General features: G+C 57.5%; 52 protein-coding genes (2 of these 52 cut by a window edge). 23 read left to right on the plus strand and 29 right to left on the minus strand.

Annotated features, from left to right (window positions below):
- Window positions 1-117, plus strand: partial view of an acyl-CoA carboxylase subunit beta gene (locus FPY71_RS16695; protein ID WP_149301469.1) — the end only. The gene continues 1,416 nt to the left of window position 1, outside the view; 117 of the gene's 1,533 nt are visible here — the last part of the coding sequence; its start codon lies off the left edge, out of view; the stop codon is at window positions 115-117.
- 8 nt (window positions 118-125) lie between these two features.
- Window positions 126-2,129, plus strand: coding sequence for an acetyl-CoA carboxylase biotin carboxylase subunit (locus tag FPY71_RS16700; RefSeq protein ID WP_149301470.1), 2,004 nt, complete (start codon window positions 126-128; stop codon window positions 2,127-2,129).
- A gap of 84 nt (window positions 2,130-2,213) precedes the next feature.
- Here FPY71_RS16700 and FPY71_RS16705 read toward each other — a convergent pair whose 3' ends face one another.
- The gene (locus tag FPY71_RS16705) at window positions 2,214-3,602 is read right to left on the minus strand and encodes a sensor domain-containing diguanylate cyclase (protein WP_149301471.1); all 1,389 of its coding nucleotides are present in this window, start codon (window positions 3,600-3,602) and stop codon (window positions 2,214-2,216) included.
- A gap of 138 nt (window positions 3,603-3,740) precedes the next feature.
- Between FPY71_RS16705 and FPY71_RS16710 the strand changes: the two genes are divergently transcribed.
- Entirely contained in the window at window positions 3,741-4,955 is a 1,215-nt protein-coding gene (locus FPY71_RS16710) for an FAD-dependent oxidoreductase (protein WP_149301599.1), read from the plus strand.
- On the opposite strand, the gene glpK is transcribed toward FPY71_RS16710, so the two are convergent.
- The 15 genes from glpK to FPY71_RS16785 form a co-directional block, all read right to left on the minus strand.
- Entirely contained in the window at window positions 4,952-6,445 is a 1,494-nt protein-coding gene (gene glpK, locus FPY71_RS16715) for a glycerol kinase GlpK (protein ID WP_149301472.1), read from the minus strand. The genes FPY71_RS16710 and glpK overlap by 4 nt on opposite strands.
- Window positions 6,446-6,467: 22 nt before the next feature.
- Window positions 6,468-7,631, minus strand: coding sequence for an acetate/propionate family kinase (locus FPY71_RS16720; RefSeq protein ID WP_149301473.1), 1,164 nt, complete (start codon window positions 7,629-7,631; stop codon window positions 6,468-6,470).
- Window positions 7,628-8,641, minus strand: a complete 1,014-nt coding sequence (locus tag FPY71_RS16725; protein ID WP_149301474.1) for a bifunctional enoyl-CoA hydratase/phosphate acetyltransferase — start codon at window positions 8,639-8,641, stop codon at window positions 7,628-7,630. The genes FPY71_RS16720 and FPY71_RS16725 overlap by 4 nt, the downstream gene beginning before the upstream one ends.
- A 12-nt stretch (window positions 8,642-8,653) precedes the next feature.
- Window positions 8,654-8,977, minus strand: coding sequence for a thioredoxin (gene trxA / locus FPY71_RS16730; protein WP_149301475.1), 324 nt, complete (start codon window positions 8,975-8,977; stop codon window positions 8,654-8,656).
- 112 nt (window positions 8,978-9,089) lie between these two features.
- Window positions 9,090-12,650 (minus strand): double-strand break repair helicase AddA, encoded by a 3,561-nt coding sequence (addA, locus tag FPY71_RS16735; protein ID WP_149301476.1) that lies wholly within the window; start codon window positions 12,648-12,650, stop codon window positions 9,090-9,092.
- A complete protein-coding gene (addB, locus tag FPY71_RS16740; protein ID WP_149301477.1) occupies window positions 12,647-15,754 on the minus strand; it encodes a double-strand break repair protein AddB in 3,108 nt (1,035 codons plus the stop codon). Before addB ends, addA begins: the two co-directional genes overlap by 4 nt.
- A 9-nt stretch (window positions 15,755-15,763) precedes the next feature.
- A complete protein-coding gene (locus FPY71_RS16745; protein ID WP_210246318.1) occupies window positions 15,764-16,519 on the minus strand; it encodes a nucleotidyltransferase family protein in 756 nt (251 codons plus the stop codon).
- 12 nt (window positions 16,520-16,531) lie between these two features.
- Complete coding sequence (tsaE, locus tag FPY71_RS16750; protein ID WP_246160668.1) at window positions 16,532-18,067, minus strand: tRNA (adenosine(37)-N6)-threonylcarbamoyltransferase complex ATPase subunit type 1 TsaE; 1,536 nt, start codon at window positions 18,065-18,067, stop codon at window positions 16,532-16,534.
- Window positions 18,061-20,451, minus strand: coding sequence for a sensor histidine kinase (locus FPY71_RS16755; protein ID WP_149301478.1), 2,391 nt, complete (start codon window positions 20,449-20,451; stop codon window positions 18,061-18,063). The genes tsaE and FPY71_RS16755 overlap by 7 nt, the downstream gene beginning before the upstream one ends.
- Window positions 20,452-20,587: 136 nt before the next feature.
- Window positions 20,588-21,985 carry an adenosylhomocysteinase gene (gene ahcY, locus FPY71_RS16760; RefSeq protein ID WP_149301479.1) on the minus strand — a complete coding sequence of 466 codons (1,398 nt, stop codon included), beginning with the start codon at window positions 21,983-21,985 and terminating at the stop codon, window positions 20,588-20,590.
- Window positions 21,986-22,212: 227 nt separating this feature from the next.
- Window positions 22,213-22,524 (minus strand): HPr family phosphocarrier protein, encoded by a 312-nt coding sequence (locus tag FPY71_RS16765; protein WP_149301480.1) that lies wholly within the window; start codon window positions 22,522-22,524, stop codon window positions 22,213-22,215.
- Window positions 22,524-22,925 (minus strand): PTS sugar transporter subunit IIA, encoded by a 402-nt coding sequence (locus FPY71_RS16770; RefSeq protein ID WP_149301481.1) that lies wholly within the window; start codon window positions 22,923-22,925, stop codon window positions 22,524-22,526. Before FPY71_RS16770 ends, FPY71_RS16765 begins: the two co-directional genes overlap by 1 nt.
- Window positions 22,926-23,115: 190 nt before the next feature.
- Entirely contained in the window at window positions 23,116-23,547 is a 432-nt protein-coding gene (locus FPY71_RS16775; protein ID WP_149301482.1) for an HPr kinase/phosphorylase, read from the minus strand.
- A complete protein-coding gene (locus FPY71_RS16780; protein WP_149301483.1) occupies window positions 23,544-25,346 on the minus strand; it encodes a sensor histidine kinase in 1,803 nt (600 codons plus the stop codon). The genes FPY71_RS16775 and FPY71_RS16780 overlap by 4 nt, the downstream gene beginning before the upstream one ends.
- Window positions 25,347-25,442: 96 nt before the next feature.
- Entirely contained in the window at window positions 25,443-26,144 is a 702-nt protein-coding gene (locus tag FPY71_RS16785) for a response regulator transcription factor (protein WP_149301484.1), read from the minus strand.
- A 356-nt stretch (window positions 26,145-26,500) separates the two neighbouring features.
- On the opposite strand from FPY71_RS16785, the gene FPY71_RS16790 reads away from it, so the two are divergent.
- The 5 genes from FPY71_RS16790 to FPY71_RS16810 all read left to right on the plus strand — a co-directional run bounded on the left by FPY71_RS16790 (window position 26,501) and on the right by FPY71_RS16810 (window position 30,363).
- Entirely contained in the window at window positions 26,501-28,111 is a 1,611-nt protein-coding gene (locus FPY71_RS16790) for a phosphoenolpyruvate carboxykinase (protein WP_149301485.1), read from the plus strand.
- Window positions 28,112-28,214: 103 nt separating this feature from the next.
- Window positions 28,215-28,655 carry an alternative ribosome rescue aminoacyl-tRNA hydrolase ArfB gene (gene arfB, locus FPY71_RS16795; protein ID WP_149301486.1) on the plus strand — a complete coding sequence of 147 codons (441 nt, stop codon included), beginning with the start codon at window positions 28,215-28,217 and terminating at the stop codon, window positions 28,653-28,655.
- A gap of 203 nt (window positions 28,656-28,858) precedes the next feature.
- On the plus strand, window positions 28,859-29,341 hold the full coding sequence (gene msrB, locus FPY71_RS16800; RefSeq protein WP_149301487.1) for a peptide-methionine (R)-S-oxide reductase MsrB: 483 nt from the start codon (window positions 28,859-28,861) through the stop codon (window positions 29,339-29,341).
- A 303-nt stretch (window positions 29,342-29,644) separates the two neighbouring features.
- Entirely contained in the window at window positions 29,645-30,076 is a 432-nt protein-coding gene (locus tag FPY71_RS16805; RefSeq protein ID WP_149301488.1) for an Hsp20 family protein, read from the plus strand.
- Between the two features lie 32 nt (window positions 30,077-30,108).
- Window positions 30,109-30,363 (plus strand): BQ00720 family protein, encoded by a 255-nt coding sequence (locus FPY71_RS16810; protein ID WP_149301489.1) that lies wholly within the window; start codon window positions 30,109-30,111, stop codon window positions 30,361-30,363.
- A gap of 68 nt (window positions 30,364-30,431) precedes the next feature.
- Here FPY71_RS16810 and ptsN read toward each other — a convergent pair whose 3' ends face one another.
- From ptsN to lptC, 6 genes are all read right to left on the minus strand, one after another.
- Complete coding sequence (ptsN, locus tag FPY71_RS16815; RefSeq protein ID WP_149301490.1) at window positions 30,432-30,875, minus strand: PTS IIA-like nitrogen regulatory protein PtsN; 444 nt, start codon at window positions 30,873-30,875, stop codon at window positions 30,432-30,434.
- A gap of 173 nt (window positions 30,876-31,048) precedes the next feature.
- The gene (hpf, locus tag FPY71_RS16820; protein ID WP_149301491.1) at window positions 31,049-31,627 is read right to left on the minus strand and encodes a ribosome hibernation-promoting factor, HPF/YfiA family; all 579 of its coding nucleotides are present in this window, start codon (window positions 31,625-31,627) and stop codon (window positions 31,049-31,051) included.
- Between the two features lie 210 nt (window positions 31,628-31,837).
- Window positions 31,838-33,175, minus strand: a complete 1,338-nt coding sequence (rpoN, locus tag FPY71_RS16825) for an RNA polymerase factor sigma-54 (RefSeq protein WP_149301492.1) — start codon at window positions 33,173-33,175, stop codon at window positions 31,838-31,840.
- Between the two features lie 269 nt (window positions 33,176-33,444).
- Window positions 33,445-34,227 (minus strand): LPS export ABC transporter ATP-binding protein, encoded by a 783-nt coding sequence (gene lptB / locus FPY71_RS16830; protein WP_425457909.1) that lies wholly within the window; start codon window positions 34,225-34,227, stop codon window positions 33,445-33,447.
- 41 nt (window positions 34,228-34,268) lie between these two features.
- On the minus strand, window positions 34,269-34,859 hold the full coding sequence (locus FPY71_RS16835) for an LptA/OstA family protein (RefSeq protein ID WP_149301493.1): 591 nt from the start codon (window positions 34,857-34,859) through the stop codon (window positions 34,269-34,271).
- A gap of 5 nt (window positions 34,860-34,864) precedes the next feature.
- On the minus strand, window positions 34,865-35,563 hold the full coding sequence (lptC, locus tag FPY71_RS16840; RefSeq protein ID WP_188052394.1) for an LPS export ABC transporter periplasmic protein LptC: 699 nt from the start codon (window positions 35,561-35,563) through the stop codon (window positions 34,865-34,867).
- Window positions 35,564-35,768: 205 nt separating this feature from the next.
- Here lptC and sppA point away from each other — a divergent pair, with 205 nt between their 5' ends.
- From sppA to FPY71_RS16855, 3 genes are all read left to right on the plus strand, one after another.
- Window positions 35,769-36,731 carry a signal peptide peptidase SppA gene (gene sppA / locus FPY71_RS16845; protein WP_149301495.1) on the plus strand — a complete coding sequence of 321 codons (963 nt, stop codon included), beginning with the start codon at window positions 35,769-35,771 and terminating at the stop codon, window positions 36,729-36,731.
- 136 nt (window positions 36,732-36,867) lie between these two features.
- Entirely contained in the window at window positions 36,868-37,149 is a 282-nt protein-coding gene (locus FPY71_RS16850) for an integration host factor subunit beta (protein WP_149301496.1), read from the plus strand.
- 104 nt (window positions 37,150-37,253) lie between these two features.
- The gene (locus FPY71_RS16855) at window positions 37,254-37,625 is read left to right on the plus strand and encodes a lipopolysaccharide assembly protein LapA domain-containing protein (protein ID WP_149301497.1); all 372 of its coding nucleotides are present in this window, start codon (window positions 37,254-37,256) and stop codon (window positions 37,623-37,625) included.
- A gap of 14 nt (window positions 37,626-37,639) precedes the next feature.
- On the opposite strand, the gene FPY71_RS16860 is transcribed toward FPY71_RS16855, so the two are convergent.
- On the minus strand, window positions 37,640-38,098 hold the full coding sequence (locus FPY71_RS16860) for an SRPBCC family protein (protein ID WP_149301498.1): 459 nt from the start codon (window positions 38,096-38,098) through the stop codon (window positions 37,640-37,642).
- A 111-nt stretch (window positions 38,099-38,209) separates the two neighbouring features.
- On the opposite strand from FPY71_RS16860, the gene FPY71_RS16865 reads away from it, so the two are divergent.
- From FPY71_RS16865 to olsB, 4 genes are all read left to right on the plus strand, one after another.
- Window positions 38,210-39,313, plus strand: coding sequence for a class I SAM-dependent methyltransferase (locus FPY71_RS16865; RefSeq protein WP_149301499.1), 1,104 nt, complete (start codon window positions 38,210-38,212; stop codon window positions 39,311-39,313).
- 26 nt (window positions 39,314-39,339) lie between these two features.
- Window positions 39,340-40,191, plus strand: coding sequence for a TrmH family RNA methyltransferase (locus FPY71_RS16870; RefSeq protein ID WP_246160669.1), 852 nt, complete (start codon window positions 39,340-39,342; stop codon window positions 40,189-40,191).
- Complete coding sequence (gene lspA, locus FPY71_RS16875; RefSeq protein ID WP_149301501.1) at window positions 40,188-40,697, plus strand: signal peptidase II; 510 nt, start codon at window positions 40,188-40,190, stop codon at window positions 40,695-40,697. The genes FPY71_RS16870 and lspA overlap by 4 nt, the downstream gene beginning before the upstream one ends.
- A 115-nt stretch (window positions 40,698-40,812) precedes the next feature.
- Window positions 40,813-41,685, plus strand: coding sequence for a l-ornithine N(alpha)-acyltransferase (gene olsB, locus FPY71_RS16880; protein ID WP_149301502.1), 873 nt, complete (start codon window positions 40,813-40,815; stop codon window positions 41,683-41,685).
- A 6-nt stretch (window positions 41,686-41,691) separates the two neighbouring features.
- Here olsB and FPY71_RS16885 read toward each other — a convergent pair whose 3' ends face one another.
- The 5 genes from FPY71_RS16885 to FPY71_RS16905 are packed head-to-tail and all read right to left on the minus strand — an operon-like array spanning window position 41,692 to window position 46,197.
- The gene (locus FPY71_RS16885; RefSeq protein WP_149301503.1) at window positions 41,692-42,438 is read right to left on the minus strand and encodes a maleate cis-trans isomerase family protein; all 747 of its coding nucleotides are present in this window, start codon (window positions 42,436-42,438) and stop codon (window positions 41,692-41,694) included.
- Entirely contained in the window at window positions 42,435-43,205 is a 771-nt protein-coding gene (locus FPY71_RS16890) for an ABC transporter ATP-binding protein (protein WP_149301504.1), read from the minus strand. The genes FPY71_RS16885 and FPY71_RS16890 overlap by 4 nt, the downstream gene beginning before the upstream one ends.
- A 3-nt stretch (window positions 43,206-43,208) precedes the next feature.
- On the minus strand, window positions 43,209-44,192 hold the full coding sequence (locus tag FPY71_RS16895) for an ABC transporter substrate-binding protein (RefSeq protein WP_188052396.1): 984 nt from the start codon (window positions 44,190-44,192) through the stop codon (window positions 43,209-43,211).
- 44 nt (window positions 44,193-44,236) lie between these two features.
- Window positions 44,237-45,004, minus strand: a complete 768-nt coding sequence (locus FPY71_RS16900) for an ABC transporter permease (RefSeq protein ID WP_149301506.1) — start codon at window positions 45,002-45,004, stop codon at window positions 44,237-44,239.
- A 50-nt stretch (window positions 45,005-45,054) separates the two neighbouring features.
- Window positions 45,055-46,197 carry a M24 family metallopeptidase gene (locus tag FPY71_RS16905; protein ID WP_246160696.1) on the minus strand — a complete coding sequence of 381 codons (1,143 nt, stop codon included), beginning with the start codon at window positions 46,195-46,197 and terminating at the stop codon, window positions 45,055-45,057.
- Between the two features lie 130 nt (window positions 46,198-46,327).
- Between FPY71_RS16905 and FPY71_RS16910 the strand changes: the two genes are divergently transcribed.
- On the plus strand, window positions 46,328-47,218 hold the full coding sequence (locus FPY71_RS16910; RefSeq protein ID WP_188052398.1) for a LysR substrate-binding domain-containing protein: 891 nt from the start codon (window positions 46,328-46,330) through the stop codon (window positions 47,216-47,218).
- Between the two features lie 4 nt (window positions 47,219-47,222).
- On the opposite strand, the gene FPY71_RS16915 is transcribed toward FPY71_RS16910, so the two are convergent.
- The gene (locus FPY71_RS16915; protein ID WP_149301509.1) at window positions 47,223-47,489 is read right to left on the minus strand and encodes a hypothetical protein; all 267 of its coding nucleotides are present in this window, start codon (window positions 47,487-47,489) and stop codon (window positions 47,223-47,225) included.
- A 247-nt stretch (window positions 47,490-47,736) separates the two neighbouring features.
- Between FPY71_RS16915 and mutS the strand changes: the two genes are divergently transcribed.
- The 7 genes from mutS to tsaB form a co-directional block, all read left to right on the plus strand.
- The gene (gene mutS / locus FPY71_RS16920) at window positions 47,737-50,409 is read left to right on the plus strand and encodes a DNA mismatch repair protein MutS (RefSeq protein ID WP_246160672.1); all 2,673 of its coding nucleotides are present in this window, start codon (window positions 47,737-47,739) and stop codon (window positions 50,407-50,409) included.
- 101 nt (window positions 50,410-50,510) lie between these two features.
- Window positions 50,511-53,348: a [protein-PII] uridylyltransferase gene (locus FPY71_RS16925; RefSeq protein WP_149301510.1), complete on the plus strand. Its 2,838-nt coding sequence runs from the start codon at window positions 50,511-50,513 to the stop codon at window positions 53,346-53,348.
- The gene (gene murJ / locus FPY71_RS16930) at window positions 53,345-54,964 is read left to right on the plus strand and encodes a murein biosynthesis integral membrane protein MurJ (protein WP_149301511.1); all 1,620 of its coding nucleotides are present in this window, start codon (window positions 53,345-53,347) and stop codon (window positions 54,962-54,964) included. The genes FPY71_RS16925 and murJ overlap by 4 nt, the downstream gene beginning before the upstream one ends.
- A gap of 52 nt (window positions 54,965-55,016) precedes the next feature.
- On the plus strand, window positions 55,017-56,084 hold the full coding sequence (trpS, locus tag FPY71_RS16935; RefSeq protein WP_149301512.1) for a tryptophan--tRNA ligase: 1,068 nt from the start codon (window positions 55,017-55,019) through the stop codon (window positions 56,082-56,084).
- A 55-nt stretch (window positions 56,085-56,139) separates the two neighbouring features.
- Complete coding sequence (locus FPY71_RS16940) at window positions 56,140-56,631, plus strand: universal stress protein (protein WP_149301513.1); 492 nt, start codon at window positions 56,140-56,142, stop codon at window positions 56,629-56,631.
- An 85-nt stretch (window positions 56,632-56,716) separates the two neighbouring features.
- Entirely contained in the window at window positions 56,717-57,289 is a 573-nt protein-coding gene (locus FPY71_RS16945; RefSeq protein WP_149301514.1) for a NifU family protein, read from the plus strand.
- An 18-nt stretch (window positions 57,290-57,307) separates the two neighbouring features.
- On the plus strand, window positions 57,308-57,671 hold the start of the coding sequence (gene tsaB, locus FPY71_RS16950; RefSeq protein ID WP_149301515.1) for a tRNA (adenosine(37)-N6)-threonylcarbamoyltransferase complex dimerization subunit type 1 TsaB. It continues 371 nt past the right edge of the window; only the first 364 of its 735 coding nucleotides appear in the window; the start codon lies at window positions 57,308-57,310; its stop codon lies off the right edge, out of view.

Genomic DNA, 57,671 nt, shown 5'->3' on the forward strand with positions numbered 1-57,671 from the left:
GTTGATGAGGTTATCATGCCGCATTCGTCCCGCCGCAGAATTGCGCGCGCCTTTGCAATGTTGCGCGCCAAAACGGTGGAAACACCGTGGCGCAAGCACGACAATATTCCGCTGTGAGAGCGCCGATGTTCAAAAAAATTCTGATTGCCAATCGCGGCGAAATTGCCTGTCGCGTCATTCGCACCGCTCGCCGCCTCGGCATTGCTACAGTTGCAGTTTATTCCGACGCAGACAGAGACGCTGTGCATGTGCGCGAGGCGGATGAGGCGGTTGGCATTGGCCCGGCGGCATCGGCGCAGTCCTATTTGTCGATTGAAAGAATTCTGGATGCCATTCGGCAGACCGGTGCGGATGCGGTGCATCCCGGATACGGCTTCCTGTCGGAAAATGCTGCCTTTGCCAGAGCGCTGGAGGCCGAGGGCGTGGCATTCATTGGCCCGCCGCCAACGGCAATCGACGCAATGGGAGACAAGATCACCTCTAAAAAACTGGCAGCGGAAGCGGGTGTCTCGACAGTGCCGGGACACATGGGGCTGATTGAAACGGCTGAAGAAGCGGTGACAATCGCCGATTCAATCGGCTATCCGGTGATGATCAAGGCCTCTGCCGGCGGTGGCGGCAAAGGCATGCGCGTTGCGTGGAATGCGGATGAGGCTCGTCAGGGGTTCAACTCTTCACGCAGCGAGGCGCGCAACGCCTTCGGTGACGAGCGGATTTTTATCGAAAAATTCGTCGACCAGCCCCGGCATATCGAAATTCAGGTGCTGGGCGACAGGCATGGCACTGTTGTGCATCTGGGCGAGCGGGAATGCTCGATTCAGCGCCGCAACCAGAAGGTCATCGAAGAGGCGCCATCGCCATTTCTGGATGCCGAGACGCGAGAGGCCATGGGCGCACAGGCTGTGGCTCTGGCCAAAGCGGTTGGCTATCATTCCGCTGGCACCGTCGAGTTCATCGTGGATGGTTCCCGCAATTTTTATTTTCTGGAAATGAACACGCGCTTGCAGGTTGAGCACCCTGTGACAGAGCTGATCACCGGGCTTGATCTGGTGGAAGAGATGATCCGCGTCGCAGCCGGGGAGACATTGCGCACCTCGCAGGAAACGGTCCGCCGCACAGGTTGGGCCATCGAGGCTCGCGTTTATGCGGAAGATCCGTTTCGCAATTTTCTGCCGTCCATCGGCCGGTTGACCCGCTACCGCCCACCGGCGGAAGGTGAGCGTCAAGGCGGGGCGAACATCCGCAACGATACCGGAGTTGCCGAAGGCAGCGAAATTTCGATGTACTACGACCCGATGATTGCCAAGCTGTGCGCCCACGCGCCAGACCGAGATGCGGCGATTGCCGCACTGGGCGATGCTCTGGATGAGTTCGAGCTGGAAGGCATTGGCCACAATCTGCCGTTTCTATCGGCCGTGATGGGCAAGAGGCGCTTCGGGGAGGGGCGGTTGACAACGGGCTTCATCGCCGAAGAATTTGCCGATGGTTTCACCGGAGTTGCACCCGATGACGCACAGGCGCGGCAGTTGGCAGCCGTTGCAACGTTCATGGTGCTGCGAGAGGCCGCGCGGTCTGCAGGAATTTCCGGCGCGATGGCTCACCACAAGCGCAGGATTGGCCGGACATTTGACGTTGCCATGGCCAACCATTCCTTTGCCATTACGGTAGACGAGGCGGCGAACGGCGTAGCGGTCGTTTTCCAGGATGGGCAAATTCAGAATGTTGCCAGCCAATGGCTGCCCGGACAGACGCTCGGCCACTTTGATATCGATGGCGGGATGCTGGCTGTCAAAACGGATATTGCCGGCACTCAATGCCGCTTGCGTTGGCGCGGCATGGACGTGAAGGTCAATGTGCGTTCGCCCCGAGTTGCCGAGCTTGCCCGGCTGATGCCGGTCAAGGTGGCGGCGGATACGTCCAGATTGCTGCTGTGTCCAATGCCCGGCGTTATCACCGCAATAGAGGTGGTAGTTGGCGATGTTGTGGAAGCGGGGCAGGCACTGGCAACCGTGGAGGCGATGAAAATGGAAAATGTTCTTCGGGCAGAGCGGCGCGGCACGGTTAAGCATGTGGCGGTAGCCGCTGGTGCAAGCCTTGCGGTTGATGAGCTGATCATGGAGTTCGAGTAGGCTGGCTGGAGTATTTGCTTCAGAGCGTCACGAGCAGACTGAAAGACATGAAACGCATAAGTCCGGGCAGGCAACTGCCCGGACTTATGCAATCAGCTTCTCATCTTCATGCAGGTAAAAGCGCACCGTGCCTTTTTGCGTGCGTTTGCCGAAATACAGCGCCTGATCCGCTTTGCGCAGCAGGTCGACGCCCATGACCCCTTCTGTGGGTGACAGGGCAACGCCAATGGTTATGCCAACGCGGGTGACGATTCCATCAAACTCGATCGGGCTGCTGACCCGGCGTATCATGCGCTCGCCCAGCGCACGCACGGCAGCAACATCTGTCTGGCCAAGCAAAAGTGCTGCAAATTCGTCACCACCCAGCCGGTAGACATTGGACCCGGTGGGCAGAAGTGCGCGCATGCGGCGCGCGGTTTCGCGCAAGACCTCATCGCCCACATCATGGCCATAGGTGTCATTGACGATCTTGAACCCGTCAAGGTCCAGATACATGATGGAAAATTCCGGCATGCTGCGCTGTGAGGCAGTGAGAGCCTGCAGCCGCTCAGTCAATGCCAACCGATTGGGCAGGCCAGTCAGCATATCGCGTGAGGCGCGCGCTTCACTGGCCTGCAACCGTGTTGAAGACTCCATGGCCTGATGCAGCACAAAGCCTGTCGCTCCGGCTATGCCGGTCAGAAGCAGAAGCAGCGGTGGCAACAGGCTCAACAGGATGGCCCGGCCCGGCTTTTTGCCTTCCCAGGCCAGTTGCCGCACAACACGGCCATCGGCCGTTACCAGCGGGATTGCGCTTTCGGTGGCTAGGCCGCTGTCCACAACTTGCAGTTCATCCAGACCGAGCACCGCTGCGGTTGCGTCAAGCTGATCCTGCGTCATAAACTCCACCAGCACCAGAGTGTGCTGGGCAAAGATGCTGGAATGATCGGGCCGGTCAAATGGCCGCAGCGGCGCCACTGCCGCCAATGCCAGTTGATTGTTGACCAGAATGGTGCCGACAACAGAGGTGCCTGTGCCGCTTTTCAGCCGCTCACGCAGCAGCGCCAGAAGGCCGTTCTTCAGAATATCCTTGATTCTGCCGGTGTAGGGTGAACCGCCGACCATGCCGTAGGTCATGCGGCCGCTGCCATCCAGCACGAACACCATGTCAAACCCATAGCGCCCCAGCACCGCTGGGCCAAACCGCCTGTTGGCCCAGCGGTGGTTGGATTGCTCCACCAGATTAACGAAAGCCTCGTCCCACTGGGCATAATCTTCGGCGATACGGCGCAGCTCTCGCAACTGGGAGTCTACGAACCCTTGTGCCAACTGCACCTCATGGCGATGCACATCCGCAGTTTGGCGAAAGCTGAAGAACACGGTCACGGCCAGTATCATGACGATGAGCAGGCCAACAATAATGCCGATCAGCCATACGAAACGCGGGTGAAACGACCGCACTATCGCACGCTGCCGCTTTCGAAGCTGATACATTCAAAGGGCCGCCACAGACACAAGCGAGTCAAATTATAATATAAATATATGTCATACAGAAGAAACTTGGGGTAGATTTCTTTGCCTGTTGCGGGTGTTTCCCTTACAACCCGCACGGGTGTCATTCATTTGCAGGGCATGGTATTGCGAGAACTGGATGCAGATTGCGCCATCGTTGGCGGAGGCCCAGCGGGCATGATGCTGGCAGTCCTGCTGGCAAAGTCCGGAATCGACGTGGTGTTGATGGAAAAGCACGCGGATTTTCTGCGCGATTTCCGCGGCGATACCATCCACCCGTCCACGCTGGAGGTGATGCGTGAGATTGGGCTGCTGGAACAGTTGCTTGCGCTGCCACATACTCGTGCCAACTCGTTGCAGGCGGAAATCGGTGGCGCGCAAGTTACCATTGCGGACTTTTCGAGATTGCCGGTGGGGTGCCGCTACATTGCCTTCATGCCGCAATGGGATTTTCTCAACCTGCTGGCGCAGGAAGCCAAAGCCGCCGGTCTGCGGCTGGAAATGCCGGCAAAGGTGACAGGCCTGATCGAGGCAGACGGCCGCGTCTGTGGTGTGAATGCAGAGACAGCAGATGGCGAACTTGCCGTGCGGGCAGGGCTGGTCGTGGTGGCAGAAGGTCGCAAGTCAGGCCTGCGTGAAGCGGCAGGGCTGGAGGTCGATAATTTTGGCTTACCGGGCGAAGTCCTGTGGTTTCGACTGTCGCATCAGCCAGACGATCCGCCCTATACGATGAGCCATGCCGGGCCGCAGCAGGGTCTGGTGATGATTGACCGCGGAGCCTTCTGGCAGTGCGGCTATATTCTGCGCAGCGAAAGCCATGCCGCTATTCAGCAGAAGGGCATTGACGCGTTTCGCGCTATGGTGGCACCGGCGCTGCCATTGCCGGCCAGCCGGCTGGATGAAGTCACCTCGTTTGACGATGTGCAATTATTGACCATTCGCATAGACCGGTTGCGGCGCTGGTGGAAGCCGGGCCTTCTGTGCATCGGTGATGCGGCGCACGCCATGTCGCCAATTGGCGGCGTAGGGGTTAATCTGGCCATTCAGGATGCGGTGGCAGCCGCGAATATTCTGACAGGCCCCCTGCGCAAAGGGGGAGTGTCGGACGCACATCTGGCGGCGGTGCAAAAGCGGCGTGAATGGCCGGCCAGGCTGACGCAGAAACTTCAGGTCATGATGCAGAAGGGCGCGAAAAAACGCCGTGAAGCCGGCTCCACCGCCGGCCCGCCCGGCATCATGCGAAAAATCGCCCGCTGGCCAGTGCTCGCCCATCTCACCGGGCGGTTGATCGGACTTGGCATCCGACCGGAACATGTCAAGCGCCAGAAATACTAGCTATGATTGCTCAACGTCCGGTTCACTGCATCGCGCCAGCCCTTCAGCTTGCGGTCACGCTCTTTTGCGCTCATTTGCGGCTGAAACCGGCTCTCCAGCCGCCACCGCGCCGAAAACCCGTCCATTCCCGGCCACACGCCCGAATGGTGTCCGGCAAGCCAGGCCGCACCCAGGGCTGTAGTTTCCAAAATAACCGGTCGGTCCACTGGTGCATCCAGAATGTCGGCCAGGCGCTGCATGGTCCAGTCAGATGCCACCATGCCGCCATCAACCCGCAGAACGGTGTCTGACGCCTGCGGAAAGTCCCGCCGCATGGCGTCCAGCAGATCGGCTGTCTGGTAACAAACTGCTTCCAGTGCCGCCCGGGCAAATTCGTTTGGGCCGGTGTTTCGCGTCAGGCCAAAAAATGCGCCCCGTGCATCAGCATCCCAATGCGGCGCGCCCAGCCCGGTAAAGGCTGGAACAAGGTATACGTCTTCACCGTCATCCGCCATCGCTGCCATGCGGCCGGTTTCATCTGCCCGTTCAATCAGGTGCAAACCATCGCGCAGCCATTGCACGCTGGCTCCGGCAACAAAGATGGATCCTTCCAAGGCATAGGTGTTACGGCCTTGCAGCCGATAGGCAATCGTCGTCAACAGCCGGTTTCGGGAAACGGCGCGTTGTTCGCCTGTGTTCAACACCGCAAAGCAGCCAGTGCCGTAGGTGCTTTTCAGCATGCCCGGCGCGAAACAGGCTTGCCCCACTGTGGCCGCCTGCTGGTCTCCCGCAATACCGCAAATCGCAATAGCCACGCCAAACAGATCAGGATCGGTGGTGCCAAAATCTGCCGCGCAGTCTTTGACGTCGGGCAGCAATGCTTCCGGAATGGAAAACAGACGCAGAAGATCCTCATCCCATTCATTGCGATTGATATTGAACAGCAGGGTGCGGGAGGCATTGGTTGCGTCGGTGGCGTGGACACGTCCGCCTGTCAAACGCCACAGAATGAAGCTGTCGACTGTGCCGAAGGCCAACTCGCCAGCTTCCGCCCTCTGCCGCGCGCCCGGCACATGGTCCAATATCCAACCCAGTTTGGTTGCTGAAAAATAAGGATCGAGCAGCAGGCCTGTGCGCTCATTCACCATCGACTCATTGCCGCCAGCCGCCAGATTCCGGCACAAGGCGCTGGTGCGTCGGTCCTGCCAGACTATGGCATTGTGCACGGGTTTGCCCGTTGCTCGCTCCCACAGAACCACGGTTTCCCGCTGGTTTGTAATGCCAATGGCTGCAATGTCCGCCGCCGATAGTGCCGCGTCTGCCAGTGCCGTGCGGATGGTGGCAACTGTGCTTTCCCACAAATCTTCCGGGTTGTGCTCTACCCAGCCGGGGTGAGGGAAATGCTGGGGAAACTCCTGCTGTCCCACGCCCCGCACGCGCAGCTTCTCGTCAAAAACAATGGCGCGGGTGGATGTTGTTCCCTGATCAATCGCAAGCACATAGCCTGGCATGGTATCCTCCCCCGCCTTTGCTTCATTGTTCCAGCAGCGTTGCCATACCCTCGGCCATGGCCAGTTCTTCATTGGTTTTCAAAACAAGGCAGCCAATTCTGCTGTTCTTGTCTGCAATGTCCACTGCGCCGCTGTCATTGGCAGCTTCATTCAGTTCCAGGCCCAGCCAGCCTGCAGCATTGGCAAGTCGGGCGCGAACCGGGGCGGAATTTTCGCCAATGCCGGCCGTGAAGACCAGATGGTCGACCCCGCCCATGCTGGCGGCCAGCGCGCCAATCTGCCGTGAAACACTGAGCACAAAATAATCCAGCGTTTCCTGCGCATCGTCCGAGGTGTCGGCAAGCAGAGATTGCATGTCGCCGCTGGTACCCGAAAGTCCGGCAAGTCCGGATTTCCTGTAAAGCAAGTCTTCCACCGCCTGCGGCTGCATGCCTTTGCGCAGCATCAGATGCAGCAATATGCCGGGATCAATAGTCCCGCATCTTGTGGCCATAACTGGCCCGTCCAGCGGCGAAAAACCCATGGTGGTGGCAAGGCTGTGGCCGTTTTGCATTGCGCACAGGCTGGAGCCGCTGCCAAGATGCAGCACAATGACCTTGCCGCCAGCCTCACAGCCGAAACGCTTGCGCAGTTGCCCTGAAATGAATTGGAATGACAGGCCATGAAAGCCGTAAGAAATCATACCCTCATCAATCAAGGCGCGGGGCAGGCCATATAATTTCTGAAGCTTTGGCCGGTTGGCATGAAACGCCGTGTCAAAGCAGCCAATCTGCACTGCATCCGGAAAATGCTTCTGCGCCTCTGCCACGATGGCCAGGTTATAAGGCTGGTGCAATGGAGCCAGTGGTTCCAGCTCTCGCAGTTTGGCAAGGGTTTGGCTGGTCAGCACGGCCGGTTTTGTGAATTCAACTCCACCATGCACAATCCGGTGGCCTATGGCAGCAATGCGCAGGTTTGGGAACCTGTCTGCCAGCCGCTTCAGCACATAGGCCAAAGCATCATCCATGCTCAGGGAAGCGCCAGAAAAAGCGTGCTTTTCGCTTTGGTCATCAGCCGTTTCAAGTTGAAAACGGGGTGCGCTGCCCATTGCGGAAATTGCCCCTCGGCAAATTTCGGCCAGGGCGCGGTCAAACACCGCAAACTTAAGGCTGGAAGAACCGGCATTCAGCACAAGCAGGTGGCTCATTGCTGTGCGGTCTCCTTTTCATAGCGGACTGCTTCCTGATACCGCGCGACCATCAAAGCCGCAGCGGCAGAGGCCAACCGTGAAAGGCGTCCGTCTGCCCGGCTGGTCAGAATGATCGGCACACGCGCACCCATGACAATACCGGCGGATTCCGCATTGGCCAGATAGAAAAGCTGCTTGGCCATCATGTTGCCCGCCTCGATATCAGGCACAATCAGTATATCCGCACATCCCGCCACGGAAGACACAATACCCTTCCGCTCCGCGGCTTCCAGGGACACGGCATTGTCAAACGCCAGCGGGCCGTCCAGCTCACCGCCGGTAATCTGCCCACGGTCCGCCATTTTGCACAGAGCCGCCGCATCCAGCGTGGCCTGCATCGAAGAGTGCACCGTTTCCACCGCTGCAAGCAGAGCCACTTTGGGGCGGGAAACGCCCAAGGCCTGCGCGCAATCAATGGCGTTCTGAACAATATCGGCCTTGGTGGCCAGATCCGGCAAAATGTTAATGGCCGCGTCGGATATGAACAGCGGGCGTGGGTAAGTCGGCACATCCATGATGAAAACATGGCTCATGCGCCGGTCTGTTCGCAAGCCGGTGGCTCGGTTCACCGCCGCAGCCAGCAGCTCATCGGTGTGCAGGCTGCCTTTCATCAGAGCGCCAACTTCACCGTTTCGGGCCATGGTGCAGGCAGCTTCCGCGGCGGCGTGGCTGTGCTCTACATTCACAATGGTGGTGGCGCTGATATCGTGACCGGCCGCGGCCGCGGCTTTGCGAATTTTGTGCTCCGGCCCGATCAGGATTGGGTCTATCAGCCCGAGCAGACCTGCTTCCAGCGCACCTTCCAGCGATATGGCATCAACCGGGTGCACAATTGCGGTTCGTACCGGTGCGCTGGAGAGTTTTTGAAACGACTCTCCGCTTTGTTGCACACCAGAAGTCCCGGCCATGTTCAACAGCCGGTCCAGTTGGGAAACCCGTTCGCCAGCTTTTGGCTGGAGCGCTGTCATCCCGCGCAGCCGTCAGGCGGAAATGTTTGAGTTGATCCAGGCCACGAGTTTGGACTTGGGTGCAGCGCCAACCTGCACAGATGCCTGCTGGCCATCCTTGAACAACATCAGCGTCGGAATCGAGCGTACGCCGTATTGAGCCGCAAGGTCCGGGTTTTCGTCGATGTTAACCTTGACGATCTGCACTGCACTGTTTTCCTCGGAGATCTCTTCAAGGCTTGGCGCAATCATTTTGCAGGGTCCACACCATTCGGCCCAGAAGTCTACCACAACTGGTTTTGCAGACTGCAGAACATCTGAATCAAAGGAAGCAATGTCGGTTTTCTTCGTGGCCATGGAAGGCTCCGCTTGCGCGCCACAGGGCATGGCGCTGTGAAAGAAATTTGAACGCCGCCGAATGCGACAGCGCCTCTCCTGAATACTTAGTTAGAAATTTTTTTCCCGGCCTTCAAGTCTCCAACCGCAACTGATCACTGTTCAATGTCAGAAGCGCTGGCCCATGAGTGTACAAAAGCGCGGCACGAATGCGATGCTGTGGATAAAGCGGGGCCAGCAGGGCGGCATATAGCGCAAGTTGCAGTCTGTGCGGTTTCGGTACATCTTCTGCGCGCGCCGGGAAGGGGCGATTGGTTTTGTAATCCACCAGCAGAACCTCATTGCCGTCAATCGCCAGCCGGTCGATCAAGCCATTCACCGGCAAGCTGCGGCCATTGAGGGAAACGGTACCGGCAATGGCAACCTCGGCCCTGCTTCCTGGTTGAAACAGCGCGGCAAATTGCGGGTCTTCCAGAATGACTGTCACGGAGGCCAGGAGGGCTGCGCGCTCGTTCTGCGCCCAGTCTGCTGCAGATTTTTCCAGAAAACGCTCGCCTGCAGGCTGGCGCTCTTGCAATGGCAGCTCAGGCAGAACCTGTAACAGCCGGTGCGTGAGCTGACCCCGCAAAATCGCCTTTTCCGGTGCCATTGCCGTGGCAAACACCGGTGAGCCAATGGCTTCTGCGTCAGCTTCTTCAATATACTGGCCGCCTGCGGCTGAAGGAGCCAGCGGGCGAGGGCCGGTTTTTTCCGGGGGAAGGGGGGAAAGGTCAATAGGGCGAAGCGCGGGCTCTCTGAACGGAGAAGAATCAAGGGCAGCCGGCGTGATTTGCGGCAGCTCACCAAAGCGCCAGCCAGTGATTTCGTTTCGGGCATCTCGCAAAACCGTGCTCACAGGTCCCAGCGCTTCGGTAGCCTGTTTCAGCCAGGTTGTGTCTTTTGTCTCGATCTTGCCGGTCAAGCCGCAGACCACCAGCCTGTCTGCAGCTCTCGTCAGGCCGACATAAAACAAGCGGCGATATTCATCTTCCGCCCGCTGCTTTTCCCGCTCTGCCAAAGTTTCAACGGCACGGTTTTTGAAAGTCTTGTTGGGCACCCAAAGAAAACCCGGTTGTCGCTTTGGCGGCAGACCGGGCATGTCTTCCCACTCAATCAGCTTTGCAGCGTGCTGGCTTACAAAGGCCGCAGAACCGGGATCGACCAGAAACACCACCGGCGCTTCCAGGCCCTTGGAAGCGTGGACCGTCATAATCCGCACTTCACCATGCGCCTCGGCCATTTCACGGCGCACCGTGGGCGGACTGGCTGCCAGATTGGCGAGAAAACTATCGAGACTGCTTTGCCCCTCGCTTTCGGCCTTGAGCGCCAGATCCAGAAAAGCATCCAGCACTTCGCCGGTGTCACGCCCAAGCCGGGATGCCAGCCGCGTGCGGCCGCCCTCCGGCCCGAGAATGCGTGCATAGAAGCTGAAAACGCCGCCATATCCCGCGCGCCCGCGCAGCTCTTCCAGCCGGTTGAAGGCATAATGCGCCTTCCGCCACACACGGTCCTTTTCCACCACAAAATCCGGCAGCAGGTCAGCACCATTTTCCGCCGCCAGCAGGCGCAGCGCCAGATACAATGCCTGTGGCCGATCTGCCCGGCGCGAAAGCGCCAATGCCATCAGGTCATCATCGGTGAAATCAAACAGCGGGCTCTTCAGCACCTCGGCCAGCGAAAGCTCATCTTCGGCGTTGGAGACGGTGCGGCCCAGCGCCATCATATCCTGAACGGCCAGATGGTCGGTTATTGTCAGCCGGTCGGCGCCTGCCACGCGAATTGCCGGGTTGCCCAACTCCCGCAATGCCGCGCCCATCGCTCCTACAAAGGCAGATCGTTTGCGCACCAGCACAATGACATCCCCGGCGTTTAACGGCCGGGTTTCACCCTTTATCGTCACGGGTGTGCCTACCCATTTGTCAATCTGCCCGGCAATGCGGCGTGCCAGCCGATGCACAGGCGCATTCTGCGGCTGATGATCGATCGGTGTCTGCCAATCCTCGCTCTCGGCAATCTGCATTGGCTGAACAACAGGCCAGACTTCCACCAGCCCCGGCTGCCCGGTGCGCGCCGTGGCATGCACCGGCTTCTCGCTATCGGATGAAAGGCCACGCCGATGCTCGTCAGCATCAAAAATATGGTCCACTGCCAGCAGAATTTCACTGGCCGACCGGAAAGACTGGTGCATGCTGACCTTGTCAAAAGGCAGACCCGCGCCGTGCGCCAAAGCTTCCAGCCGCCGCCGTTCATCAGCAAACATTGCCGGGGAGGCACCCTGAAAAGAATAGATGGACTGCTTTTCATCGCCAACGGCAAACACTGTGCGCGGGCGGCGCTGATCGTCACCACCGTGGAAAAATTCATCCACCAGCGCGCGTATCACCTGCCATTGCCGCTGGCTGGTGTCCTGCGCCTCATCCACCAGCACATGGTCAATGCCGCGATCCAGCTTGTAGTGAACCCAGGCAGAAGCTTCCCGGCGCAAAAGCAGATTGGCCGTGCGAACAATCAGGTCTTCAAAATCCAGCCTGCCGCGCCGGGCTTTCAAAGTCCGATAGTCGATTTCCAGCTGACAGGATATGGTCAAAGCCGCGGCACTGGCCTGCAAAAGCCGGGCACTCTTCAGCGCATCGACCAGTTCTTCCAGAAAGCTCCAGAGCAATTCCAGCCGATCCGGCAGGTCGGCAAGTTTGTTGACAACGGCTGCGGTGGCAATGCTGCGCAGCGCATAGCGATTGCCGTCGGCCTTGAAGGCCAGATCGCAAAGCGCGGCAAATTTCTGTTCATTGCTTTCGGCTTCAGCAAAGATCTGCAACCGGTCCGCCAGCTTCTGGTCGGTTGCCTTGTCGCTGCTGCTGGCGGCTGCTGCCAGCAACGCCCGAAATTCCGGGTCAAATCCTGGCGGCGATGAAACGGGTGCCAGAACGGCCTCGGGTTCGGCATTGCTGTCCACATCCAGCGCTGCTGCAATCAGGCGTATCGCCTCATCCAGCCCACCACTGCCCTGCAAATATTCATTCAATCCGTCGCGCCGGGCCACGCATTCGGCAATCAGCCTGTTCAGGCCATCTTCGCCACTCAACTCCAGCACATCTGCAAAGGCTCTGGTCAGCGCCGGGTTTGCACCGGAACCTCCTTGCAGATTCGCACCGGTGATCAGAAGTCGGCGGGCTTCTGCCAGAAGCAACGCACTGCCTGCATCATCCAGCACCTCAAAATGGCCGGGAACATTGGCCTCCAGCGGAAACTGATGGAGAATTGCTTCGCAAAAGGCGTGAATTGTCTGAATTTTCAGGCCACCGGGCGTCTCAAGTGCTCTGGCAAAAAGCCGCCGCGCTTCCGCCAGATGCCGCGAGGAGATGTCGGTTGCGCCAAGTCCGGCCAGAGCCTGTGCCAGACTGGCATCATCCAACTGGGTCCAGCGGGACAGCATGTCAAACACGCGGCCCTGCATTTCGGCAGCGGCGGCCTTGGTATAAGTCAGGCACAGAATGCGATTGGGCTGTACGTTGGCAAGCAGCAGACGCACCACGCGCCGTGTCAGAACGTGGGTTTTGCCCGAACCGGCATTGGCGGCCACGAACACCGAACGCGCCGGGTCAGAAGCCAGTGCCTGTGCGGCGCCCGTTTGTGCGGAGACGGAAAGGCCGCTCATTCCTCATCCTCCGCGCTGTCATCCTCGGTTTGCACCGCCCATTCCCGCGCCCGGGCAAGGTGATCGTAAATGTTGTTAAACTCACTCGCGCGCAGCGGATGTGCCCGGGAAAGATAGCCCCGTTCGCTGTTGCGATACAGTGCAACAAGGCTGCGAAACTGCGCCAGCGCACCATCGCAAAGCTCTTGTGTGGTCACGGCCTCCTGCCCGCGCCCTGCCTGTCGGGAAAGGGCCTGCGGTATAAGCTCCTGCTCTTTCAGGCGAATATAGCGCAGTTCGGCGACCCCGGTTCCGGCAGCAAAAGCCTCAAACGCGCCTTGTTGAACCATGGCACCTTCCAGAGGCAATTGCGGTGCCATCAGGCTGCGGGCCTGGGGAATGGACGGGGTGCTGCCGGTTTTGTAATCAATGATTTCAACCCTCCCGTCCCGCATTCTATCAATACGGTCGGCACGGCCGGTCAACAGCATGCCCAGATCGGCAAGGGTCAGTTCGCCCGCCAGTTCCGCGTGCCGCTCGGCCACATCATCGTCCCGGCGGCGTTCCCATTCCAGATAATGGGCTGCCAGCCTTTCCATACGCGGCCACCAGACGGCATGCACTTCCGCAGGCAGCCCGGCCTGAGCAAACTGGCTGCGTGCCAGATCCAGCAACCTTTCAAGCGCATCGGGCTGGCGCGGATCCAGCTTTTCCAAAACGGCTGCCGCCAGCACATCGTGATAAAGGCTGCCACGTTCTGCCGCCCCCGGCGCGCGGATCAGCGGCTCCAGCGGTTCCAGCATCAAAATCCGCCGGGCATAAACGGCATATGGGTCGCGGATCAGCCTCTCCACTTCCGTCACGGAAAAGCGGCGCGGGCGCATGGCCAAAGGCGGGCGTGGCTCCGGTCTGTCAATGCGCGGCGTTTCCGTCACCTCATCCATCCTGCGCGCATAGCCGAGATAAACATCACCCTCTGCGCGCAGACCATCTGCCCCATCTTTGCCGGCCACGGTCAACAGGCGTTGCAACCAGCGGGAAGCAATGGCGGGCGCGCCGTCGCGTCGCCGCGATCGGGTTAAAATCAGCCTCCGATTGCCCAGCGACATCCAGAAATCATGTGCGGCCAGGCCTATGCGCCGTTCTGGCGGATCAAGCAGAATTTCGGCCCGCATCAGCCGCGAAAGAAATGTGTCGCCGCGTGCGCTTTGCGGCCATGTGCCTTCGTTCAGCCCGCCCAGAATCATCACATCGATGTTCTGCAGCCGCGCCTCCAGTGCACCCCAGATAAACACCCGTGCAGAAAGGCCACCACGCGCTGCTACCGACTGATCGGCCATCAAGGCTGCGGCCACATCCGGCCACTCCATCGGTGCAAAGGCAAAACCGGTTTCCGGCAGGGCAATCAGTTCGCGCAGCCATGCGGCAAGGCAATCTCCGGCTTCGCTGGAATACAGAAGGCTCAGACTGTCATTCTCATCCCTGGCCAATCGCTCCAGACACTCAGCCAGTGCCCTTGCATAGGCAGGCACTTCGTTCTGCGCCCCGCCACGCAAAAGCAGCAAGGGCTCCAGGGCATGGGCAAGCCGTTCGCAGACCTGTGTGCCCAGATCCTGCTCTTCAGCCGACATCAACTGCAGAACACGGGATTTTCGTTCACCGGTCGCCAGGCGTTCCGTGCGCTGCCGGTACACGTTGGCAAGTTCGGCTGCATCTGCGCTGCCAACACCGCCACGCAAGGCAATCAGCTCAATTGCGCGTGCACCACGCCGCGTTTCGGCAGCCTGCAGGCCCAGGCGGACCAGCGGATGCTTCAGCAGCGCAATCAATGCCACCGGATCGCCCGGTGCAAGGCAGACGGACAGCACCAGTTGAATCAATGTTCCGGGCGGGGAAGCGGTGAAAGGTTGTCCGGCGGAATCGTTGGCAGCAATGCCAAAGCGTTCCAGCTCTGAAACCACCCGCCGCGCCAGTTGCCTGTCGGGGGTGGCCAGCCCCACCTTATGGTCGGGGTTGGAAAGTGCATCGCGTATGGCAATGGCAATGGCCAGTGCTTCCTGGCGCTCGTCGGCCGCCTCAACCAGTGCCATGCCGGAAAGAGCCTGCGCTGCATCAATGCTCTGGCCTGCCCAATGCTCCGTTGTTTCCGCCGGGCGCAAGGCGTTGGAAAAAAACCTCTCCCTGTGCATCAGGCCGGCAGGTGGCTTGGTTTGCGGTGCCAGCACGTCATGCCTGTCCACGCCAAGGCTGGCCAGCATGCGGCGTGTGGCGTATTGCGGATGGCCCGGCGCGGCAATGGACACTGCACGGTCAATGGCGGCAAAACTTTCATTATCCAGATGCGTGTCCACACCCGCCAGCACCACTGCTCCATTGGGCATTTCGGCCACTGCGCGCATCAGTTCCAGCGTTGGCCCGACGGTGGTCACCGCACCAGCCACGATCACCGGATCGGGGCTGCCATTCGTCCTGTAGCGGTCTGCCTGCGCACTGGCCCATTGCAGACGCAGGCGCGCTGCATCCGCCAGCCCCAGCGCATCCAGCTCCGCGGGCCAGTGCTGGGTCACGATGCTCAAAAATGTCAGCGTCATCTGCCACCAGCCTGCCAGCCGGTCTTCCAGACCCAGCATGGTCAGCGCTGCCAGATCCGCACCCTCATCCGTTGCCTCATCCAGCAGAGTGGCCAGATCCGCAGCCAGCCACAACGCATCAGCGGCAGAGGCAGGAAGCTGCGGCTCTTCACCATCCAACATTGCGGCGGTGGCTTGGGCAAGCTGCTCTTTCCAGAAACGAACCAGCCGCGCCAGCAGCATTCTGCGGTGCAGGGGTTGCATGGCGGGCAGCAGGCTGGCGCTGTCTGTCGGCAGAAAGGCCGCACGCTCGTCTTCCTCGCCCAAGGTGCGAATGCGCGGCAGAATCGCGGATTGGCCGCCCAGTTCCGCTGCAAACGCACTTGTCAGCCCACGCACCGCACGCCGCGTCGGCACGTAGATTGTCAATGCGGCGAGTGCCAGCGGGTCCCCCGCCGGGGCAAAACCGGGGATGAGATGGCCAGACAGCACTTCGCGCGCCAGCGTTGGCAGAAATGGCAGGCTGGGCGGAATGGAAATGACGCGGCGCGACATGGGCGGCAATCAGACCGCGCTGGCGAGAACCGCCCGCTCAGCTTCACCAATGGCCTGCGGCGTGCCAACCGTCAGCCACATTCCGTCCAGCCGCACGCCAAACAACCGACCCTGTTCAATTGCGCTGTCGAAAACGCGGTTCAGCGAAAATTTCTCTTCCGGCAACCCGGCAAAAATCGCCGGGTTGATAATGGCAGCGCCAGCATAAATGAACGGCGACATATCGCGCTCTTCCACGCGGGTCAGACGGCCTTCCACATCCATCTCAAAATCGCCGCGGCCTTCATAGCCAGTGGCGCGTTTCATGTCGGCAATCAACAACAGAATGTCCATCTTCGAACCATCCCACATTTCCGCCATCAGATCGAGATTGTCCCGATAGCCGTTGATCCAGAATGTATCTGAGTTGATGAGGTAAAAGGGCTCTGATCCCAGGTGCGGCAAAGCCCGGACAACGCCGCCGCCGCTTTCCAGCAACATATCCGTCTCGTCCGAGATCAGCACTTCGACATCGCGGCGCTTGCGAAGATGCGCGCACAGAAGGTCGGGCAGATAATGCACATTCACAACTATCCGCGACACGCCGTTCTGCACCAGCATGTCCACGCCATAATCAATCAATGCCTTGCCGTTCACTTCCACCAGGGGTTTGGGAATGGTTGCTGTAATCGGTCGCATTCTTTTGCCCAGACCCGCAGCCAGAACCATGGCGGTGGCAGGTTTGAACGGAGCGGGCCTGAAGGGCTTGGCGGAGTGAGATGTCATGTCTGTCGTGCTTTAATTTCGTGCGGCAACCAGGCCCCACTCTGCGTAAAGATCTTTAAGTGCGATGTTGACCGGGTGGGCAACCGATCGTGCAAGGTAGGATTGAATACGGGGAATGTGACGCAGATATTGCGGCTTGCCGTCACGCTCGTGCAGCCTGACAAACAGCCCCAGCAATTTGCTGGCGCGTTGCGCCGCCACAATGGCGTAGTCGGCGGCAAAGCTCATTTCGTCAAAGTCCGGATCCAGCCCGATTGCTTCCTGCACATAGGCCTGAAAGATCTGATCTTCCAGTTCCGGTGAAATATCCACCCGGGCATCCTGCGCCAGTGAAGCCAGGTCATAAGCCACTGGGCCGTACATGGCGTCCTGAAAATCCAGCAATCCCACTTTGCGATGGCCGGAAGAGTCCGCCTGCCAGAGAATATTGGGAGAATGAAAGTCGCGCAGGATGATGCCCCGGCGCGCTTCCTCAAGCCGCTGCAAAAGCGGAGTCCAGGCCGTGTGATAACGCGCCCGCTGGCGCTCATCCATTTCGGTGCCATTCTGGCGTGGCCAGTACCATTCGGGCAGCAATTCCACCTCAATGGCCAGGGCAGGGCGGTCAAACTCGGGAATCTCCCAGGCGAAACCATATTTGCTGGTTATGGCGGGTGCGGTGAACGCCTGATGCAGCGCAGCCAATGCGCGGGCGCTGGCGCAGAACCTTTCAGCAATCGGTGTGCCATCGTTGCTGACAATCACATCCTGGCCAAGATCCCGCAACAGAACCAGCCCGGCGTCCACATTGGCCGTTTCCACTGTGGGGGCTGTGAAACCGAGACGTTCCAATTCTTCTGCCATGGCAATGAACGGGCGCACGTCCTGCGCAATATGGGCAATTTGCGCATAAGTACGCCCCGCCGAAACGACCGGTCCCCGTGGCAGTGCCGGTGAATCCATCAGGATCAAAGATGCCTCGCCACACTCCACCCGTTCATAACGACGGGACGATGCATCAGCAGGAAACGGCATCCGTTTTGCCCCTTCCAATCCTGCCTCGTTGAGAAGATTGCGAATGCGAAGGCTGTGGGCCAGACGCAGTGCGATTTCCGGCGCCGGTCTCAGCACTGCGTCACGGCCACCGGACTTCGCTATACTCAACTCTATGGTCAGGTTGGCATCCGTTCGCGCCTGTTCTGCCCGCTCCGGCCATTCCACCAGCACAATGCCGGTCTCAGCCGCCTCGTCAAAACCCAGCTCTTCCAGTTCCGAGTCCTCGCCCAGCCGGTAAAGATCAAAATGGCTGACCTTGGGCAGCGTCTCATAGGTTTGCACCAGGGTATAGGTTGGTGATGGCACCTCCAGATGCGGATCCTGCGCAAGATGGCGAATGATGAACCGGGCCAGTGTTGATTTTCCAGCGCCCAGATCTCCGGACAGAGCCACCACGTCGCCAGTGCGCAGCACGGCAATCAGATCGGTGGCAAGACGCTCGGTCGCCGCCTCATCCGGCAGATGAATGGTAAAGGCATCAAATGTATCAGGAACAGTCGTCATACTTACCATTTGTGGGCCTCATCAATGGCAGGAAAGCGGCATGTCACCAATGTGCCGCCCTGCTCACTGCTGCCAATTTCCACTGAACCCAGATGCAATTCCACGAAGCTTTTCACAATCGACAGGCCAAGCCCTGCGCCGGACTTGCGACCGCCGGAAGCGTTCTGCTCAAATCTTTCGAATGCTTTGGTCAATTCGTCCGGGGCCATTCCCGGGCCGCAGTCGGCAACTTCAAACACCACCTCGTCGTTTTCGCTGCGAATGTTCAAAAGCACGGTAGAGCCCGCAGGAGAGAAGTTGACGGCATTGGACAGCAGATTGAAGAGGATCTGCGCCATGCGCGTGCCATCGGCACGGAAGGTTTCCTGTGCGCCGGACAGATCCACCTGAATATTCACATCATTCTGTTGCAGCTTGTCCTGCACGGCCTCCACCGCCTGTTCGGCAATTTTGGCAATGTTGACATCGGCAAGGTCCAGTTGAATGGTTCCGGCGTCGATGGACGCAAGGTCCAGAATGTCATTCACGATCGTCATCAAAGCGCTGGTGGAGGTGGTGATATAGTCCAGATATTCGCTCTGCCGGTCATTCAGCGGCCCACTGTCAAAATCGCGAAGCAGTGCGGCAAAGCCGATAATATTGGTCAGCGGTGAGCGCAATTCGTAGCTGACATGCTGAATGAAATCGTTTTTCAGCCTGTCGCCCTGTTCCAGCGCCTCATTGCGTTCACGCAGCATGCGCTCTGCCTGGCGTGCAACCGAAACATCCGAGAATGTCAGCATGGTCTGGCCGTTGGGCAGCGGCACAATGCCATAATTCTGCATGCGGCCATCAGCCAGTTCAAACTCGCCGCTTTCGGTTATTCGGGCGCCTTCTTCAAACGCTGTCACCGCATTGGCAAACAATACCCAGGAAACAGAGTTTTCCTGTCGAATGCCAATTCTGGCGGCGGACTCAAATGCCCTGATATGCGGTTTTGCCGATAGAAACTCGTGTGAAAAGCCCCACATTTCGGCAAAGGTCGGGTTGGAAAGCCGCAGCCTTCCATCCTGGCCGAACACGGCCACTGCTTCCTTCAGATAGTCCAGAGTTTCACCCTGCAGACGCACAAGTGCGTTCAGGCGGCTTTCAAGTTGCAGCTTTTCTGTCAGGTCTTCAAACACCCACGTCGCGCCGCCTTGCGGATCCGGGCTGGTGAACACCCGCAATGTGCGGCCATCGGCCAGATGCCAGATTGCATCGGTTGGCCGGGTCGCCCGGTACGCCGCCATGATTTCATTTTTCAGGTCACGCAGCGGTTTGTCCTCGGGCATGATCCCGCGGGAGCGCAATTGGTCCATGATGGCAATATGGTCCGGCTTGCCATCCAGATAGGATTCCGAAAGATCAAACAGCCGCTGGAATTCGGCATTGTAATAAGTGAGCAGCGTTTTTTCATCAAAACGCGCGACGGCAGTGGTCAGATGGTTGAGTGTGTCGGAGTGGCTGCGCAAAGTTTCGTGCAGTTCACGGCGCACCGCCTCAATGCCGGAAATATCGATTGCCAACCCGGCAGCGCCCAGCGGACCAGCGGCTTCCACAACTTCAAAATTGCGTCGATCGCCTTCCACCACCGCGGTCAGTTTGTTGCGAAAAAGTCCCTCAGTCTCGATGCGGGAGGCAATCGAGGCCCGATCCTGCGCGTTGAAGAACTCAACCTGGCGCTCAATCGCCTCGTCCACGCTTGGCGCTTCGACACTTCGGGCAAAAGCGGTGTTCACCCACACCAGCACGCCGTTGCGGGCGCGCAGCCAGACAGGCATGGTCGCCGCATCGAACAGGCTCTGCATTGTTTCAATTGTCGCGGTGGTCCGCTGGTTTTCAATACGCAGGGAGACCAGTTCCTCCCGCACGCCGGAAAGTGGCGTCAGTCGCACAATCGCCAGAGGGCCAACGGTTTTACCGGCAATTTCAAGGGGGCGCCCATTGGCCAGTTCCACCTCACGGCGAAATGGTTCCGCGCGTGAGCGCAGCTTTTCGATGTCGCGCTCCAGTGCGACCGCATCATAGGCTGGCAGCCACTCACGAAATGCCAGAAACGCCTGTGGTTCACGCGGGGCTTCCAGAATTCGGGGCAGGTGGCCGGAAACCTCCGGCTCGGCATTGGCCGAATAGGCAATAATGCATTGGTCTGCGGCGGCCAGAATGCCCGCGCGAATTTCTGCCACTGAACGAGCATCGGCCAATGCGCCGCGCAAACGGTCGATTTCGCTGGTCAGCGCGGCCCGCTGCCGGACATGCCAGATAACCAGCAGCATGGTTGCTGCAAGGATGAGAGCCGCCACCGCCAGAGCAAGCACCAATTCCGGGCCGGTCAGAATGGCCAGATCACCTGCTTGCGCGTAGCTCGGCATTGACTATCCCCCGTGCCAGTCTGATTCGCCGAAAACCAGATTATTTTCGCTCTTTTATGGACCGCAAGCTCGATTGGCAAAAGTTATGGATTGCGGCCAGGAGAATATTTGTCTCTGGCCGCAATCATCCGGCCGGTCAGTAGCGATAGTGATCGCTTTTGTATGGGCCTTGTGGGGAAACGCCGATGTAGGAAGCCTGCTCTTCGGAAAGCTCGGTCAGCTTTACGCCCAGCTTGTTCAGGTGCAGCCGGGCTACCTTCTCGTCCAGATGTTTGGGCAGAACATAGACTTCGTTGGCATAGTCGCCCGTCTTGGTGAACAACTCGATCTGCGCCAATGTCTGGTTGGTGAACGAAGCTGACATCACGAAGGAAGGGTGACCTGTCGCGTTGCCCAGATTCAGCAACCGGCCTTCCGAAAGCAGGATAATGCGCTTGCCATCCGCAAATTCGATCATGTCGACCTGTGGCTTCACATTGGTCCATTTCAGGTTTTTCAACGCGCCAACCTGAATTTCATTATCGAAATGGCCAATATTGCCAACAATGCACATATCCTTGAATGCGCGCATATGCTCCAGCCGTACAACATCCTTGTTGCCGGTCGTGGTGATGACGATATCAGCCGTCGGCGCCGCATCTTCCAGCGTTACAACTTCAAAACCGTCCATTGCTGCCTGCAGTGCGCAGATCGGGTCAACTTCCGTTACCTTCACGCGGGCACCGGCACCGGCCAGCGAGGCAGCAGAACCTTTGCCCACATCGCCATAACCGCAAACCACAGCAACCTTGCCTGCCATCATCACGTCCGTTCCGCGGCGTATGCCGTCCACCAGCGATTCCTTGCAGCCATATTTGTTGTCGAATTTCGACTTGGTCACGCTGTCATTGACGTTGATGGCAGGGAACGGCAAAAGGCCCTTTTTCTGCAGCTGGTACAACCGGTTGACGCCCGTTGTCGTTTCTTCCGTCACCCCTTTGATGGCGTCACGCTGGCGGCTGAAAAAGCCCGGTGTCGCGGCCATCCGCTTGCGGATCTGTCGGAACAGGATTTCCTCTTCCTCATTTCCGGGGTTGGAGAGGACATCTTCTCCGGCTTCAGCGCGTGCGCCAATCAGAATGTACATGGTGGCGTCGCCACCATCATCCAGAATCATGTTGCTTGTGCCGCCATCCGGCCACTGGAAAATCCGGTCGGTGTACTCCCAGTAATCCTCAAGGGTTTCGCCCTTGATAGCAAAGACCGGGGTTCCGGTTGCGGCAATGGCGGCGGCGGCGTGGTCCTGCGTGGAAAAGATATTGCAGGAAGCCCAGCGCACCTCAGCGCCCAGCGCCTGCAGCGTCTCAATCAACACGCCGGTCTGAATTGTCATGTGCAGTGAGCCGGTAATGCGTGCGCCGGCCAGTGGCTTGCTTTGCCCGAACTCTTCCCGGCAGGCCATCAGGCCCGGCATTTCGGTTTCAGCAATGGTCAGCTCTTTGCGGCCCCAGTCAGCCAGAGCAATATCGTGGACGACATAATCGACAGCGGTCATGATGAATGATCCCGAACTTAAGCCCAGAGGGCACAAGAAGCATTTCCCGCCTGAACTGATGCGTTATAAAGGCAAGAAAATGCGACAAGACTATAAGTCAGGCAATTCCAGGCAGCGGTTTGACAGCGTGAAATGGCCCGTTATGCCCCGCAGTAGCAGATGCCCGGAGCGCACCGCAAGACGGACATAAACATTTCTTTATATCGCTATGAGTTTATAGGCTGCGTTCAGCAGTCTTCGCCAAAGCGGTCGGCAACCAGCGTGGCAATAGCTTCCAATGCTGCCTCAGCCTGGGGTCCGGTAGCGGTAACGTCGATTGTTGTTCCCTGACTGGCTGCCAGCATCATCAGCCCCATGATGGACTTTCCACCGACGGAAAACCCGTCACGGCTGATTGTCAGGTCGGCGTCGAAACATTCCGCAGTCTGGACAAATTTGGCAGATGCGCGTGCGTGAAGCCCACGCCGATTGACGATGCAAAGGCTGCGGCGAACGGGTTGCTCACGAGCGGTGGTGGAAAGATCGCTGGTTTGCGCCATTATTTGCCCGCCAGAATCCGGCTGGCAACGGCAATATATTTACGCCCGGCCTCCTGCGCTTCCACAAGCGCGGTTTCCATCGGCTGATTCTCCCGCACGCGCGCAAGTTTTATCAGCATGGGCAGGTTCACCCCGGCAAGCACGTCCACTTCTCCCATATCCATAACGGAAATTGCCAGATTGGAGGGGGTGCCACCGAACATATCGGTCAGGATGATGACACCCTTGCCGCGATCTGCGGCCTTCACCGCGTCGACGATATCGTCCCGCCGCTGTTCCATGTCATCATCCGGGCCAATGGACACCGTTTCGAATGCCTGTTGTGGCCCTACGACATGTTCCACGGCAGCTTTGAATTCTTTTGCCAGTTGGCCGTGGGTTACGAGCACCAGTCCGATCATGCTTGTCAATTCGCTCCAGCTACCTGCCAAAATGGGAGGCAGTTTGCGATTGTGCGCTTGCTTCCTTCCCGCCGCAAGATGCAACACGGAAACAGCCTGAATTATTCTTAAATCCAACGCAAATGTGAGTTTTTGCGGGATTTATTCCGCATCAACAACCAGTGATGTTTATGCTGCGCTGCAACTTTCATCACTGGTCTGATGAGAAAAGCATCAGAATTACCTCTGCACAAAAGACAGCCTGACGCGCCGGCAGAAAAATCTGGCGCACTGGGATGTTGTCAATCAGCACCGTCTCGTATTCGGGCAGGCGAGGGGAAGAATCTTGCAGGGTCACGGCCAGGCAGAGAGGGGTTGGCGGGGCCGGGGCAACCGGAACAATGCCCACGCCGGAAATCTCCATAAGGCCTTTCAGGACGTCAGGCGCCTGCCCGATCAACTGGTTATCTTGAACGGAAAGCAGCACCTGATCATCGCTGACCAGACCGGCCTGCCGGCCTTCCCGGCTTGCGGCGCGCATCAGACAAAGCGCAAGGGAGGATTTGCCGCTGCGCGCAGCGCCGGAAATAAACACGCCCTTGCCGTCAACCGAAACCAGCGTGGCGTGATGGTTGGTGCTCATGCCGATTCGGCCGGCAGTGATATTGTGAAGCGTGCACCGCCTATGCCGGACTCGGCATCAGGGTCACGAATATTGTCTGCCACCAGCGTGCCCGCATGCGCTTCAACAATCTGGCGACTGATGGAAAGACCCAGCCCGGAATTCTGTCCGAAAGCTTCGCTCGATGGCCGGTCAGTGTAAAACCGCTCGAAAATCCGGTCGATTTTTTCTGCCTGAATCCCCGGCCCATTGTCTTCAACCGTCACAATCACCCGTTTGGCGGTGCGGCGAAGCTTTATGGTAACGTGACCATCGTCTTCCGGGATGAACGATCGGGCATTGTCGATCAGATTGGTCAGAACCTGACTGAGCCGCAGGTCGTGCCCAGCCACGACAAAGCCTTTAAGACCATTTGGCGGGGGCTCCACGCTGAAGTCGATCTTCAGTTCGCGGCCGTTGCGACTGCGCGCCCTCGCTCCATCCACCACCGATGCCACAAGCTTGTCCAGTTGCACTTTGTCGGAAAGTTCGCGCGCCAGTTCAGCGTCCAGCCGTGACGCATCCGAAATGTCGGTGATCAAACGGTCGAGCCGCTTGACGTCATGCTGAATTATGGCGAGCAAACGCTGACGGGAATCTTCGTTGCGGGCCAATGGCAGCGTTTCGACGGCGCTGCGCAGTGAAGTCAGCGGGTTTTTCAACTCATGGCTCACATCTGCCGCAAATCGCTCTATGGCATCCAGTCGAGCGTACAGTGTGTTCGTCATGTCTCGCAGCGCACTGGCAAGATTGCCCACTTCGTCTGCACGGTCACCGAAGTCAGGAATTTCCTCTCTGGCATTGACTGAACGCCGCACCCGAATTGCCGCGGCAGACAGGCGACGCAATGGAGACGCAATGGTTGATGCCAGAAAAATCGACAGAAAAACGGTGACCAGAACAACGACAGCAAATGTGCGCACAATGGCCATGCGTTCAGCCTGCACAATTTTGTCGATATCGCCACCTTGAGTGGAGAGCATCAGAACGCCAAGAACCGCACGGAACCGCTGAATCGGTACGGCCACAGACACGATCAACTCGCCGTTTTCGGTCGAGCGCACGACAGTGGAAGGGCCACCGGTCAAGGCGTTGATCACTTCCGGATAAGTGCTGCCGGAACCGCCCGGGGTTTCATGATAAACGGGCAGGTCTGCGTTGCGAAACAGCCTTGCAGTCTTGTCGCCCAACCACTCCAGAAAGGGCCGCTCTTCCGGCTCAACGGCCGGGAGATTGTAACGCAATATCTGACCACGCGAATACAGGTGGCGTGAATCCAGAATCAGGTTTGCATCACGATCATAAATGCGAGCGCGCGTTCTTGTGGGTGAAATCAGCCGTCGCAGCAGGGGTGCCACGCGTTCCGGGTTGATCGGAAAATCCAGACTGTCGGAAAGGTCCATGCCGGGTTGCAAAGTTGCACCCGCCTGCAGTTCCATCAGCCGCTCCGGGTCCAGTGAAATGGAGTTGGTTTCCACCGTGGCAGATGAAGCAATGGCGCTGGCAATGATTTCGCCCTGCGTCAGAAGGCTTTCAACCCTGGCATCAATCAACCCGGCGCGAAACTGGTTGAGGTAGAGGATACCGGATACCAAAACGATGAGCGCGACCAGATTGAGAAATATGATCCGCCGCGTCAGGGATGAAAACACAGTGTGGCCCAGAAGCCAGTGGAGGCGCAGCAAAGCACGACGGACAAACGGAATTCGCCGCCACCGCGCGCGGCGCCCCTGACGCGGTGCGCCAGTTGAATTATCCGAAGTGTCGGTTGTCGAGGCCAAGCAGAATTTCCTGTTTATCGCCCGTAATGGGGCGATTTCCGTCCGGTGTTGTCAAACAGTCTGACAGGACAGTATAGCTGATTTCGTGGAGATAACCTAGATTTCACGAAATCTATAGCCAACACCATACAATGTTTCGATCATGTCGAAATCATCATCGATAACCTTGAACTTCTTGCGAAGACGCTTGATGTGGCTGTCAATTGTCCTGTCATCCACATAGACCTGCTCGTCATAAGCGGCGTCCATCAACGCGTCGCGGCTTTTAACTACGCCGGGGCGCTGCGCCAGGGAATGAAGAATCAGAAATTCGGTAACCGTCAAGGTTACGGGCTTGCCCATCCAGGTGCAGGTGTGTCGTTCCTGATCCATGACAAGCTGGCCACGCTCAAGCGATGCTTCAGCAACCTGGGTGCCTTTGGCCACGGCTTCCCGCGCGGCACCACGCCGCAAAATCGCGCGAACCCGCTCTACCAGCAGGCGCTGTGAAAACGGTTTGCGAATATAGTCGTCCGCGCCCATCTTCAGCCCGAAAAGCTCGTCAATTTCCTCATCTTTTGAGGTCAGAAAAATCACCGGAATGTCAGACTTCTGCCGCAAACGGCGCAAAAGCTCCATGCCGTCCATGCGCGGCATCTTGATGTCGAAGATTGCCAGATGCGGCGGCCGTGCCTGCAAACCTTCCAGCGCGGATGCACCGTCGGTATAGGTTTCCACCCGATATCCTTCGCTTTCCAATGCAATGGAAACCGAGGTCAGGATGTTGCGGTCATCATCAACCAGCGCAATTGTCGGCATGAACTTACAATCTCCAAATCAGCAATTTTAAACCTATGCCGTGCAATTGTGGCATTTCTACCACAATTGGGTCTGACTTAGCCAGACAAATCCCCAATACGCATTTTGTGCGCACCACCGGAGTGACCCTTTCAATGCGATATGCGGTTCTGCCGCGCAAAGAATAGTCCCGAAGCATCACGTTGGCTTGAAGCATAAAACGATTTAAATCGTAATATTTTTTATTAAAACGATTGAATTATTTCAAGCTGTTAGTATTTCGCCATCAGCATCTTGCTGTTTCATCATAATGCCCGTATTGGCCGATCTTGAGCTTACATTCTGGGTAGGCATTTTTTGACGGGAGCCAAAAAGCAATGGAAGATATCGGGCTTAGAAATCCGGAGAGCGGTATCGAGACGACGGGCCTTTCCGGGCTTTCTTCCGTCCGCTGGAACCTTCAGGAAGCCGAGCTTGTTGAAGCGGCTGTGCGGCGTGGAGAGGGCAAGCTGACCGCGCATGGCGCATTTGTCGCCACGACTGGCCAGCATACGGGCCGTTCCCCACGGGACAAATTCGTAGTGGAAGACGAAACCACGCAGTCACAGATCTGGTGGGACAACAACAAGCCGCTGAAGCCGGAAGCATTTGATCTTCTTTATGAAGACTTCAAGGAATTTGCCAAAGGCAAAGACCTGTTTGCCCAGGATCTGACGGGCGGTGCCGATGAAGCTTATTCCATTTCTACCCGGGTTGTCACAGAATATGCTTGGCATTCGCTGTTCATCCGCAACTTGTTGATCCGCCCGACACGCGATGCGCTGGAAAACTTTGTTCCGGAACTGACAATTATTGACTTTCCGTCATTCAAGGTTGATCCGGCACGTTATGGCGTTCGTTCCGAAACGCTGATCGCCTGTGATTTCAGACGCAAGATTATCCTCATTGCCGGTTCTCTCTATGGCGGTGAGATGAAGAAGTCTGTGTTCACGGTTCTGAATTACTTCCTGCCTGCGCGCAATGTGATGCCAATGCACTGCTCGGCCAATTCCGGCCCGGATGGTGATGTGGCCTTGTTCTTCGGCCTTTCCGGCACAGGCAAGACCACACTTTCGGCAGACCCTCGCCGCACGCTGATTGGCGATGACGAGCATGGCTGGGGCGACAATGGCATCTTCAACTTTGAAGGTGGTTGCTACGCCAAGACCATTCGCCTTTCGGCAGAAGCAGAGCCGGAGATTTTTGCCGTCACCCGCCGCTTCGGCACGGTGCTGGAAAATGTTGTGCTGGACGCAGATCGGGTTCCCGATTTCGAAGATGGCAGCCTGACGGAAAATACCCGTGCAGCTTACCCGCTTCCCTATATTCCCAATGCCAGCGAAACCGGTTTGGCGGGCCACCCGAAAAACATCGTGATGCTGACGGCGGATGCTTTTGGTGTTTTGCCTCCAATTGCCCGCCTGACGCCAGCCGAGGCAATGTATCACTTCCTCTCCGGTTACACGGCCAAGGTGGCTGGCACTGAACGGGGCGTGACAGAGCCGGAAGCAACTTTCTCCACCTGCTTTGGTGCGCCTTTCATGCCGCGCCATCCTTCCGAATACGGCAACCTCCTGCGCCGGCTGATTGCCGAGCATAAGGTGGATTGCTGGCTGGTCTCCACCGGCTGGACGGGCGGACCGTACGGCGTGGGGCAGCGCATGCCGATCCGCGTTACACGAGCATTGCTGAATGGCGTGCTGGATGGCTCCTTGCGTGAAGTTGAATTCCGCACGGATGAAAACTTCGGTTTCGAGGTGCCAGTTTCGGTTCCCGGGGTTCCAGAAGCCATTCTGAACCCGCGTGAAACCTGGCAGGACAAGGCAGCCTATGATGCGCAGGCACGCAAGCTGGCTGGCATGTTCCGCGCCAATTTCGAAAAGTTCGAAGCCTATGTGGATGAAGAGGTGCGCAAGGCAGCTCCCAATCTGCCTCTGGCAGCAGAGTAATCGCTTCGGCATAAGCCGCGGCGTTTCCGCATTGCCGAAATAGCTCTATAAAGCCCGTGCCGGTCCCGACCGGTGCGGGTTTCATGCATTTGGAGGCTGGATGATGCCGGCAGTTTCAGAAAGCGGCATTGTAGTTTCCAACCGGGTGACCATACCGCAGAGTGAACTGGAAGAAGTGTTCATTCGCGCCGGCGGGCCCGGCGGGCAGAATGTCAATAAGGTTGCAACGGCCGTGCAGTTGCGGTTTCTGGCTGCGGCCTCGGTGGTCTTGTCGGCTGAGGTCAAGGACCGGCTGTTGAGGCTGGCTGGCCAGCGGGCCACAAAGGATGGCGAGATCCTCATCGAGGCATCGCGTTATCGCACGCAGGAGCGAAACCGCGAAGATGCCCGCGAGCGATTGGTGGAACTCGTCCGGCGGGCGCTGGTGCCGCCACCACCGCCCCGGCGCAAGACGAGGCCTGGCAAAGGGGCAATCGAGCGGCGGCTGAAGGAAAAGAAAGGCCGCTCCGACATCAAACGGATGCGCGGGCGTGTTGATGATTAGTTATTTCCCGTTGAAACGGTTACGTTTCAAACAAGACAATGGGTTATGGCAAGTTGACTGGAACGGTTTTGCGCATATTTGAGTTGCTGCAGGCCGTATGCTCGTTTCAAGTTCTGTTGACTGTCTTCAGACACAGAAACGCCATGAAAGGCTCGCCTGCTTAAGTGCAGGATGTGGTTCCAACCGCAGGAAAGGCGAAGACCATGCTTCAGCGCCGTCAATTTCTAATGGCCGCAGCGGCCCTGTCTTTGCTGCCGGTTTCACGCGGCTTTGCTCAAAGCGAAAATTTTTCGGTAACAATGACCGACGCCGAGTGGCGGGCAAAGCTGACGCCGGACCAATTTGCCGTTCTGCGGCAGGAGGCGACCGAGCGTCCATTCTCCAGCCAGTTGAACGCATCAAAGCGGCGCGGGGTTTATCATTGCGCTGGTTGTGACACGGCGGTCTACTCGTCAACCGCCAAATATGATTCCGGCACCGGTTGGCCAAGTTTTTATGAGGCAATAGACGGCTCGGTCGGTACCCGCACCGATTATCGGATTGTTGTGCCGCGCACAGAGGTGCATTGCGCAACTTGCGGTGGTCACCTCGGACATATTTTCGATGATGGCCCGCCGCCCACCGGTAAACGGCATTGCATCAACGGCATTGCGTTGAATTTTTCACCAGGTGCCCGCACAAGCTGACCTGTGACGATAGCTTAACGCTTCATTCATAATGCGGGCGCATCCTTCATTTGCGGACGGTATTTTTTGAGCCAGATTTTTATTGTATTTCCAATTGTTTAGCGCCTGAAATTGTTTTGTATCATGTGGTTATGGCGCTGCGCCGGTTGGGAAAACACAAAAACTCTTCAAAGTTTCCCCCCCTGAAACTGAAGGAGATGTTGAAGGACCGCTGATGCGTTGCCATATAATGCGAGAAGGGAAAAAGCGCCGAGGTTTGGGCTTTTGACCATTTAAGTCGCTTGATACAAGGACTTGTCGCATATGAGCAGGATGACACCGTTTTCAAATCCTTTGCTTCTGGGCTTCGATGGCGTTGAGAGAACGCTGGAGAGGCTGCAGAAGAGCGGGGATGGCTATCCGCCATACAATATCGAGCGGATACAGCCGGACCCGGAAGCGGGCGGAGACACGGTCATCAGGATAACGCTGGCTGTTGCCGGATTCTCTTCCGGTGATCTCGACATCACAACCGAGGAAAATCAGCTGACGATCCGGGGCTCACAGGCGGATCAGAAAGACCGGGATTTTCTGCATCGGGGTATTGCCTCCCGTCATTTTCAGCGCAGTTTTCTGCTGGCAGACGGTATGCGTATCATCGGGGCGGAACTGAAGAACGGCCTTTTGTCGATTGACCTGGCAAGGCCAAAACCCGAGCGTGTCGTCAAGAAAATCGAGATTGTTGTTGCAGATTAACAATTTCGAACTGCTCAGAAAGGAGCATGAAAATGGTCGATGTTCGTTCCTCCCCATACAGTGACCGTGAACTGGCAGCCCTTGGCGAAGGGCATGTCGCTTATCTGCGCCGTATGTCGTCGGATGATATAAGAGCGCGGTTTCCTACTGCACAGTCCATTCGTCCAGGCATAAAATTATGGGCGCTGTTTTCCGCAGATGGCACTCCGCTTGCCGTTTCGGATGATCGCGGCAGCATTCTGGCAAGCGCCAGCGAAAATGAATTGCAGACGGTAAGCCTGCACTGATCTGGTTGGTCCGCGACCGGAATTGGTCCACAATTTCGGTCGCGTCGCTTTTGGCGGATTTGGGTTTGTCAGTTGTGGGAAATGATATCGTAAAGTGCGGCGGCGTCAGGTGCGCTGCGAAGAGCCTTTACAGCGTCTGGATTGCGCAACAGGCGGGCCACGCGCGAAAGCGACTTCAGGTGGTCGGCGCCTGAATCTTCCGGTGCCAGAAGCAGAAACACAAGGTCTACCGGCTCGTCATCCAGCGCCTCAAAATCCACCGGTCTGCTGGCTCGCCCGAAAACCCCCAGAATCCTGTTCAATTCCTTCAGCTTGCCGTGCGGAATGGCAACGCCATTGCCCACGCCGGTAGAGCCCAGCTTTTCCCGACGGATGATAGCATCGAAAACCTCACGCTCGGGCAGGTTGGCAAGCTGCGCTGCGCGTTCTGCCAGTTCCTGAAGTATCTGCTTTTTGGATTGGCCCCTGAGCGATGAAATGACAGCCTGGGGGCTTATGATATCGATTGGCATCAGCGAGAATATGTCCATGACTATGGTTATGACCGGCCAAGGCCATGCAGCGGCTGTTTACAGCATCAGCGAATAAATCTGTATCGCTTTTCTATCCCAGGTCAAAAAAACAACCATGCGCCGTTGGGTGATCCAACGACGCATGGCACATCATAAGTTTGATTTCAGGCCAATCAGGCTCGGTTCAGCAAGGTAGAGGGGTCTACCCAACCGACATTTCCATCTGGCCGACGGTAAACGACGTTGATTTCACCGCTGCCGGCATTTTTGAAAATGACGACGGGACTGTCACGACGGTCAAGTTCCATCACTGCGCCAGCCACCGAGAAAATGCCAACAGGAAACGAGGTTTCCGCAACAATTGCCGGTGCGTAGTCTTCTGGCACATCGTCACTCTCATCCGAGATGGGTGCGAAGACTGAATAGGCAACTTCACTGGTCTTGCCGGTTCCGGCAGCCTTGTGGTCTTTCAGACGCCGCTTGTACCGGCGCAGACGTTTTTCAATTCGTTCGCAAGCTTCGGCGAAGCTTGCTTCAGGGTCATGCGCCATACCGGCCGCCTGGAAGGTAACGCCGGTATCAAGCCTCAATGAGCAATCTGTATTAAAGCGGGACGATTCCTTTGAGATAACGACGGTACCTGAATAGTTGCCGTCGAAATATTTCGCGACCTGTTCCATCAGCCGGTCTTCAATCCGGGTCCGAAACGCCTCACCGACATCCATGTGCCGGCCCGATACGCGAATTGACATACTTGCTTTCCTTCCCTCTATCTCCGCAGAGATTTTGTCCGCCGCTCTGACCGGCCCCACTTTATCCCTGCATAGGAATAAACGTATCCGCCTTACGCGCGGTAGCAAGCGAAACTTGCAACTGGGTGCTCATTCTCGCGTGCATATACAACCAACGCAGAACAAAGGCCGATGGTTTCGAAACTTAAGATTGCAAAATCTCGTAGGAGGTCACGACACCAGACTTTTTGCCGCCATCTCCCGACGCCGCTGAACCGAAGACCCTATGCCCTGCGACTCACGATATTTGGCAACTGTACGGCGTGCCACATCAATGCCATCCCGCTTTAAATACGCGGCAATGTCGTCATCCGACAGCACCCGCCCCAAGGCCTCAGATGCAATCAGACGTTTGATTCGCTGCTTCACACTTTCTGCAGAATGGGAGTCACCCTCACTGGACGCGCCAATCGCAGCAGAGAAAAGCTGTTTGAATTCAAAGGTTCCTCGCGGCGTCTGAATGTATTTCCCGGCGGCAACTCGGCTGACGGTGGATTCGTGCAGGTCGACTGATTCGGCAATTGCCGCCAAAGTCATCGGCTTCAGCCCCGCCATGCCATGCTGCAGGAACCCGGTCTGTCGCCGTACAATTTCGCTGGCAACCCGCAGAATGCTTTTTGCACGTTGATCGAGAGAGCGGATCAACCAGCCGGCGCTGCTGCGACACTGCGCCAGATATTGCTGCTCGTGCTCGGTTCCGCAGTGTCTGACCATCGTTTCGGCTTCGCTAGTTATCAGAACGCGTGGCAAGGCGCGTTGATTCAGTTGCACCCGCCAGTGGCCGCTGCTTGCCTGTTCTACAATTACATCCGGAATGATCATGTTGCCCGTGTCATGAGCAAATCGCATACCCGGACGCGGATCAAGATGGCGGATCTCTGCCAGAATATCCAACAGGCCAGCTTCGTCTTCCCCCGTCAGGCGGCGCAATGCGGCAAAATCGCGACGCGCCAGCAGATCCAGATGGGCGAGAACCGAAGCGATGACCGGATCCAGCCGGTTGCGACGCGCCAGTTGCAATGAAAGGCAGCCTGGCAGATCGTCAGCGAACAATCCGGCAGGCTCTGCCTGTGCCTGCAATCGTTGCAAACATTGCAGAACGGCCGACTCAGGCAATAAAAAATCGCGCGCAATATCGCCTGCGCGGGCTCGAATATATCCGGACCGGTCGAGATGCTGCACCAGAATCTCGCCAATCCTGATGTCTTCGGGGGTTTTCAGAATGTCGATCACTTCTGCCAGCGCGTGGCCATACAGTGAGGCCGGATTGTCGGGCAGATTGTCCAGCGTGTTGTCTGTCACCCTGCCAGTACTGGCCATTTCTGAGCGTTGAGAGCTGACAGCCGGTGCCACGGTGATCTCCAGAAGCGGGTTCTGCTCGGCCTCGTGCTCCAGAAAAGCCTGCAACTCCAATGCGCCAAATTGCAGCAGCCGGATCGACTGTAGCAATTGCGGCGTCATCGCCAGAGACTGGCTCTGGCGGGCCTGAAGTTTGAGGGAGAAATTCATGAATTTCCGCTCGAAAATCACAATCAGTAGAAAACTGCGATGTCACGCACGAGTCAAGCTCTGGCCTCCAACCGCTGCGAAATTGGCCCGCACCGCTCAATAAGGTCTTTTGGCCGCCGGAGCATTATCGCTTCGACGGGAAATGCGAAGGCTATTGTATTGCCGCATTGTCCTGCCGCTGAAGCGTTACCGCTTCAGCGGGAAATGCGAAGGCCTTTTGTCCTGCCGCATTGTCCTTTCGTCGAAGCATTAACGCTTCAACGGGAATGCTAGTAGGTAAACTGCTCGCCAAGATAAATGCGTCGGACGTCACTGTTCGCCACAATTTCCTGCGGCGTGCCATGCGTCAGCACAGCGCCCGCGTGCATGATGTACGCTCTGTCAATCAACCCCAGGGTTTCCCGCACATTGTGATCGGTGATCAACACACCAATGCCACGTCGGGTCAGATGCCTCACCAGTTCCTGAATGTCGGCCACCGCAATCGGATCCACCCCGGCAAACGGCTCATCCAGCAGCATGAAATTGGGCCTCGACGCCAATGCGCGTGCAATTTCGCAGCGCCTTCGCTCACCACCCGAAAGGGCAGTCGCAGGCTGTTTGCGCAAATGGCTGATGCCAAATTCTTCCAGAAGCGCGGTCAATTGGCGATCCCGCGCCGCACTGTCCTTTTCAACCACTTCCAGCACGGCCCGAATGTTGTTTTCAACCGAGAGACCACGAAAAATCGAGGCTTCCTGCGGCAGATAACCGATGCCAAGCCGCGCACGTCGATACATCGGCACCCGGGTAATATCGTGCCCGTCCAGTTCAATCCGACCACTGTCTACGCCAATCAGGCCGGTGATCATGTAAAAGCAGGTTGTTTTGCCTGCGCCATTGGGGCCCAGCAGGCCCACCGCTTCGCCACGCCGAACACCAACCTGCACGCCATCCACAACCCGGCGTCCGCGATAGGTCTTGGTAATGCCACGCGCCACAAGCGTGCCATGCGCCGAATTGGCGTCCGGGCTGGTGTAGAAGGGCTTGGTTTGGGAATGTTCGGCTGAAATCGGCGTAACTCCAAAAAAAATCAACGCGTTGCGGTTACCGCTCAGCCATTGGGCTGGCTGTTGGGTGAAAGCAACATGCGCACGCGCCCGCCGGCAGGTGCCGCCGCGCCGCCGCAATCCCGGCTTTGCAACTGGGCTACGCTGGTTTCCATATGAATTGTCAGGCGGCAGCCCGTTGCAACATTGGGGCCCTGGGTCAGCACAACGTCGCCCGACATCACAACAATCTGAGTTTTCATGTCAAAATCTGCGCGGTTGGCCGTCGCCACCTGATCGGTTGATTTGACATAGACATCGCCTTCCGCTTCCAGCCGGTCGATGTCGCTGGAATTGCCCGGCATGTTGCTGGTGGCAACGGCTTGCGCTCCATCCTGCGCCTTGCGCACATAATGCACAATCAATTTGGCGGCACGCATCATTGTCTCGCCCTGCACAACCTCAACATCACCGGAAAATGTGGCGATGGAGTTTGCATCATCAACATCCAGCTGGTTCGATTCAATGGTGATTGGCTGGTCACCCTGAACCTGCAACCCGCCGAAATTCTCCCCGAAGCCGCCTTGCTGTGCATAAACTGCCGAGGGCAGGGCCATAACGGCAAGGGCGACCATCAATTTTACAAAACGGTTCATATTCGTCACTCGTCGTTAGCGGCCCGCTGGTCTGTTCCGCCGGTAGCAGCGGGCAGGAGAGTCAGCTTGACGCGGTTGCCGAAAGTCAACCGATCGCCCCCATTCTGGATTGTGACATTGCCAGACTGCAAGGTTTGGTTGGGTGTCTGTATGTATACGGGCCCGTTGCCCTCAAGTCTTCCGTCATTCAACAAAATATCCGCACTGGATAGACGGATAACAATATCATTGGAAGTTGTAACTTCTATGGAGTCATAGAGCCGCAGAACCTCGGCTTTCGGGTCGTAGCGTCCGGCCAGAGCGGCAATCTCGGCAGTGGTTTCCGGGTCAAGGGTCAGATTGGCGTTGATACCCTCAAGGTCAATTGCTCCCGTACGGTCCAGCGCCTGCATGGCACGTTGCGCCGTCACGAAATAGGGCCGGTCATTCTTGTCCTTGCCCGACATGCGCGGATCTTCCATGACGAGCTGGCCGTTCTGAATGGTGGTTGCAGCCACGGTCAGGTCAACCGGTGCAGAGCGGGCCAGCCAGGTTGCGGCCAGTCCCGCAACAATAATTGCGCCCGCCAGCAAGGGCAGGGCAACTTTCAGCCTGCGAACCCGCCGCGCGTGCTGATTGGCCCGCGCAAATTCTGCCGCTGGACGCGCCTGCCCGGTGGCTATTGCACCAGGCTGTTGATGCGGCGCTTTTCTGCCGAGGGTCAATCGCCAATTCCGTTCAATTTATGGTTCATGAAATCAGGTCAATTCACGCCATATAACACAATGAGTAGCTGCGTTATAACGCATATGCGGTTTTTGGATGGTAAAGGAAAGATTCTTTCGGACATTTGCCAAGCTTGGCATTTGATGCTGGAAAAGATATTCGCCGCTGTTCAAAGCGCTGATGCCGGGAAAATGGAAGCAGACAATGACTGCACAAGACTGGATTGACCGCCGCCGTTTGCGCCGAAAGCTTGGTTTCTGGCGGCTCGCAGCGCTTGCCCTGGTGCTTCTGGCCCTTGTGGCGGGCGCGTTTTATCTGGGCGGAGCCGAAAGGCGCTTTCCCGGTGGCGCACAAATTGCATCGGTGAAAATTTCCGGTGTCATCACCGAAGATGATGATCGGCTTAAGCTTCTGGAAAAGCTTGGGCAGGATCCATCCGTTCAGGCGGTGGTGCTGAAGATCAATTCACCCGGCGGCACTACGGTGGGCGGAGAAACGCTCTATCACGCCGTGCGCAGGCTGGCAGAGAAAAAGCCGGTCGTCGCAGAAATCGGCACGCTTGGTGCTTCCGCCGCCTATATGGTGGCACTTGGTGCAGACCGGATTGTGGCGCATAATTCCTCCATCGTTGGGTCGATCGGCGTTATTTTTCAGTATGCCGATGCATCACGCCTGATGGAAACGGTGGGTGTCCGGCTTGATGCCGTGCGTTCTGGCCCATTAAAGGCAGAGCCATCCCCCTTTGCACCGGCACCGGCCGAAGCGATTGAAATGATTCGTCGATTGGTGATGAACAGCTATGACTGGTTTGTTGGCATTGTGGTGGAGCGGCGCCCGCTTGACGAAGCAGTGGTGCGCCGTCTAGCGGATGGTTCAATCTTCACCGGAGAGCAGGGACTGGCCAACGGGCTGGTGGATGCACTGGGTGGAGATGTTGAAACGCGCCGTTGGCTCGAAGAGGAAAAAGGAGTTTCCCCCGCTCTGCGGGTTGTTGAACATGAGCCCAGCCGCAAAGGCGGACTGCCGTTTTTCCGCTCAGCCGTGTTTTCGGTCCTGGGCTTGAGCCCGGATGCCGAAACCCTGTCTGAAGCGCTGTTTGGAAAAGGCGCGCAACTTGACGGTCTGTTGTCGCTCTGGCAACCTTTTCCGGGTCGTTCGGAGCAATAAGAGGCAGTGATGTGTCTGCTGGAGAGCCAGCGCCGCCACATCTGCCGATAAAGTTTAACCGCCAGAATCCTCCGCCCCGGTGTGCGGGGATGCTGGCATTCAGCCCTCCGGGGTTTAGTCTGAAGGATCAAACTGCGTGATCAAATCCGAACTCGTGCAAATTATAGCCAATCGCAACCCGCATCTGTATCAGCGGGACGTGGAAACCATTGTGAACGCGATCTTCGACGAGATTACGGATGCACTGTGTGAGTCCAACCGCGTAGAGCTGCGGGGCTTTGGTGCATTTTCGGTCAAGAATCGCCCGCCACGGGCCGGCCGCAACCCGCGCACGGGTGACGCGGTGGAAGTTGAGGAAAAGTGGGTTCCATTTTTCAAGGCAGGCAAAGAGCTTCGTGAGCGCCTGAACTCTGATTGAGCTCTTCATTGAAAGATTGACGCGGCAGGTTCCGGGTTTATCTATTCAGAGGCGGCGGACAGAATGCTGTGCGCCGCGTCAGACAAACAGGCGGTATCGCAAGAATGTTATCCAGATTTTTGATGCTTCTGATCGGTGTGCCACTGGCAATTCTGCTGGTGATATTCTGCGTGGTCAACCGGCACCCGGTGACCGTGTCGCTGGATGTCTTCGGCACCATGCCGCAATATGCCATCAGCGCGCCGCTGTTTGTCCTGCTGCTGGCCGGGGTTATTTTCGGACTGCTTCTGGGTGGGCTCGGAACGTGGCTGACGCAATCTCACTACCGGGCGCGTGCTGCACGTCGCCGGCGTGAGGTTGAAGAGCTTCGTCATGAGGTCGAAGTTTCCAACGAAAGGCTGCGCCGCCTGCGCGAAGAGCGCGACTTACTCCCCGACCTGCGGGCACAACCATTGGCGGTACCGGTGAAATCCTGAAGTTCTGACCGGGTTTATGAACCGGGCTGGATCAGGTGGAGGGTCACCTGTTCGCAGAATCTTTCAAAGAACCGGCTGACAAGTTTTTTCCCAGCCTTCTCTATCCACTCATGGCCCAGCTTTTCCAGCGCGCCGCCGGCTTTGGCACCAGCCTGAAATTCCAGGCGGGTGCCTGCCCCTTCATCCAACAGCTTTACCTTGGCGTAGCCGGTGGCAAAGCCGGTAATTCCGCTGCCCTGTGCTTGCAGAGTATAGCTTTCGCCAGCAACAACATCCTGCAGTGTAATGGTGCCATTGAACCGCACCCGCGCTATTGCCAGCTTGATGGCCACCGTTACGCGCAACTGGTCGGCAGACTGCCATTCCAGCGTCTCGCAGCCGTGAATACAGGCTTTCAGCACGGTGGGATTGTTCAGGCCTTCCCATACGGTCTGGCGTGGCAGAGGCAGGTGAAGGCTGTCTTCAAGATACATTGACGCTCTCAGCAGCTATAATTTTACTCGCATCTGTATAAATACACCGGAAACGAAAGATAAATCGATTGCCCGGTTTCCACCCGCGACACGCCAATCTATAGCCATGACATGAAGAAAATTCGGGATAAGAACAACCGCACCAAACTTGCCTATGGCAAAGAGCATACAGCTCGGCCTGTGCAAAAGCGCGTGCAGTCAGCCCGCCCACGGCCGCCAGAGCCTGCCGCAGAGCCAGCTGCACGCCCCAGCGCGGCAGAGCGCGGGGAAGAAGCGCGGTCCACGCGCCCGGATATCCGCTACCACTCAGGCGCCCGGCCCGACTTGCAGATGCCGGAGATTTTAACGGTAGAGCCTGGGTCAGATTATGCCTTGCTGGATTCCGGTGACGGCGAAAAGCTGGAACGTTATGGACCGATAACCATTCGACGGCCGGAGAATCAGGCAATCTGGCGTCCGCGTCTTTCTGCGAGTGAGTGGGACGCGGCCGATGCTGTTTTCACCGGGGATACGGACGAGGAAGGCACTGGGCGTTGGCGCTTTCCCAATGGTGATCTTGGCGAAACATGGCCCATGGCCCAAGATGGGTTGCCCTATCTGGGGCGCTTTACCTCCTACCGGCATGTTGGTGTTTTTCCGGAGCAGGCGGCGCATTGGCGCTTTGTTGAAGAGGCCGTCAAGCGCGCTGGCAGGCCCGTCAGGGTTCTGAATCTTTTTGGCTATACGGGCCTTGCATCCTTGCTGGCGGCAAGGGCCGGAGCGGAAGTCACACATGTTGATGCTTCCAAAAAGGCCATTCAGTGGGCGCGGCAGAATCAGGAACTGGCGGGGCTGGAAGACAAGCCAATCCGCTGGATTTGTGAGGATGCGGTGCGCTATGCCGAACGCGAAATGCGCCGTGATTCGCGCTATGACATCATTCTTCTCGACCCGCCGAAATTTGGCCGTGGACCGAAAGGCGAAGTGTGGCAGATTTTCGAGGATCTGCCCTATCTCCTGTCGCTGATGCGTGGACTGCTGTCCGAGAACCCGATTTCACTGATTCTGACCGCTTATTCGATCAGATCATCATTTTATTCATTGGCTGCGTTGATGGAAGATCATTGCCGCGGCCTTGGCGGTGTCATTCAATCCGGTGAGTTGATCATCCGGGAGGCGGGGGATGACCCCCGCCTGCTTTCGACATCGCTGTTTTCCAGATGGGTCGGCTCATGACAAACAAGGCGGATAACGGTCACAGGATGGCGCCAACTTCGGCACCGGGCCGGGTCAAGGAAATCACCAGCATTTCCAACCCGATCATCAAGGACATTCGCAATCTGGCCTTGCGTAAGGGGCGGGAGGAAACCGGCCTGTTCATGGCAGAAGGTTTGAAGCTGGTTCTGGATGCGCTGGATAGCGGCTGGCAGATCGACACGCTGATTGTTGCGCGAAACCAGCTGCACAATCCGGTTCTCAGCAAGGCTGCCGCACGCACGGTGGCCAGCGGTGCCGATCTTCTGGAGGTCTCGGACAAGGTTCTGGCCGCGGTGACCCGGCGTGACAATCCCCAAAGCGCCGTCGGGGTCTTCCGCCAGCAGACAACCACAATCGGCAAGCTGGATCTGGGCGGCGATGGTGTACTGGTTGCGCTGGACCGTGTGCGCGACCCGGGAAATCTGGGTACCATTCTGCGCACTGCGGATGCCGCGGGTGTTAAGGGTGTGGTGCTGATCGGAGATACGGTGGACCCGTTTTCGCTGGAAACTGTGCGCGCCACCATGGGTTCTATTTTCGCCGTGCCAATCATCCGCATGAGCGAGGGCGCTTTCCTCGGCTGGCGGGCGGGGTTTAAAGGCCTCGTTGCCGGCACCCACATGGCCGGCACAACCGACTTCCGTGAGCCGGCTTATAACAAGCAGCAGACGGTTTTGTTGATGGGCAATGAACAGGCGGGGCTCACAGAGGGGCTTGCCAAAGCGTGCGACGTGCTGGTGCGCATTCCGCAATCTGGCAAGGCAGACAGCCTGAATCTGGCCATTGCCACAGGCCTGATGATATTTGAAGCCCGGCGCGCCAGTTTGCAGCTGGACAATGCTGGAGAAACGCCGTGAAATTCATTCTGGGAAATGTCTTCATCGTCGTGACGGCCATTTTTCTCGACCAGTTCATCAAGCTGGTGGTGGCCACAAGCATGCCTTTGGGTTCCAGCATAACGCTGCTGCCATTCTTCTCGCTGCTGCACGCGCGCAATACCGGAATTGCGTTTTCCATGTTCTCGGACTTGGGTGGCCTGCCGCTGGCGGCAGTGTCCATTCTGGTGCTGCTGTTTGCCCTGTGGCTGTGGTCCAGCACCCCGCGTGAGCGTGGGCTGACGCATTTTGCCTTTGCACTGATTTTTGGCGGGGCGATTGGCAATCTGGTTGACCGGCTGACTCTGGGCTACGTCACAGACTATTTCTATTTTCACACCCCCGTCTGGTCTTTTGCGGTCTTCAACCTGGCGGATGTGTTCATCACGGTTGGCGCAGCGTTGATCTTCCTGGACGAGTTTGTCTTTCAGCCACGCCGCGCAAAAGCTGAAAAAGCGTTGATTGCTGGAAAGGCAGACCACGAGTAAGATAGAGTTTGCCGTTCATCAAAGCGTTGTGAAGTCTGGCTACAGATTTTGCTCATATGATGGAGGGCCGGGCGGTGACGCCTGCAATAAAAACAGGCCGGGGGGCAGTCGGGACATGCGTGAATTTGCAATGAGCCATGCCTTCAGGCTGGCAGCACCCGTGGTTCGGTTCACCTCGTATGACAGCGCATCACCGGTGCTGGGTCGCATTGGGCCGCTGGAAACCCGCATTGCCAGATCCCGGCTGGAAGTTCGGGCGGCGCAGGCTCTGCGCTACCGGGTTTTTTATCAGGAAATGCGGGCCAAGGCCTCGCCTCTTCAGCGTGTGCGACGACTGGACTCCGATCAGTTTGACCGGCTGTGTGATCATCTTCTGGTCATAGATACCAGCCTGCCCGGCACGGTCACAGAGCAGATTGTCGGCACTTACCGCCTGTTGCGGCAGGAAATGCTGCCGGCAGGTGCAAGCTTTTATACGGCGCAGGAATTTGACATCAGCACGCTGGTGGCGCGCCATCCGGACAAGCGCTTTCTGGAACTGGGGCGCTCCTGCGTGCTGAAAGACTATCGCAGCAAGCGCACGGTCGAGCTTTTGTGGCAAGGTATCTGGTCCTATGTGCTGAACCACCGGATTGATGTCCTGTTTGGCTGTGCGTCTTTTTCCGGCACAGATCCGCGTGCACTTGAACTGCCACTGTCGTTTCTCCGGGAAAATGCCCGCCCGCCGCAGGAATGGCAGGTCACCGCACTTCCGGCGCGGCGTGTGCCGCTGGGAGAGGGCGGCTCATGCGCAGACGCGCGGCGGGCGCTGGCAGCAATGCCGCCTTTGCTGAAAGGTTATCTGCGGCTGGGTGGGCACGTTGGCGACGGTGCTGTGGTGGACATGCAATTTGGCACCACGGATGTGCTGATTGTTCTGCCGGTCGCCAATATCAGCGAGCGTTATGTATCGCACTATGGCAGTGACGCAGGGCGCTTTGCCGCCTGAAGCTGTTTACAGCCTGAACAGTCGGCCAAAGCCTTCCATGCGGTCGTCTATTCCGGCCAATCGCAGGCAATTCCACATGCTCGCCTGATTGCTGCCGATCACCGGCTTGTCCAACTCCTGCTCAAGCTGCTCGACAATGGGTGTCGAGCGCAACGCGCCGCAGCTGATGAAAACCGCGTCCGCATCCGGCCGGTTCACAGATTTGGCAAAGTCCGCCAGATAGTCCGGGGCAATACGGTTCATATCAATGTCTTTCAACAGGCCCAGACCCGCAATGTTCACGACGTCGAAACCGCTGTGCCGAAAATAATCAGCCTCGAGTTCGTTGATGTCGTCCGTGTAGGCGGTCGCGATGGCAATGCGTGATGCACCTACAGCCCGCAAAGCCGCGACTGTGCCGGACAGAAGCGTGGTTGCACGCATCCCGGAACGCCCGCTCTGCATCCGTTCTATAATCCGGTTTTCACCAATCACGAAGCTGCCTGCAGTGCAGTTATAGCAGAGCACATCCATGTCATCGCGGTGAGGAAACAGCGTCGCCATTGCCGCATCCAGATCGGCGTCCATCCCTGCAAGGTTGTCAATCGTGCAGTCAGCGCGCATGCGCACACGGGTGATGGAAAGTCCAACGCCCGGGGGGCGCATGGCAAACAGATCGCCCTCAGTCAGTCCGGCATTGGCAACGCAGATGAAACCCAGACGCGCCCGATGATACGGCCCTTCATCGTAGCGAATTTCGGTCGCTTCCGTCATTCTGTCATTCCCGCGGCGTCGAAGCACTTGCGTATTTGTGTTGTGGCCTCGATGAACACCGGATCGCCCACCATGGTGTAGTTGCGCGGCCGAGGCAGATCGACGTCAATGGTCATGGCAACACGACCGGGCCGCTGGCTCATCACTACAATTCGATCGGACAGAAAAACCGCTTCGGAAATGGAGTGAGTGATGAACATCACGGTCTTGCGGCTTTCCAGCCAGACGCGCTGCAGCTCAAGATTCATTGTTTCGCGCGTCATGGCATCCAAAGCGCCGAAAGGCTCGTCCATCAGCAGGATTTTCGGGTCGTGGATCAGCGCGCGGCACAAGGCAACGCGCTGTTGCATGCCACCTGAGAGCTGGTGCGGCAGCGCTTCCTCAAACCCGGCCAGACCGGTCAGCTCAATCAGCTCATTCAACCTGCTGCGATAGGCATCGACGGATTTGCCCCGCATTTCCAGTTGCAGGGTGATGTTGCCAACAACACTGCGCCAGGGCAGCAGTGTTGAGCGCTGGAAGACAATGCCAACATCGGGATGCGGCTTGACGACCTGATCGCCTGCGATTTTGATTGTGCCGGTTGTAGGGGGAACCAGACCTGCAACTGCGCGCATCAAGGTGCTTTTGCCGCACCCCGATGGCCCAAGTACAGACAGAAACTGACCCTGCGGTATATCAAGATCAATACGATCAAGAGCCTGAAATTTCCCGAAATGCTGGGTAACGTTTTGGATCTCGATCGCAGGATTGTCTGATTTCAGCATGATTTACTCGACAATAAATTCGTTGGAATAGACTTCTGCCGGAGTCATCCCCTCTTTGATCTGCTCAGACTGGACGAACTGGTCCAACATTGCCTGCACGTCAGCCTCTGCCATTTTGCCCAGTGGCATTCCCTCTGTATTGGGAGTGGCAGTTGCTTCCATCGACAATTCCAGTTGCCGGATGAGCATATCGCGGTTCTGCTGGAGGTCCGGGCGCTGCTTGATCAGTGCATTAACAGCTTTCTCCGGTTCAGCCTTGGCAATCTCGAACGCTTTGCTTGTGGCGGAAATGAAGCGTTTGGCCAGATCGGGGTTTGCAGCCAGCCACTCGGTGTTTGCGGCAATGCCACCTTCCAGCGCATTGATGCCGAAGTCTGAATAAAGGAAATATTCCAGCTCTGCTCCCTGCGCTTCAAGCGGTGGCAAATGGAAATATGTCACACCGGTAATGGCATCTGCGCGCTTTTGCAGAAACAAAGCCGTTTTGGCGCCAACTGCCGGAGAAATCACGTTGACCTTGGCCGGGTCGGTGTCGCTAATTGCAGCCAGAACCGGAAACATTTGCGCAGTCGATTCAGACTGGCTCATGCCAAGAATTTTGCCTTCCAGATCCTTTGGCGATTTCACCGGGTTCTCTGCATGGCTGATAATGATCATCGGCGACTTCTGATGAACCGCAAAAATTCCCTTCAGCGGCATTCCTGCTGCAATACCCTTCACCATCGTGCCGTAATCCAGGAAGCCGATGGGGTCCGTGCCCTGCGCAAGAAGCTTGGCAGTGTTGCTGGAGCCGCTGCCCTCGCCGATGGTCAGTTCAATGCCCTCATCCTTGTAGAGCCCCTGCTCAATGCCGAGGTAGAATGGTGCGTGTGTGCCATAAATACTGTAATCAAGGCGGAACCTGATGGTGTCATCAGCCCATGCGGATACGGTCATCACAACGGTTGCAGTCAATGCGACCGCGCCTTTCAATAGTCCGAACGCCATTTTTCTCTCCATTGGATAATGATTGATACAGTGGATGCTTCTTCTTATGAGGTTCTTTCGTCACCGCGCACGCTGATGTGCCACGGGATCATAATTTTCTCGGCAATTTCAACGGCATAGTAGAGTACAAGACCAATGATCATCAGCGCCACCAGCACGGCAAACAGCAATGTCGTGTCCAGATTGGCATTGGCGGCCAGCAGCAGGTAACCAAGGCCGCTTTCTGCACCCACCCATTCGCCAACGACCGCGCCGACCGTGGCAAAGGCGATGGCAACTTTCAGGCCGGAAAAAATCTGCGGCATGGCATATGGCAACCGGATCCGCAGGAAGGTTTTCAACGCGGAAGCCTGCATGGAGCGGGCCAGATCATTCATGTCGGAATCTACCGAGCGCATGCCGGCAATGGTGCTGACGACGATGGGGAAGAACGCCACGGAAAATGCGATCAGAACTTTGGGAAAAAGCCCCAGCCCGAACCAGATGATGATCAGCGGCGCAATGGCGACTTTCGGAAAGGCTTGCGACACAACCAGCAAGGGCATGATGGCGCGGTCCAGCGTGCGTGACCAGACCAACAGAATGCCAAGGGGAATGCCGATGACGATGCTGAGGAAAAAGCCACCCAACGACTCGATCGTCGTAATCCAGGAATGGTAGAGCAAAAACCCTGCATTGTTGTACAGACGTTCCAGCACCTGCAGCGGCGGCGGCACCAGGTAGGGCGGAAAGTTGAACACCGAAATGCTCAATTGCCACAACAGAATGCACAGCAATATCGCCGCTGTCGGATAAATCCAGTTTGCCCGCATGTCAGTCCTTCCGAGCTTCAAATTCTACGAAGCACTTGATTTTGTTGTTTTTAAAAATCCAGTTCAATCAGCTTGCGCGGATAATCTGTCAGCACTTCACAGCCATCGTCAGTCACTGCAACGCTTTCGCTGCTCATGAAACAGAAGGCTGGCATAAACAGCGATGGAACAAGGTGAAACGTCATGCCAGGTTGCAAAATGGTTTCATCATCGGGTTTGAGCGCCAGAAAGCGCCCTTCGGCCCAATTGGGCGGAAAGCCGATGCCGATGCCATAGGCTGTGCGATGGTCGAAATATTGGCCCAGACCATTGCTTTCGAAGACCGAGCGGCAGGCTGCATCCACAGACCCGGATGTGACACCCGGTCGGATGGCCGCAATTGCGGCGTCCAGTGCATCTATGACGATCTGCGCAAATCGCTTGTGCTCTGCCGTGGCCGGGCCAACGATGCAGTTGCGGGCAATCATGGCATGGTAGCGGTTGATATTGGCCGCCGCCTCCAGAAATACGACATCGCCACGCTGCACCTGCCGTCTTTCCCAGGTGGTGAAGCAAACGCCCGTGGCCGGGCCGGTTACCACCAGTGGCACGCGGGTATATTCACTGCCAGCCTTGGTTGCGCCGCTCAGCATCGCGGCCGCGAGGTCGTTTTCAGTGCAGCCAGGTTTTACGGCCTGTACGGCCGCATCAAGCCCGGCCACGGCGGCTTTTGCCGCCTGCCGCATGAAATCAAGCTGCTCTGGCGTCTTGATGGTGCGGGCCTGTTCTATGACGCCACCCCAGTCCACCAGACGCCCCTGCATCGCAGCGTCCAGGCGTTTGTAGGACCGCACATTGAGATAGGTTGATTCAGTTTCCAGCCCGATCAGGCTGCCTTGTGAGATCCTCTGGTTCAAAACCTTGACCAGAATATCAACAGGGTCCTGCGTGTCCTCAATGGCAACAAATTCGGCAATATTGGCATTGGCCAGCGCGATCGCGTGGTTGACCTGCCGGGAAATCATGATCGGCTTGCCATCAGGAAGAATTAATACACATTGAAAGGTAAAGTAGCCGATAGATCTGTATCCCGTAAGCCAGTATATGCTTTCCGGGTCAAATATAATAATGCAGCCTAAAGATTTTTTGGAGATGTCTCCTTGCAATAGTGCAAGATTGTCCAAATATACTTTTTGTGAGAATGCAAGCTGCATGGGCGTGTAGGATTCAACCACGATAACTCCGCAAGATAACTTAATATCATAGTGCTATCTCGGGCGTTTTCGGGTTGCAAATACATATTTCTACACGATATATAACCTGCTGGTTATGGAGTGCTGGCCTTTGAACATTCGTGAGATCGAAATATTCCAGGCAGTTATGATCGAGGGCTCCGTTTCAAAGGCGGCGCAACGCCTCGTCATCTCTCAACCGGCAGTCAGCAAATACATTGCTCAACTGGAACGGCGGCTGAAACTGTCATTGTTTGCACGCCATGGCGGGCGGCTGGTTCCGACCCCGGAAGGTGTGGCGCTGTTTGATCAGGTAGAGCGGCTGTTTACAGGGCTCTCGCAGCTTGAAAAATTCATGGTGGATTTGAGTGGAGACCGCCATGGCCATCTGACGGTTGCCTGTTTGCCGCTTCTATCTCTGACGGCAATGCCGGAAATCGTCGCCAATTTTCTCAAGGACCGCCCATCGGTTTCCTTTGCCTTGCAGACGCGCAGTTCCAGCCGAATTCTGGAATGGGTGGCCGCGCGTCAGGTGGATATGGGTGTCTGCTTCTGCTTCGCCGAAATTCCCGGCATTGTGATAGAGCCTCTCGCCGATCTTGAGTTGTTTTGCGCGCTGCCGCCCGGCGATCCGCTGGAAAGCAAGGACATTATCGAGATCAGCGATTTGCAGGGTCGTGATCTGATCACATATGACCACAATGACCGCACACAATTCTGGCTGGAAGCACTTCTGGACAGGGAGAAGGTTTATACGCGTCGCCGCGTCAGGGTGTTCTGGACATCGGTGGCAATGGAACTGGTTATGCGCGGAGTCGGCATTTCCATCGTGGATCGCCTTACCGCTGCCCAGGTTCCAGGCGGCCTGGCGCAATTGCGGCCTTTTCGACCCGCATTGATGTTCAACCTCAACCTTGTCTGGCCCGAACATTGGCCAAATTCTGCCTTGGCCCGGTCTTTTGCAAATGAGATCAGAACTTATCTGGCTGAGGACAAGCCGTGATTCCTCAGCCTATCCGCACGATGGAACGGGTGCCGAGGTCCACAATGACCGGTCGGCCATCATAGAAAAAATAGCCGTAAACACCGTTGCCGTCGTCGGCCTGATGCAACTGCACATTCTGCGGCACGGACGCGCCCAGTGAGGGCGGTGTGGTCAGGGCAGCGTCTTCAGTTGGATGCTGCAGGGCGTAATCATATATAGAGGATTGCGCCGTAGCGGCTCCCGCGAGTCCAAATGTCAGGGCGGCAACGAGACCAAACCTGCGGATCATGAGTGGCATCCTTATACATCAACTTCTTGTTTTGAGATCATTGTGCTGTGGCACATATGAATGGCAGATGAAGACCACAGCATTATTATCGTGCGCAAGTGGTCCTGCTTCAAGTGGCAGTGATTTAACACCATGCAATAAGGCGTGGATGAAGCAGGCCTGCAGCTTCCATCCCCTTCCACGGGGCGTTAGATGAAGACATGCGTCAATTTCAAAATCCCTGTCAGGTCATTTCCGGATATACCGCATGAATGAAGTTACAGCCGCGCCGACACCGATGATGGCGCAATATCTGGAAATCAAGGCACAGAATACAGATTGCCTGTTGTTTTACCGGATGGGCGATTTTTACGAGCTGTTTTTTGACGATGCCATCATTGCTTCGGCTGCGCTGGGTATAACGCTGACCAAGCGTGGCAAGCATCAGGGTGACGACATTCCTATGGCGGGAGTGCCGGTTGTTTCGTCTGATGATTATTTGCAGCGTCTGATCGCGCATGGTTTTCGTGTGGCCGTGTGTGAACAGACAGAAGACCCGGCGGAAGCGCGCAAACGTGGTTCCAAATCTGTGGTGGCGCGGCAGGTGGTGCGTCTGGTTACGCCCGGCACTATAACCGAGGAAACGCTGCTGGAACCGGGGCGGCCGAATTTTCTCGTCAGCATTGCACGCCTGGGTGGCAGCGCGACTGGCGACTATGCGCTCGCATGGACAGATCTTTCGACCGGTCTGTTTCGACTGACCAGCACCCAGCCGGATTTGCTGGCAACCGATGTTCTGGCGCTGGAGCCGAGCGAGGTGATCTATCCGGACAATCTGGCGCGTGAGCCGGAAATGGTTGCGCTGGTTCGCCGCCTGCAACGCGCAGCGCGAGCAGAGCCCGCCGTGCTGTTCGACGGTGCTACGGCGCAGGAGCGAATATGCCGGTTTTTTGATGTCAGCACCCTGGCGGGCTATGGCGATTTTTCACGCGCGGAACTGGCGGCCGCGGCGGCGCTGATCTCTTACCTTGGCAAAACCCAGTTTGCTGCGCGGCCCGCTCTGGACTATCCGCGCAAGGTGAGTGCCGGTTCGGTCATGATGATTGACCCCGCAACCCGCGCCAGTCTGGAATTGACGCGCACACTGTCGGGCAAGACGCAGGGCTCGTTGCTGGCAACCATTGATCGCACGGTTACAGCGGCCGGGTGCCGGGTGCTGGCCTCGCGATTGGCGCAGCCTCTGACCGATTCAGAGGAAATTGCGCAGCGGCTGGCCTGTGTGGAGTTTTTTGTCGAAGAGCCCGTGCTGGCCGATGCCTTTCGACTGACCATCAAGGGCACTTCGGATATTGAGCGGGCAATTTCCCGGCTGTCGCTGGACCGGGCGGGCCCGCGGGATCTTGGCGCGGTAATGAGCGGGCTGGAGCGTGCCCGGCAAACAGTGGAAATTTTGGCCGGGCATGATTTGCCCGCGGAACTGGCTGGAGCGGTTCAGCATCTTCAGAAATTGCCGGTAGAGCTTTTGCAGAAACTGGATACGATGCTGGCGGAAGAACTGCCGCTTCAGAAGCGCGATGGCGGCTTTATAGCCAGCGGTGCCATCCCGGCATTGGATGAGGCGCGCGGCTTGCGCGATGAATCCCGCCGCTACATTGCCGGTTTGCAGCAGCATTACGCCGATGAGACCGGGCTGAAGAGCCTGAAGATCAAGCACAACAATGTGCTTGGCTTTTTCATCGAGGTGCCCGAGTCTCAAGGGCCGACGCTGCTGTCCTCCTATTCCGGTTACATTCACCGCCAGACAATGGCCAACGCCATGCGGTTCAGCACTGTGGAGCTGGGCGACCTTGAATCCCGGATTGTCGAGGCAGGCGCAACAGCGCTGCGGCTGGAGCTGGAAGCTTTCGACCACTTGCGTGACGTGGTGCTTCAGGAAACTGCTGCCCTGCGCCGCGCAGCGGAAAGCTTTGCCATTCTGGACGTCTCCGCTGCCCTGGCAGAACTGGCGCGTGCCAATGGCTGGGTGCGGCCGGAGGTGGATGACAGCCTGTCCTTCTGCATTGAAAATGGCCGCCACCCGGTGGTTGAAGCTGCATTGAAGGCCAGTGGCGGCGATGCTTTTGTTGCCAATGATTGCGACCTTTCTCCCCCGGTTGGGGCAGAGGTGCAGGGCGGCGCGATCTGGCTGCTGACTGGCCCGAATATGGGCGGCAAATCCACGTTTCTGCGGCAGAATGCGTTGATTGCGGTCCTTGCGCAGATGGGATCGTTCGTTCCAGCGGGCAGAGCCAGAATAGGGGTGGTTGACCGCTTGTTTTCACGGGTGGGCGCCTCGGATGACCTGGCAGAGGGCCGCTCCACCTTCATGGTGGAAATGGTTGAAACCGCCGCCATTCTCAACCAGGCAGGACCGCGCACACTGGTTATTCTGGATGAGATTGGCCGGGGCACATCCACCTATGACGGGCTTTCGATAGCCTTTGCGGCGGTAGAGCATCTGCACAATGCCAATCGATGCCGTGCGTTGTTTGCCACTCATTTTCATGAGCTGACGGCGCTGTCGTCTCGCCTGTCACGGCTCAGCAATGCGACAATGCGCGTCAAGGAATGGGAAGGCGAGGTCATTTTTCTGCATGAGGTGAAAGCCGGGGTGGCAGATCGCTCCTATGGCATTCAGGTTGCACGCCTTGCCGGCCTTCCGGCAGCGGTTGTTGAACGGGCGCGCCATGTCCTTTCAGAGCTGGAAAAAAGCGAGCAGGGTGAAAAGCGGGCGGCGATTATTGATGATCTGCCGCTGTTTTCCATGCTGAGCCGCCCTGTGCCGGAAGAAAAGAAGATCTCTCCAGTGCTGGAGGCTCTGTCGGCATTTGATCCGGACCAGATGAGCCCGCGTGATGCACTGGAAGCGGTGTATGAGTTGAAACGACTGTCAAAACTCTGACCGGTTCACTTTGCTCCGGGAGGAGAATGGGATTATAGACTGCAGTTCCCGCAAAAGCGTGCATCGGTTTTGCGTCCGATAGCTCGTGATAACGTTGAGTCATGGCCGCAAGACAAGCCAAAGCCCGTTTATCTAATTCGCCCGATCAACAGCCGGATCTGCGCTGTCCTGAAATACTGGACGTGGCACAGCTGCTTGCGGATATCGGCGAAATTGCCAGAAGCGGCGGTGACAGCCGCGCGGCGCTGTTGCAGCATATGCGCAGCGTTAACAAACAGGGGCGCAAGGCCATAGAGGCCATGCTGTTTGAAGACGGCAGCGGCATTTTGTGCGCGCGCCGGATCTCGTGGCTGCAGGACGAATTGATCCGGGCTATCAGCGATTTTGCGTTGACCCATGTTTTTGCCACGCCCAACCTCTCGTCGGCTGAACGCGTGGCGGTGCTGGCTGTTGGTGGCTACGGCCGGGGTACTCTGGCGCCGGGGTCAGATATCGATCTGTTGTTTCTGCTGCCCTATAAGCAAACGGCGTTGGGAGAGCAATGCGCCGAGTTTCTGCTTTATCTCTTGTGGGACATGGGCTTCAAAGTTGGCCATGCCACGCGCTCGGTGGACGAATGCATCCGCCTCTCGCTCAGCGATTTCACCATTCGCACCGCTGTTCTGGATCGCAGGCTGATCACCGGCAACCAGCAGCTTTTTGACGAAATGTCGCGGCGTTTTGACGATGAAGTCGTTGCAGGCAGCAGCGCAGAATTCATTGCAGCCAAGCTGGCGGAACGTGATGCACGGCATGCCCGCTCGGGCGACACGCGCTATCTGGTGGAGCCCAATGTCAAAGAGGGCAAAGGCGGGCTGCGCGACCTGAACACCCTGTTCTGGATTGCAAAATATCACTACCACGCCGACACGCGTGAAGAACTGGTGGCGCTGGGCGTCTTGTCACGACGTGAGGGCCGGTTGTTTGGCAAGGCCGATGATTTTCTGTGGGCGGTGCGCTGCCACATGCATTTTTTGACCGGCAAGGCGGAAGAGCGACTGTCTTTTGACCTGCAGCCGGAAATAGCCGAACGGCTTGGCTATAATACTCATCCGGGCCTCAAGGGCGTAGAGCGCTTCATGAAGCACTACTTTCTCATCGCCAAGGATGTGGGTGATCTGACAGGCATTCTCTGTGCCGCATTGGAAGAGGAAAATGCCAAGGAAGCTCCGGCGGGCTTGCGACAGTGGCTGGGAAATCTGCGGCAGCGCTCACGCTCCATACCCGGAACGCTGGCATTTCAGATCGACAGCAACCGCATCACCGTTACCTCGAAAACCGTGTTCGCTGAGGATCCGGTCAATCTCATCCGCATTTTCACGTTGGCGGCGCGTCATGAGCTGGAATACCACCCGGATGCCCTGAAGCTGATCCGCCGCTCGCTCCTGCTGATCAATCAGGATCTGCGCGACAATGCCGAGGCAAACAGCCTTTTTCTGGATGTTCTGACAGATCGCAACAACCCGGAACTGCATTTGCGCCGAATGAGCGAGGCGGGGGTTCTTGGCCGGTTCATTCCGGAGTTCGGCAAGATTGTCGCGATGATGCAGTTCAACATGTATCACCACTTCACGGTGGATGAGCATCTTCTGCGCTCCATCGGTGTGCTGTCGCGCATTGAGCGCGGACTGTACCAGGACGAGCTGCCGGTGGTGGCCAGCATCATTTCCACAGTCAAAGACAGAACTGCGCTGTATGTGGCGTTGTTGCTGCACGACATTGCCAAGGGCCGCCCGCAGGATCATTCGGTGGCGGGGGCAGAAATTGCCCGGCAGATATGCCCGCGTTTCGGCCTGGATGAGCGGGAAACCGAGCTGGTGTCGTGGCTGGTGCAGGAGCACCTGACAATGTCGATGGTGGCGCAGCAGCGCGACCTGAATGACCGCAAGACGATTCTGGATTTCGCCGAAAAGGTGCAATCGCTGGAAAGATTGAGGCTGCTGACAATTCTGACCGTATGCGACATTCGGGCGGTCGGGCCGGGTGTGTGGAACGGCTGGAAAGGCCAGCTCATTCGCACCCTGTATTGGGAAAGCGAGCCCATGCTGACGGGCGGCTTCACCCAGACATCACGCGCCAACAGGGTGCAGGTGGCCAGAACCGAGCTGGCGCAGGCGCTGGCAGACTGGCCGGAGGCAGACAAACAGGCTGCCCTGGATATTCACTATGAAAACTACTTCCTGACCACGCCTTTGGAAGATCAGGTCCGACTGGCACATTTCATTCGCGAGTCAGCATCCAGTGGCTTTGTTGCATCCGTGCGCACGGACAGTTTCCGCGGCATGACGGAAATAACAGTCATCGCGCCGGACCATCCGCGTTTGCTGTCGACCATAGCCGGCGGCTGTGCCGCTGCGGGTGCGAACATCACCGATGCGCAGGTCTTCACCATGAGCGATGGCCGCGCGCTGGATATTGTTACTGTGTCACGGCAATTCCCGCAGGACGAGGATGAAATGCGGCGCGGTGACCGGATTGTGCGCAATATTCGTGACCTTCTGGGCGGCAAGGAGGCTGTGCCAACCTTGCTCGCGCGGCGTCCGGTTCGTGATCTTTCATCCTTCGTGGTGCGCCCGCAGGTGCGGGTGGACAATGAATTGTCCAATGCGCTGACGGTTATCGAAGTTGAAGGCCTCGACAGGCCGGGCCTGTTGTGTGACCTGACGGGAGCGATGTCGGATTTGAACCTGGATATTCGTTCCGCCCATATCTCGACCTATGGCGAAAAGGTTGTGGACGTATTCTACGTGACCGATCTTCTGGGCATGAAGGTTACCGGCGAAAACCGGATTGAGCGGATTGAGCGGCGGCTGATGTCGGTTCTGGAAAGTGCCGAGGGCGAGGCTTCGTCTTCAAGCTCGTCCAACACGGCGCTGGCCTTCGGCATGGTGCAGCCGTGAATCTTCTGTCAAAATTTGCCACGGTTGGCGGCGCTACGCTGGTATCGCGCATTTTCGGCTTTGTGCGCGAAATGCTTATGGCGTCGGCACTTGGTATCGGGCCGGTGGCCGATGCATTCAACCTCGCCTTTCGGTTTCCCAATCTGTTCCGGCGTTTTTTTGCCGAAGGCGCCATGAACTCGGCTTTTGTGCCGCTGTTCTCAAAAGCTCTGGAAGAAAAGGGCGAGGCCGCGGCGAGGGATTTCGCCACCCAGGTTTTTTCATTTCTGACCGTGGTGCTGTTTGCGCTGACCGTGCCGGCCATTATTTTCATGCCGTTTCTGGTGCGCACGGTGATTGCACCGGGCCTGAATGTCTGCATTGACGAGGCGGCGTTGCAGCAGGCTCTCAGCTGCGAAGACCGCTTTGGCATCACGGTGGCCTTTTCCCGCATCATGTTCCCCTATCTGGCATCCATGTCTCTGGTGGCGATGGTTGGCGGCATTCTGAACGCTTATCGCCGGTTTTTTGCCGCTGCCGCCGCGCCTGCCCTGTTGAATGTGGTGCTGATCGGCGTCCTCGTTTGGGCCTTGTGGGATGGCCAGGACACGCGGGCGCTAGGCTTTGCCATGAGCTGGGGTGTGCTGGTGGCGGGCGTGGCGCAGTTCGTCATGGTTACCGTCGCGATGCGCATGGCCGGATTTTCCGTTGCACTGCGCCGGCCACGCTGGACGCCTGACCTTAAAAGATTGCTGGTGCTTGCCGGTCCTGCGGCGCTGATTGGCGGCATCACGCAGATCAACCTGTTTGTCGGTCAGGCCATAGCCTCATTCAAGCCCGGTGCCGTGTCGATTTTGACCTATGCCGACCGCCCATATCAATTGCCCCTTGGCATGGTGGGGGTGGCCATCGGTGTGGTGCTGCTGCCTGAACTGTCTCGCGCGCTGAAGGGTGGTCGGCTGGATGAGGCGCAGCATACGCAGAATCGCAGTCTGGAATTTGCGCTGTTTCTGACATTGCCCGCAGCAGTGGCCCTGTTCATCATTCCCGAGCCGATCATTCGCATCATTTACGAGCGTGGGGCCTTCACCCCATCCACCACGGCGGCGGTGGCGGCGGTGCTGGGAATTTATGCCCTCGGCCTCCCGGCCTTTGTGATGATTCGAGTGTTTACACCCGGCTATTTCGCGCGGGAGGACACGCGCCGCCCGATGATGGTGACAATGGCATCGGCAGGGGCCAATACCGTGCTTTCGGTGGCGCTGTTTTATGTCATGGCAGAACAGGGCATCGCTCTGGCAACCAGCCTTGCCGGCTGGCTGAACGCGCTGCTGCTGTTTCACGGTCTCTATTCGCGAAACTTGTGGATTGTCGATCGAAGTCTGGTGAAACGCTGCTGCCTGCTTTTGCTGTGTGCAGCATTGATGGGCGGGGTGCTGCTTTTGCTGATGCCGCTTCTGAGCCACTGGATTCAGCCCGGTGCCGGAATTGGCGTGCAGGTGCTGGCTATTGGCATTCTGGTTGCAGCAGCCGTTGCCAGCTATTTTGCCCTGTGTTTCGTAACGGGGGCGGCAGACCGCCAGATGATTTCGCGAATGCTGGCTGCACGTCGCAAACGAGGTGCAAGGAACGCTTGATCGCATTCGTTGGACGCGCCATAGAGTGTCGCGAAAACGAAAGGCAAAAACCATGGCCGAATTTACCCAGCGCATTTTTTCCGGCGTTCAGCCAAGCGGCAATCTGCACCTTGGCAATTATCTGGGCGCGGTACGCCGCTGGGTGAAGTTGCAGGACGATTATCCGTGCATTTTCTGCGTGGTCGATCTGCACGCCATCACGGTTTATCAGGATCCGGAAGCGCTGGAGCACGCCACGCGTGAGGTGGCCGCCGCCTATCTTGCGGCGGGCATCGATCCACAGCAGCACATTGTCTTCAATCAGTCCCGCGTGCCGGAACATGCCGAGTTGGCCTGGCTGTTCAACTGCATTGTCCGGTTGGGGTGGCTGAACCGGATGACCCAGTTCAAGGACAAGGCGGGCAAGGACAAGGAGGCTGCATCTGCGGGTCTCTATGTCTACCCGACGCTGATGGCTGCCGATATTCTGGCCTATCGCGCAACCCATGTGCCGGTGGGTGATGACCAGAAGCAGCATCTGGAACTGACGCGTGACATTGCAGCCAAGTTCAACCACGACTACGCAGACCGCATTGCGGCCAAAGGCCTGGGCGTTACCATGCAGATGGGCGAAGAAACGGTCGAGGGCTATTTTCCGCTGACCGAGCCGCTGATTGATGGGCCAGCCACCCGGGTGATGAGCCTGAGGGATGGCTCGAAGAAAATGTCGAAATCGGACCCGTCCGACCTGTCGCGCATCAATCTGACAGATGATGCGGACCAGATTGCAAAGAAAATCCGCAAGGCCAAAACCGACCCGGATGCACTGCCATCCGAGGTGGCAGGTCTGGCGGGGCGCGCTGAGGCCGACAATCTTGTCGGGATTTTTGCCGCGCTGGCGGGCCGGGCCAAGGCAGACGTTCTTGCCGAATATGGCGGGCGGCAATTTTCGGAATTCAAGCCTGTAGTCGCTGATCTGGCGGTTGCCGTTCTTGCGCCAATTTCTGCTGAAATGCGGCGGTATCTGGCAGACCCTGCCGGAATTGACGCGATTTTGCGCGATGGTGCAGAGCGTGCGCGGGCTATCGCATCACAGACGATTGCGGAGACAAAATCCATCATGGGTCTGCTGGATCAATAAAACGGGGTAGAAAAGGTGGCTTGCGGCGAAGAAAATACGCTGCCATCTTGCACGCATGGTATCAAAACGTCTGGGCCGCCAGGAAGGCGGAAAACGGAAATTTCTGGCAATTATCGATGGCACACCGGAATGTGCCCGCGCTGCTTCCTATGCTGCGCGGCGCGCCAAGGCCAGCGGTGGCGGGGCAGTTTTCCTTTATGTCATCGAACAGGACGAATTTCAGCATTGGCTGGGCGTAGAAAAAATCATGCGGGCCGAAGCAGAAGCTGAGGCCAATGCACGGCTTGCCCGGGTGGCTGAAAACCTGCGTTCAATCGTGGGCATTGAGCCAGAGCTGGTGGTGCGTGAGGGCAAGGTGGAGGAAGAAATCCACAAGCTGATCGAGGCGGACCGCGAAATTGCCATTCTGGTTCTGGCCGCGGGCGATAATTCCGACGGTCCGGGACCTCTGGTGGCGGCAGTTTCCGGGCGCAGCGGTGGTTATTCAATTCCGGTCACGGTTGTCCCGGGCCATTTGTCGGAAGATGAAATTGAGAGCCTGTCTTGAAGCGCGTGCTATAGCTTGTCAGTGACCGGGTTGCAGGTGCGCCGCCGGCTGCCTACATAAGATAAAACTCACAGGACGGATCACCATGTTTATCCAGACGGAATCGACGCCAAATCCGCAGACATTGAAGTTTCTGCCGGGGCGCGTAGTGCTGGAAAGCGGTACAGCCGAATTTCTGGATGCCGCAGACGCAGCCGCGCGTTCGCCTCTGGCTGCCAGACTCCTGGCAATTGATGGCGTGACCAGTGTTTTCTTTGGTTATGACTTTGTCACCGTCACCCGGGATGCAACCGAATGGCCGCATCTCAAGCCTGCCATTCTGGCCGGAATCATGGAACATTTCATGTCCAGTCAACCGGTTATGGCCGCTGGTTCCGGCATCGCATCGGGCGATTCCGACAGTGGAGAAGAATTTTTTGAGCCGGGAGACGAAAGTCTGGTGGCGACAATCAAGGAACTGATTGAAACCCGCGTGCGCCCTGCCGTGGCGCAGGATGGCGGCGACATAACATTTCGTGGTTTCAAGGACGGCGTGGTGTTTCTGAACATGCGGGGAGCGTGTGCAGGCTGTCCATCATCAACCGCCACATTGAAGCATGGCATTGAAAATCTGTTGCGTCATTTTGTGCCGGAAGTAGAAGCAGTAGAAGCTGCCTGAACGTAACCGGATGACACCATGTCCCAAACTGATGGCCCGCGAGAACGCGGGCTTTGCCTTGCTCTGAACACCGCTGGCGAACTTTGCGCCACCGCCGTTTACGACATTGAAAAGCAGGAGCTGCTGAGCAGTTGCGAGGCTGATATTGGCCGCGGCCACGCCGATCTCCTGATGGAGCAAGTGGCGGAAGTGCTCGGCGGGGCGGGATGTGATTACTCGCAACTTTCAAAAATTGCCGTGGCAAATGGGCCGGGGTCTTTTACCGGGTTGCGGGTGGGCATTTCCGCCGCGCGCGGGCTTGCTCTGGCGCTGAACATACCGGCAGTGGGCATAGGCGTTCTGGAAGCTTTGGCCTTTCCGCTGCTGCATCATGGAAAAGCAG

The organism is Aureimonas fodinaquatilis, from assembly GCF_008369445.1.
In the GTDB taxonomy this organism is placed as follows: Bacteria; Pseudomonadota; Alphaproteobacteria; order Rhizobiales; family Rhizobiaceae; genus Aureimonas; species Aureimonas fodinaquatilis.

Coding starts and splice junctions, on each gene's coding strand:
- FPY71_RS16700 (WP_149301470.1), top strand. CDS start 126: ATGTTCAAAAAAATTCTGATTGCCAATCGCGGCGAAATTGCCTGTCGC.
- FPY71_RS16705 (WP_149301471.1), bottom strand. CDS start 3,602: ATGTATCAGCTTCGAAAGCGGCAGCGTGCGATAGTGCGGTCGTTTCAC.
- FPY71_RS16710 (WP_149301599.1), top strand. CDS start 3,741: ATGGTATTGCGAGAACTGGATGCAGATTGCGCCATCGTTGGCGGAGGC.
- glpK (WP_149301472.1), bottom strand. CDS start 6,445: ATGCCAGGCTATGTGCTTGCGATTGATCAGGGAACAACATCCACCCGC.
- FPY71_RS16720 (WP_149301473.1), bottom strand. CDS start 7,631: ATGAGCCACCTGCTTGTGCTGAATGCCGGTTCTTCCAGCCTTAAGTTT.
- FPY71_RS16725 (WP_149301474.1), bottom strand. CDS start 8,641: ATGACAGCGCTCCAGCCAAAAGCTGGCGAACGGGTTTCCCAACTGGAC.
- trxA (WP_149301475.1), bottom strand. CDS start 8,977: ATGGCCACGAAGAAAACCGACATTGCTTCCTTTGATTCAGATGTTCTG.
- addA (WP_149301476.1), bottom strand. CDS start 12,650: ATGAGCGGCCTTTCCGTCTCCGCACAAACGGGCGCCGCACAGGCACTG.
- addB (WP_149301477.1), bottom strand. CDS start 15,754: ATGTCGCGCCGCGTCATTTCCATTCCGCCCAGCCTGCCATTTCTGCCA.
- FPY71_RS16745 (WP_210246318.1), bottom strand. CDS start 16,519: ATGACATCTCACTCCGCCAAGCCCTTCAGGCCCGCTCCGTTCAAACCT.
- tsaE (WP_246160668.1), bottom strand. CDS start 18,067: ATGGTAAGTATGACGACTGTTCCTGATACATTTGATGCCTTTACCATT.
- FPY71_RS16755 (WP_149301478.1), bottom strand. CDS start 20,451: ATGCCGAGCTACGCGCAAGCAGGTGATCTGGCCATTCTGACCGGCCCG.
- ahcY (WP_149301479.1), bottom strand. CDS start 21,985: ATGACCGCTGTCGATTATGTCGTCCACGATATTGCTCTGGCTGACTGG.
- FPY71_RS16765 (WP_149301480.1), bottom strand. CDS start 22,524: ATGGCGCAAACCAGCGATCTTTCCACCACCGCTCGTGAGCAACCCGTT.
- FPY71_RS16770 (WP_149301481.1), bottom strand. CDS start 22,925: ATGATCGGACTGGTGCTCGTAACCCACGGCCAACTGGCAAAAGAATTC.
- FPY71_RS16775 (WP_149301482.1), bottom strand. CDS start 23,547: ATGAGCACCAACCATCACGCCACGCTGGTTTCGGTTGACGGCAAGGGC.
- FPY71_RS16785 (WP_149301484.1), bottom strand. CDS start 26,144: ATGCCGACAATTGCGCTGGTTGATGATGACCGCAACATCCTGACCTCG.
- FPY71_RS16790 (WP_149301485.1), top strand. CDS start 26,501: ATGGAAGATATCGGGCTTAGAAATCCGGAGAGCGGTATCGAGACGACG.
- arfB (WP_149301486.1), top strand. CDS start 28,215: ATGCCGGCAGTTTCAGAAAGCGGCATTGTAGTTTCCAACCGGGTGACC.
- msrB (WP_149301487.1), top strand. CDS start 28,859: ATGCTTCAGCGCCGTCAATTTCTAATGGCCGCAGCGGCCCTGTCTTTG.
- FPY71_RS16805 (WP_149301488.1), top strand. CDS start 29,645: ATGAGCAGGATGACACCGTTTTCAAATCCTTTGCTTCTGGGCTTCGAT.
- FPY71_RS16810 (WP_149301489.1), top strand. CDS start 30,109: ATGGTCGATGTTCGTTCCTCCCCATACAGTGACCGTGAACTGGCAGCC.
- ptsN (WP_149301490.1), bottom strand. CDS start 30,875: ATGCCAATCGATATCATAAGCCCCCAGGCTGTCATTTCATCGCTCAGG.
- hpf (WP_149301491.1), bottom strand. CDS start 31,627: ATGTCAATTCGCGTATCGGGCCGGCACATGGATGTCGGTGAGGCGTTT.
- rpoN (WP_149301492.1), bottom strand. CDS start 33,175: ATGAATTTCTCCCTCAAACTTCAGGCCCGCCAGAGCCAGTCTCTGGCG.
- FPY71_RS16835 (WP_149301493.1), bottom strand. CDS start 34,859: ATGAACCGTTTTGTAAAATTGATGGTCGCCCTTGCCGTTATGGCCCTG.
- sppA (WP_149301495.1), top strand. CDS start 35,769: ATGACTGCACAAGACTGGATTGACCGCCGCCGTTTGCGCCGAAAGCTT.
- FPY71_RS16855 (WP_149301497.1), top strand. CDS start 37,254: ATGTTATCCAGATTTTTGATGCTTCTGATCGGTGTGCCACTGGCAATT.
- FPY71_RS16860 (WP_149301498.1), bottom strand. CDS start 38,098: ATGTATCTTGAAGACAGCCTTCACCTGCCTCTGCCACGCCAGACCGTA.
- FPY71_RS16865 (WP_149301499.1), top strand. CDS start 38,210: ATGAAGAAAATTCGGGATAAGAACAACCGCACCAAACTTGCCTATGGC.
- FPY71_RS16870 (WP_246160669.1), top strand. CDS start 39,340: ATGGCGCCAACTTCGGCACCGGGCCGGGTCAAGGAAATCACCAGCATT.
- olsB (WP_149301502.1), top strand. CDS start 40,813: ATGCGTGAATTTGCAATGAGCCATGCCTTCAGGCTGGCAGCACCCGTG.
- FPY71_RS16885 (WP_149301503.1), bottom strand. CDS start 42,438: ATGACGGAAGCGACCGAAATTCGCTACGATGAAGGGCCGTATCATCGG.
- FPY71_RS16890 (WP_149301504.1), bottom strand. CDS start 43,205: ATGCTGAAATCAGACAATCCTGCGATCGAGATCCAAAACGTTACCCAG.
- FPY71_RS16895 (WP_188052396.1), bottom strand. CDS start 44,192: ATGGCGTTCGGACTATTGAAAGGCGCGGTCGCATTGACTGCAACCGTT.
- FPY71_RS16900 (WP_149301506.1), bottom strand. CDS start 45,004: ATGCGGGCAAACTGGATTTATCCGACAGCGGCGATATTGCTGTGCATT.
- FPY71_RS16905 (WP_246160696.1), bottom strand. CDS start 46,197: ATGCAGCTTGCATTCTCACAAAAAGTATATTTGGACAATCTTGCACTA.
- FPY71_RS16915 (WP_149301509.1), bottom strand. CDS start 47,489: ATGATCCGCAGGTTTGGTCTCGTTGCCGCCCTGACATTTGGACTCGCG.
- mutS (WP_246160672.1), top strand. CDS start 47,737: ATGAATGAAGTTACAGCCGCGCCGACACCGATGATGGCGCAATATCTG.
- FPY71_RS16925 (WP_149301510.1), top strand. CDS start 50,511: ATGGCCGCAAGACAAGCCAAAGCCCGTTTATCTAATTCGCCCGATCAA.
- trpS (WP_149301512.1), top strand. CDS start 55,017: ATGGCCGAATTTACCCAGCGCATTTTTTCCGGCGTTCAGCCAAGCGGC.
- FPY71_RS16940 (WP_149301513.1), top strand. CDS start 56,140: ATGGTATCAAAACGTCTGGGCCGCCAGGAAGGCGGAAAACGGAAATTT.
- FPY71_RS16945 (WP_149301514.1), top strand. CDS start 56,717: ATGTTTATCCAGACGGAATCGACGCCAAATCCGCAGACATTGAAGTTT.